Source organism: Xanthobacter pollutisoli, from assembly GCF_040044995.1.
Classification (GTDB): domain Bacteria; phylum Pseudomonadota; class Alphaproteobacteria; order Rhizobiales; family Xanthobacteraceae; genus Xanthobacter.
The window spans coordinates 1-57,671 of the sequence record NZ_JBDZDP010000017.1; the positions used below are offsets into that span (position 1 = coordinate 1).

Here is a 57,671-nt window from a genome sequence, read left to right on the forward strand (position 1 = left end):
AGGCCCTCGCCGCGGCCCAGAAGGCCGGTGGCCACGTCTCCCGATCCGGCCGCCTCACCTCCGGCACCCGCTCGCACTTCGGCCGCGGGCGGACGGCGAGCATCCAGGCCAACCGCCTGCTCACGGGTCGCTCGCGCGTCGTCGTCATCAAGACCCGCGTGGTGCGCCACACCGCCCGCGCCACACCGCTGATCGCGCATCTCTCCTACCTGCGCCGGGAGGGCGCGACCCAGGACGGGGAGAAGGCCCGCCTGTTCGGGCCGGGCGCCGAGGAGGAAGATGGCCGCGCCTTTGCGGAGCGATGCGCTGACGACCGGCACCATTTCCGCTTGATCGTGTCGCCCGAGGACGCGGCGGATATGGCCGACCTGAGGTCCTTCGCCCGCGACCTCGTGGGCCAGATGGAGACGGACCTCGGCACGAAGCTGGATTGGGTCGGCGTCGACCACTGGAACACGGACAACCCCCACCTGCACATCCTGGTGCGTGGCCAGACCGACGACGGCCAGGACCTCGTCATCTCCCGCGATTACATCAAGGAGGGCATGCGCGCCCGCGCACAGGATCTGGTCACCCAGGAGCTGGGGCCGCACACCGACCTCGACATCCGCCGCGCCATCGAGCGGCAAGTGGAGGCGGAGAGGTGGACGCAGCTCGACCGTCAACTGGTCCGGGACCAGCACGAGACCGGCGTGATCGACGTCGCGCCCCATGCCGATCGCCAGCCGGACGCGTTCCATGCCCTGAAGGTCGGACGACTGCGCAAGCTCGAAACCATCGGACTCGCCGATCAGGTCGGCCCCGGCCAGTGGGTGATCGACGAGAAGGCCGAGGCCACGCTCCGCGCGCTGGGCGAGCGCGGCGACATCATCAAGCGTATGCACCGGGCTCTGACCTCGCAGGGCATCGAGCGCGGTACCGCAAGCTATGTGCTTTCTGGTGAGCACCTCGATGCACCCATCATCGGCCGCCTGGTCGACCGCGGCCTCGACGACGAGCTGAAGGGCACGGCCTATGCCGTGGTCGACGGCGTCGACGGGCGCACCCACCACATCAGGCTGCCCGACCTCGATGCGGCAGGCGATGGCGCTCCCGGCTCCATCGTCGAGCTGAGGAGGTTCGAGGATGCCCACGGCCAACAACGGGCCGCGCTCGCGGTCCGCTCGGACCTCGACATCGAGCGACAGGTCACGGCGGCGGGCGCGACCTGGCTCGACCGGCAGGCGCTCGCCCGCGAGCCCGCCTCCCTCTCCGACAACGGCTTCGGCGGCGATGTGCGGGATGCCATGGACCGCCGTGCCGTACATCTGGTCGCCGAAGGCCTCGCCCAGCGTCAGGGCCAACACATCGTCTTCGCTCGCGACCTCATCGAGACGTTGCGCCGGCAGGAGATAAGCGCACTGGGCGAGCGGCTCGCCGCCGGGAACGGGCAGCCTTTCAAACGTGCCGGGACTGGTGAGTACGTCACCGGCACCTATCGCCAGCGCTTCGCCCTGGCCTCAGGCCGCTTCGCCATGATCGACGACGGCCTCGGCTTCCAGCTCGTGCCCTGGACGCCCTCGCTCGAGAAGCAGCTCGGCAAGCACGTCTCCGGTGTCGCCCGGTCCGATGGTGGCATCGACTGGTCCTTCGGCCGCAAGCGCGGCCTCGGCCTCTGACCTCAAGCGCAAAAGGACCGCCGGATGTCCGCGACCAAGATCCTCTGGGGCCAGATCCTCGCAGTCTTCTCCATCGTGCTCGCCACCACCTGGGGGGCGACGGAATATGTCGCCTGGCGGCTGGGCTTCCAGGACCAACTCGGCTCACCCTGGTTCGTGCTGGGGTACTGGCCCGTCTATCACCCGCCGGCCTTCTTCTGGTGGTGGTATTTCTACGATGCCTATGCGCCGGAGATTTTCACAGAAGGCGCCTTCATCGCGGCCTCGGGCGGGTTCCTGTCCATTGCGATCGCCATCGGCCTGTCGGTCTGGCGGGCCCGGGAGGCGAAGCGGGTCGAGACCTACGGTTCCGCCCGCTGGGCCGAGCCGGACGAGATCCGTTCAGCCGGTCTTCTCGGATCCGACGGGGTAGTGCTCGGCCGCCATGGAGGGGACTATCTGCGCCATGACGGGCCCGAGCACGTCCTGTGCTTCGCGCCCACCCGGTCGGGCAAGGGCGTGGGCCTCGTCGTCCCATCGCTCCTCACCTGGCCAGGCTCTGCCATCGTCCACGACATCAAGGGCGAGAACTGGCAGCTCACCGCCGGCTTCCGGGCACGGCACGGGCGCGTGTTGCTGTTCGACCCCACCAATGTGAAATCGGCCGCCTACAATCCGCTGCTGGAGGTTCGCCGCGGGGAATGGGAGGTCAGGGACGTCCAGAACATCGCCGACATCCTGGTGGACCCCGAAGGCTCGCTGGAAAAGCGCAACCACTGGGAGAAGACCAGCCACGCTCTGCTCGTCGGCGCCATTCTCCATGTCCTTTATGCCGAAAGGGACAAGACCCTCGCCGGCGTCGCCGTCTTCCTCTCCGACCCCAGGCGCCCCATCGAGGCGACGCTCGCCGCCATGATGACGACGCCGCACCTCGGCGAGACGGGTCCTCATCCGGTGATCGCCAGCGCGGCACGGGAGCTTCTCAATAAGTCGGAGAACGAGCGCTCCGGCGTTCTTTCCACCGCCATGTCCTTCCTCGGGCTCTATCACGATCCGGTGGTCGCCGAGGTGACCCGGCGCTGCGATTGGCGCATCGCCGACCTTGTAGCGCACCGGCAGCCGACCACCCTCTATCTCGTCGTGCCGCCCTCGGACATCAACCGCACCAAGCCGCTCATCCGCCTGATCCTCAACCAGGTCGGGCGCCGCCTCACCGAGGACCTGCAGGCCAAGGCCGGCCGCCATCGGCTCCTCCTGATGCTGGACGAGTTCCCCGCGCTGGGGCGGTTCGACTTCTTCGAGAGTGCCCTCGCGTTCATGGCTGGCTACGAGCTCAAGAGCTTCCTGATCGCGCAGAGCCTGAACCAGATCGAGAAGGCCTATGGCCCGAACAATTCGATCCTCGACAACTGCCATGTGCGGGTGAGCTTCGCCACCAATGACGAGCGCACGGCCAAGCGCGTGTCGGACGCCCTCGGCACCGCCACCGAGATGAAGGCCATGAAGAACTATGCCGGCCACCGGCTCTCGCCCTGGCTCGGCCACCTCATGGTGTCGCGCTCGGAGACGGCACGCCCGCTCCTCACGCCGGGCGAGGTGATGCAGCTTCCGCCCGCCGACGAGATCGTCATGGTGGCCGGCACGCCGCCGATCCGGGCGAAGAAGGCGCGGTACTATGAGGATGCGCGCTTCCGGGAGCGAATCCTGCAGCCACCTCTGCTTGCAGAACCCAACGAGCAGCGCGCCGACGACTGGACCGTCTTGCCGTTGCCCGCACCCTCGCAACTGAGCCTGATGGTGCAGGGAAAGGATGATGAGGACACGACCGGGTCGGAGCGCCGACAGCAGCCGGAGCTGGCTCGGGTGGCTCCGGTCGAGGAGCCTGCATTACCGCAGAACGAGTTCGAGATCGACCTCGCGGACGAGAGCGAGGACGACGTCGCCCGAAACAGCCGCATGACACGCGTCATGCAGGGTGTGGCGCGTCAGGTGTCGCTCGACCCCCGCGACGGCATGGAGCTGTGACTGCGATGGCCCCACGCAAGAAGAAGGCGCAGATCACTGTCTATCTCGATCCGGACACCATGGCCTTGCTCGCAGATTATGCCGCGCGCCGGGACCAGCCTCAGTCGCTGGTCGCCGAGGCTGCCATCGCATCGTTCCTGTCTCCCGACGCCGCCGAACGACGCGAAGCCGCGATCGCCAAGCGCCTGGATCAGCTGGACAGGCGGATGACACGGATGGAGCGCGACGTCGGCATCTCGGTCGAGACGCTCGCCGTGTTCATCCGCTTCTGGCTCGCCACGACGCCGACCCTGACCGAGCCCGCGGCCCAGGCGGCCAGGGCCAAAGCGGGGGAACGCTATGAGGCCTTCGTCGCCGCGCTTGGTCGGCGCCTCGCGAAGGGGCCGAAGCTCATTCAGGAGGTCACGGAGGACCAAGCCGCTCCCACACAGTGACTATGAGCACTGTGCGCCAGGAACGGTCATCGGATTTTTACGATTGAATGGTTGCTACGGTTGGCTTAACGGAATTCGAGGGCAGCAAACAGCCGCCGCATACGGGGAACGGCGATGGCCGATCTGGTCAGTGACATTGTTGGGCGAGTCAACCGCCTCCCACTAAAGCCGTCCGAAACAAATTCGTTGCTGCCGTTGATGGAGGCGTTCAGCAACGCGCTCCATGCTGTAAATCTCCGGTTCGGCGATGACGCTCCCAGCAAGGGGCGTATCCAGATCACAATCCTCCGCGACAGCAGCGAGGTGGTTGGCTTCAAGATCGAGGACAATGGAATCGGATTCACTGACGAGAATTACCGGTCCTTCCGCACCCCTGACAGTCGGCAAAAAATCGGCTTGGGCGGCAAAGGTGTCGGGCGCCTTTCTTGGTTGCGCGTTTTCGGCGGCGCTAAGATCGAAAGCATTTACGCCGAAGGCGACCAATTTCTACGGCGATCATTCGATTTCGTGCTCGACGAAAGCAATCAGCTTCGAAACGAGTTGAATGGCGCTGCCAACGGCGCGACGGCGCCTCGGACGGTCATCACGCTCGGCGAGTTCAAGAGCGAGTACAAGAGCCGATGCCCCTCCAAGCCGGAGACACTTGTCCAGCGACTGATCGCGCATTTTCTGCCCATCCTGGCATCCGGCGCCTGCCCAAGCGCCGAACTGAGTGACGGCGACGAGGCATTCGATCTCCCTACGTATTTCAAAGACAAAATCATCAATACATTCGTCTCGGACGTCCCGGTAAAGCTGGACGATGGTAGTGAAATCACGATCGCTATCAGGCACATGAAATGCAACAAGGACATCCGTCCAAGAGGGCAAAGCTATAATTGGATGTTTCTTTGCGCGCATGAGAGAAGTGTTACAGAACAATGTATCGATGAACAAATCGGCCTGCGAAGCCTTGATGGTGAGTCGATTTATATCGGATGCGCGTCCGGTCCCTATCTCGATGAAAGCGTTAATCAGGAGCGCGACGGATTTACCTTCTCCTCCAGCGAGGAAACACTCATCCGGCGAGGCGTCGCATCGAGCGTGCGCGAATACCTCAAGGACTACATTTCCGTCTCCCGAGCAGAGATGGTCCGCAACACCCAGGCGCTGGTTCGTGAAAATCCACAATTCCTATTTTTAAACAATGAGATAGATGCGTTCGTTGAGGCGTTGCCGCTGAACAGTGCGGGGAAGCAAGAAGAAATATTCGTCTCGATGAGCCGGCGGAGATACCGTCGGCAACGTGAATTCCGCCGTCTGTCCCAGGAGATATCATCTCCACCCAGTCACCAAGAGGAGATTCAAGAAAAAGTCGATGAGTATATGCGCTACGTAGATGACGAGAAGAAAGGCGCTTTGGCTGAATATGTCAGCAAACGAAAGGCGATTCTGGATTTTCTTGACGCACTTACCGCCTATGAAGACCCGGAAAAGCGCAGGCACCATCTAGAGGACGCTGTACACGCGCTCATTTGTCCGATGAAAATAGATTCTTCGCAAATCGCCGAAATCGACGACCATAATCTTTGGCTGTTAGATGATCGTCTGGCCTTCTTCAATTTTTTCGCATCCGATAAGGAGGCGAGGTCATACCTCAACACTGGAAGCCAGGAGCGGCCCGACCTGGCGTTTCTTTACGATAGCTGCTTGGCGTGGCGAGAGGGCGAGCAATCCGGTGACAAAGTAGTGCTGGTAGAGTTCAAGCGTCCCGGCCTCGAAGCATACCCGAACGAGGACCCCATCCGGCAAGCGCTGCGGTATGTGAACCTCATCAAGTCATCGAAGACTTTCCGGGACAAGAGCGGCCGTGTAATTTCGAACGTCGGGGAGCGGACATCTTTCGACTGCTATATCGTCGCGGACCTGACAGAGGGGCTGAGAAAGCAACTGATCGGCCTGCCGCTGCAACCGACCCCCGATAACGAGGGCATGTTCGGCTATACAGACAACCCGAAGGCGTTCGTCGAAATCGTTCCGTTTTCGAAGCTCCTTCGGGACGCCAAGGCGCGGAACTCGGCATTCTTCACGCGCCTCGGCCTCAATGGCTAGCGCGGACATGCCGCTACGGGGTCTGAGATGATGTCGGAAGAAGAGCGCGGCGGCGCGCATCCTGATCTGCTTTCCGGCCTTACCGATCTCGATGCGGTCAGCCCTCTGCGAAGTCCTCTGCTCCGAGCCTCCTCGCTCCTCAGGTACAATAGCAGCACCCCGCCGTTCTCAAGTATCTGCACGCCAGAACGCGACGCCCGCATTGGCTTGTTGAATCCTCCCAATTTCCGGCTCTTTTAATCATCCCTGTCCGGGGCGCGTCTGCGCCGCCCTCGGCAAGCGCGGGGATGAGATGGCGGCTTCAGCTCACAGTTCGGAGGGTCTTACACGCGGCGAACGCATGCTGCGCACCGCGCTTGGCCCGATGATCGCCCGCCTTCTCGAAGACCATGCGGTCGTCGAGGTCATGCTCAACCCCGACGGCCGCCTCTGGGTCGACCGACTGTCCGAAGGGCTTTGCGATACAGGCGAGCGGCTGGCCGCCTCCGATGGCGAACGCATCGTCCGCCTCGTTGCGCACCATATCGGCGCCGAGGTCCATGCCGGCGCCCCGCGTGTGTCAGCCGAGCTGCCCGGAACGGGAGAGCGGTTCGAAGGCCTGCTCCCGCCCGTCGTAGCCGCCCCGACCTTCGCCATTCGCAAGCCTGCCATCGCCGTGTTCACACTCGACGACTATGCGGCCTCCGGCATCATGTCGGCGGCTCAGGCCGAAGTCCTGCGCCGAGGCATTGCCTCCCGCGCCAACATCCTGGTGGCCGGTGGTACCTCCACCGGCAAGACCACGCTCACCAACGCGCTCCTCGCCGAGTTGGCCAAGACGTCCGAGCGGGTCGTCCTCATCGAGGACACGCGGGAACTCCAATGCGCCGCCCCCAACCTTGTGGCGATGCGTACCAAGGATGGCGTCGCCTCGCTCTCGGACCTGGTGCGCTCGTCGCTGCGCTTGCGGCCGGATCGCATCCCGATCGGCGAGGTACGAGGTGCCGAAGCCCTCGACCTCCTGAAGGCCTGGGGCACAGGCCACCCCGGGGGCATCGGCACCATTCACGCCGGCAGCGCCATGGGCGCCCTGCGGCGGCTGGAGCAACTCATCCAGGAAGCTGTCGTCACGGTCCCGCGCGCCCTGATCGCTGAGACCATCGACCTCATCGCCGTGCTGTCGGGCCGGGGCTGCGCGCGCCACCTCACCGAGCTGGCCCGCGTCGAAGGTCTCGGCCCTGACGGCGACTACCGTGTCATCCCCATCACTGCTCCCTCCGAAGAAGGAACCTCCCTGTGACTTTCACGCTCCCCCCGTTCTACCTCCGGCTGCTGAAGGCCGTGGCCGGCGCCACCGCCTGCGTGTGTGTTGTCTCCGCGGCCCACGCTTCCGGCTCCTCCATGCCGTGGGAGACCCCGCTGCAATCGATCCTGGATTCGATCCAGGGGCCAGTCGCCAAGATCATCGCGGTGATCGTCATTATCTCGACCGGCCTCGCGCTCGCCTTCGGGGACACCTCCGGCGGGTTCCGGCGGCTGATCCAGATCGTGTTCGGCCTCTCCATCGCTTTCGCCGCCTCCAGCTTCTTCCTGTCCTTCTTCTCCTTCAGCGGCGGAGCGCTGGTCTGATGCCGGCCGATATCGGCGGGGTGCCGGGCTTCTCCGTGCCGGTCCATCGGGCGCTCAGCGAACCGATCCTGCTCGGCGGCGCGCCGCGGGCCCTCGCCATTTTCAACGGCACGCTCGCCGGTGCCGTCGGGTTGGGCCTGAGGCTCTGGTTCGTCGGCCTCGCCCTTTGGGCCGTCGGCCATCTCGCCGCCGTCTGGGCCGCCAAGCGTGATCCGCTCTTCATCGACGTGGTGCGCCGCCATCTGCGCATCCCCGGTCATCTGTCGGTTTGAGGGGCGCATCATGATGAACCTCGCGGAGTACCGGCATCACGCCAGCCGACTGGCGGATTTCCTGCCGTGGGCGGCACTGGTCGGCTCTGGCGTTGTCCTCAACAAGGATGGCAGCGTCCAGCGGACGGCACGCTTCCGTGGGCCGGACCTTGATTCCGCGGTGCCGGCCGAACTGGTGGCGGCGGCGGGTCGCCTCAACAGCGCCTTTCGCCGCCTCGGCTCCGGCTGGGCACTTTTTGTGGAGGCCCAGCGACACCCGGCGGGTGCCTATCCGGCGAGCGTCTTCCCCGATCCCGCCACCGCGCTGGTCGAGGCCGAGCGCAGGGCCGACTTCGCAGAGGCGGGCAGCCACTTCGAATCCAGCTATTTCCTGACCTTCACCTGGCTCCCGCCGGTGGAGGATGCCGCCCGGGCCGAGAGCTGGCTCTATGAGGGCAGCGAGCGGAAAGGGCTCGATCCGCATGAGGCTCTGGGCGGGTTCATCGATCGCACGGATCGGGTCCTACGGCTCGTCGAAGCCTTCATGCCCGAGTGCCGCTGGCTCGACGATGCCGAGACCCTGACCTATCTGCACGGTTGCGTCTCGACCAAGCGCCAACGGGTTCGCGTTCCCGAGACGCCCATGTATCTCGACGCGCTCCTGGCCGTCCAGCCGCTCACCGGTGGGCTCGAGCCCATGCTCGGGGCCGAGCACCTGCGGGTTCTGACCATCGTTGGTTTCCCGACGGCGACTACGCCGGGGATCCTCGACGATCTCAACCGGCTGGCCTTTCCCTATCGCTGGTCCACCCGCGCCATTCTCCTCGACAAGACCGATGCCACCCGGCTCCTCACAAAAATCCGCCGGCAGTGGTTCGCCAAGCGCAAGTCCATCGCCGCCATCCTGAAGGAGGTGATGACCAACGAAACTGCGGTGCTGGTGGATTCGGATGCCGCCAACAAGGCCTCGGACGCCGACCTCGCGCTGCAGGAGCTGGGCGCCGACCATGCCGGCATCGCCTATGTCACCGCCACGGTGACCGTCTGGGATTGTGATCCCCGCGTCGCCGACGAGAAGCTCCGGCTGGTGGAGAAGGTGATCCAGGGCCGGGACTTCACGGCCATGGTCGAGACGATCAATGCCGTGGATGCCTGGCTCGGCAGCTTGCCGGGGCACGTCTACGCCAATGTCCGCCAACCGCCCATTTCCACCCTCAACCTCGCCCATATGATCCCGCTGTCGGCGGTGTGGGCGGGCGAGGCACAGGACGCGCATTTCGGCGGGCCGCCGTTGTTCTACGGCAAGACCGAGGGGGCGACCCCGTTCCGTTTTTCCCTCCACGTTGGCGATGTGGGCCACACCCTCGTGGTCGGGCCGACGGGCGCCGGCAAGTCGGTGCTGCTGGCGCTGATGGCATTGCAGTTCCGGCGCTACGCTGGATCCCAGGTGTTCGCTTTCGACTTCGGCGGCAGCATCCGGGCGGCCGCCCTCGCCATGGGCGGCGACTGGCACGACCTCGGCGGGAGCCTGTCCGATGGGAGCGAGGACAGCGTCGCGCTCCAACCTCTTTCCCGTGTGGATGATCTCGCCGAACGCTCATGGGCAGCCGACTGGATCACGGCGATCCTCTCCCGCGAGGGCGTTTCCATCGCCCCGGAGGTGAAGGAGCACATCTGGTCGACCCTCACCTCCCTTGCCTCCGCTCCCGTCGAGGAACGGACCCTCACCGGCCTCGCCGTCCTGCTCCAGTCCAACGATCTCAAACAGGCGCTGCGTCCCTATTGTATCGGTGGCGCCCATGGCCGGCTGCTCGATGCCGAGGCGGAGCACCTAGGGCAGGCCTCCGTCCAGGCCTTCGAGACCGAAGGGCTGATCGGCACCAGCGCGGCACCGGCCGTGCTGTCCTATCTGTTCCACCGCATCGAGGACCGGCTCAACGGGTCTCCGACCCTCATCATCATCGATGAGGGATGGCTCGCCCTCGATGATCCGGGCTTTGCCGGCCAGCTCCGCGAGTGGCTCAAGACGCTGCGGAAGAAGAACGCCAGCGTCGTCTTCGCCACGCAGTCCCTCTCCGACATCGACGGCTCGGCAATCGCCCCGGCCATCATCGAGAGCTGCCAGACGCGGCTGCTGCTCCCCAACGAGCGGGCCGTCGAGCCCCAGATCACCGCCATCTACCGGCGCTTCGGCCTCAACGACCGGCAGATCGAGATCCTCGCACGGGCCACCCCGAAGCGGGACTATTACTGCCAGTCCCGACGCGGCAACCGCCTGTTCGAGCTCGGGCTGTCGCAGGTGGCGCTCGCCTTGTGCGCCGCCGGGTCCAAGACCGATCAGGCTGCGCTCTCGCTGATCCTCGCCGAGCATGGGCGCGATGGTCTCCTCGCCGCCTGGCTACGGCATCGGGGCCTCGGCTGGGCCGCCGACCTCATCCCCACCCTCGACCTTCTGGAGACACGCTCATGATCCGCCTGATGCTGCGGGCGGCGCTCGTCGCTGCGGCGCTCCTCATGTGTCCGCTCGCGCCGGCTGCGGCACAGGCCGTGGTCTTTGACCCCTCCAACTATGCCCAGAACGTCCTCCAGGCGGCGCGGGCCTTGCAGCAGGTCACCAACCAGATCACCTCGCTGCAGAACGAAGCGCAGATGCTGATCAACCAGGCCCGCAATCTGGCGAGCCTGCCGTACTCCTCCCTGAGCGCGCTCCAGCAGTCGGCCCAGCGGACCCAGCAGCTGCTCGGGCAGGCGCAGAAGATCGCCTATGACGTCACCGCCATCGACCGGGCGTTCCAGGGTCAGTATGGCTCTGTCTTCCTGAGCGCCACGGATGCCGCCCTTGTCACCCAGGCCAAGAGCCGCTGGGAGACCACGGTCGCCGGCCTTCAGGATGCGCTGCGGGTGCAGGCGGGCGTCGTCGGCAATCTCGACACCAACCGGCAGCAGACGTCGACGCTGGTCGGCCAGAGCCAGGCGGCGACCGGCGCGCTGCAGGCCATGCAGGCCGGCAACCAGCTCCAGGCGCTCCACGCCCAGCAGTTGTCCGATCTCACAGCCGTGGTCGCCGCCAACGGAAGGGCGCAGGCCCTGTCTGAAGCCGAGCGGGCGACCGCGGTGTCGGAGGGGCAGGAGCACTACCGGCGCTTCTCCACCCGGTCGAGCTACCAGCCCTCCGCCGTCACCATGTTCCGCGGCAATTGAGGGGCGGCCATGGATCAGGGCACTGCACTCAGGACCCTCATCGTCGCCGGCCTTGTGGGCGCGGTGATCGCAGCCCTCGCCATCGCCTCAGGCAGGCCTCACGAGCCGACTGTCACTATCAGCAGCGTGAAAGCAGGGAACGTCTCCTCGGCCGACCTCAAGAGCTGCGCCACGCTGGACATGGCCAATCCCATCGATCCGCGCTGCGCCGCGCTCTGGGAGGCGAACCGCCGCCGCTTCTTCGGCAAGCCAGTGGAAGGAGCAACGCCATGAACGACGTGGGCGTCATCGACACCTTCCTCAACACCTTCACCAGCTACATCGATTCCGGCTTCGGCCTGATCAAGGGCGAGGTGACAGGCCTCTCTTCCATCCTGATCGCACTCGACATCACGCTCGCCGGCCTGTTCTGGGCCTGGGGCGCCGACGAGGACGTGATGCGCCGGCTGGTGCGCAAAACCCTCGCCATCGGCTTCTTCGCCTGGATCATCGGCAACTTCAACACGCTCGCGAAGATCGTGTTCGAGAGCTTCGCCGGGCTCGGCCTCAAGGCCGGCGGCTCCGCCATCAGCACCACAGAGTTCCTGCGGCCGGGGCGCCTTGCGGAAATCGGGCTCACCGCCGGCCAGCCCCTGCTCGATACCGCGAGCCAGCTCACGGGGCCGGTGGCGATCTTCGTCAATGCCGTGCAGATCGCCGTGCTCCTCGTTTCATGGCTGCTGATCCTGATCGCCTTCTTCATCCTGGCGGTGCAGCTCTTCGTCACCCTCATCGAGTTCAAGCTGACGACGCTCGCCGGCTTCGTCCTCCTCCCCTTCGCCTTCTTCGGCAAGACCGCCTTCCTCGCCGAGAAGGTGCTCGGCAACATCGTGGCGTCGGGCGTGAAGGTGATGGTGCTCGCTGTCATCGTCGGCATCGGCTCGGGGTTGTTCTCTCAATTCACCACCTCCTATGGCGATGCCCAGCCCACCATCAGCCAGGCGCTGGCAGCCGTGTTGGCCGCGCTGGCGCTCCTCGGGCTCGGGATCTTCGGGCCAGGAATCGCGACAGGCCTGATCACCGGCGCGCCGCAGCTCGGTGCAGGCGCCGCCGTGGGGACCGGGCTTGCCGCAGGCGGTGTGGCGCTCGCGGGAGCCGGCGCCGCTGGGCTCGCGGTACGTGGGGCAGGTGCTGCGCTCGCCGGAACAGCCGCTGCGGCCCGTGCTGGCGCGAGCCTCGCCGGCGGCGCCGCGTCCGCCTACAGCGCGGGAGCCGCCGGCCAATCCGGACTGTCCGGCGTCGCTGGAGGTCTGGGCGGCGTCGCGCGCGCTGGTGCAGCTGCTGCAGCCTCTCCGATGCGTGGGTCAGCCTCCGTCTCACAGGCCTCCGGAGCGACTCCTACCCCGCCTGGTGCCCCGGCTTCTTCCGGTGATGTCCCAGATTGGGCCCAGCGCATGCGCCGCTCCCAGCAGATGGCCCACGGCATCCAGACCGCGACTCATGCCGTCCGGTCCGGCGACAGCCATGGCGGCGGGTCCTCCATCTCCCTCTCCGAAAGCGATCGCCCATGACCCCCTTCAAGCGACCATCGGTCCATTATGGCCGCTCCCCCGAGCCTGAGACGCCCTATCAGCGGGCCGCACAGGTCTGGGACGACCGCATCGGCTCCGCCCGCGTCCAGGCGAAGAACTGGCGTCTCATGGCATTCGGCTGCCTCGCCCTCTCGGCGGGCGTCTCCTGCGCCCTGGCGTGGCAGGCCCTGAGCGGCTCGGTAGTCCCGTGGGTCGTTCAGGTGGACAAGCTCGGACAGGCGCAGGCCGTGGCGCCCGCCGCGTCGGACTATCGCCCTTCCGATCCGCAGATCGCCTTCCACCTCGCCCGGTTCATCGAGGAGGTGCGCAGCATCTCCGCCGATCCGGTCATCGTGCGCCAGAACTGGCTGAGGGCCTACGCCTATACGACGCAGGCCGGCGCCATCGCCCTCAACGACTATGCCCGGACCAACGATCCCTTCGCCCGGGTCGGCAAGCAGCAGGTGGCGGTGGAGGTCTCCAGCGTCATCCGCGCCTCGCCGGACTCCTTCCGCATCGCCTGGGTCGAGCGCCGCTACCAGGACGGCAGCCTCGCCGACACCTCCCGCTGGAGCGCCATTCTCGCCGTCGTGGTGCACGCGCCACGGGATGCCGAACGCCTCAGGGCCAATCCACTGGGGATCTATGTCAGCGCCATCAACTGGTCGAAGGAGCTCGCACAATGACGCCTGCCATCCGCAAATCCGGGAGGCCGGCTCTCCGTGTCCTCTCTTCTCAGGCTTTCCGGAAGTCCGGCTTGCCGCTTCTGCTCCTTTGCACATCCGCACTCGCTGGTTGCGCTACGTTCGAGAAGCCCCCGGAGATCGAATATGACAACGCTCCGCCCGCCGTCTTCAAGGCCGAGCCCCCGGGACCGGTGCGGATCGTCGAGCTGCCGAAGCCCCTTCCGCTGCCCGATCAGCTGAAGCCGGTGGGCAAGGATGGCAAGGCGGAGCCCGAGTCCGCGGACCCGACGGCCCGAGTGAACCAGGCCAATGCCGCCGCCCGCGTGCAGCCGGTGCGCAACGGCTTCATCAACTCCATGCAGGTCTATCCCTTCGTGGATGGCGCTCTCTATCAGGTCTATGCCGCGCCCGGACAGGTCACCGACATCGCCCTCCAGCCCGGCGAGCAACTGGTGGGGACGGGGCCCGTGGCGGCCGGCGACACCGTGCGCTGGATCATCGGCGACACGGAGAGCGGGGTAGCGGGCGGGAAGCAGGTCCACATCCTGGTGAAGCCCACGCGGCCGGACCTCACCACCAATCTCGTGATCAACACCAATCTGCGCACCTATCACATGGAGCTGCGCTCCACTGAGAAGACCTACATGGCCTCGGTCTCCTGGCAGTACCCCCAGGATCAGCTCATCGCCCTCAGACGCCAGAATGCCGAGGCGCAGGCGGTACAGCCTGTGGCCACCGGCATCGACCTGACCAAAGTGAACTTCCGCTATGAGGTGACCGGTGACCGGGCGCCATGGCGGCCACTGCGCGCCTTCGACGACGGCCAGCAGGTATTCATCGAGTTTCCGCGTGGGATCGCCCAAGGCGAGATGCCGCCGCTCTTCGTGGTCGGCCCGCAGGGCGACACCTCCGAGCTCGTGAACTATCGCGTGCGCAGCAGCTACATGATTGTAGACAGGCTGTTCGCCGCAGCCGAGCTGCGCTTCGGTGCCGATAAGGACCAGAAGCGCGTGCGCATCTCCCGCACCGACGGGAGGCCAGTCCTATGAGCGGCAATGAATCCGGGAAGGAGAAAGGGCTGGGATCGGCTGGCGATGACGGCGCTCGACCGCTGACGGGGGAAGCTGTGGCCGCGATGCGGCTGCGGCCGGAGCCGCCGCGGGTGACCCGCCTGTCCCGAAAGGTATTGGCCGGGCTGGGGCTGGTTGTGGGCCTCGGGATCGGCGGGGCGCTGATCTACGCCCTGCAAGCGCGGAAGGACCACGGCCCGGGACAGGAGCTCTATGCCACCGACGTCAAGGCGACGCCGGACGGGCTCGCCGGCCTGCCGAAGGACTACACCGGCATCCCAAAGCTGGGGCCACCGCTGCCGGGGGATCTGGGACGGCCTATTCTCAATGCGCAGACCGCGGTTCAGCCGACGATGCCGGCCATGGGAGGCATGCCCAATCCCGCGCTGAGCCCCGAGGAGCAGCGCCAGCAGCAGGAGAGCGAGGCAGCGCGGACCGGACGGCTGTTCGCCCAGACCAACACTCGGCCCGCAAGCCCGGCGGTGGCCCAACAGGCGGGAGTCACTTCAGCGTCAGCGGCGCCGGCCGCCGATCTCAGCAGCCTCGGCCTTGTGCCGCAGGCGGCGACGCCGACGGCCCAGGAGCGCCAGCTTGCCTTCCTGAACCAGGCCGTGGACCGGCGCACCGTGTCGCCCGACCGCGTGGCGGCTCCTGCCTCCGCCAACATCCTGCAGGCCGGCGCCGTCATCCCCGCGGCGCTGATCACCGGCATCCGGTCCGACCTTCCAGGCCAGATCACCGCCCAGGTGACCGAGAATGTCCATGACAGCCCGACGGGTCGGATTCTCCTGATCCCCCAGGGCACCCGCATCATCGGCCAGTATGACAATGGCGTCGGCTTCGGCCAGCGCAGGGTGCTCCTCGTCTGGAACCGCCTGATCTTCCCCAATGGCCGGTCCATCGTGCTGGAGCGCCAGACCGGAGCCGACGCGGAAGGCTACGCCGGCCTCGAGGATGGGGTCGATTATCACTGGGGCGAGCTGTTCAAAGCCGCGGTGCTCTCGACCATCCTCAGCGTCGGGGCAAGCGCCGGGACGTCCGGCAGCGATAGCGACCTCGTGAGCGCTTTGCGGGAAGGCGCCTCCGACAGCATCAGCCAAACCGGCCGGCAGATCGTCCAGCGCCAGCTCAACATTGCGCCGACCCTTACCATCCGGCCGGGATTTCCGGTGCGGGTGATCGTCACGCGCGACCTCGTTCTTGAACCCTACGGAGGCTGATATGACGAAGTTGAAGCTCGGCCAAATCCCCGACGACAAGCCGGTGAAGATATCATTGGAGGTGCCCGCCAGCCTGCACCGCGACCTCGTCGCCTATGGTGAAATCCTCGGCCGCGAAAACAATCAGTCACCGACTGACCCAGCCCGCCTGATCGTCCCGATGCTTGAGCGCTTCATTGCGACAGATCGCGGTTTCGCGAAGGCCCGGCGTTCGGCTCATCTCAATCGTGCGCGTGGGATATCGTAGGGCTCGATCCCGAGGAGCGAGCCATCGCCCGTGCAAGGCTGAGCAATGTCCGAAACGCCGGATTGTCGTTTTTCGGCGACCAAGCGGCATAGAACCGGAGCACCTCGCCGCGCAGAGAACGATAGGTCACACCGGGGACCTTGACCAAATTTTCGGATTCTATGACCAACGTTATTCCGCGGCCGGACGCGACGAGATTGAGAAGCTTATATCGCCCAACTCGTTGAGCCTCGACACGGGGCTCGCATTCGACTTCACGGAATTTGCGAATGACATAGTCTTGGATTCTCATCCCAGATGCAGTGTCTCGGATAAGAATTTTCTCAGAACTGAGATCTCGCCATGTCAACGCGTCTTCGGCGGAGAGCGGATGGCCTTCAGGCAATGCCACAAGGACCTGTTCCGACCAAAGATAAACCGTATCGCATTCCGGCCAATCGGCCAATCCGATGACAAAAGCGATATCAAGCTGAAATTGGCGAATGGAATTGATGTGATCGTGTGCTTCGCCGTCGATGAAATCGATGTGAACAGATCCATATTTTGCATCATATGTTCGAAATAGGTTCGACAGGAAACCAGACGAAAGTGAAGAAAACAGCCCCACTTTGACGTATCCGTCCTCGGCACGGCCAATGGCGGCCACCTCCGCCGCTCCATCGCGAATGTGGTCCAACGCATGGCGGACCCGATGGAGAAAGCGTTGTCCGGCTATGGTCAGGTTGATCCCTCCAGGGTGTCGCAAGAACAGGGAGGCCCCGACCTGATCCTCAATGTCCCGGATCCGCCGACTGACGGAGGATTCTTGCACTCCGAGTGCCGCTGCCGCCTTCCGAAAGCTCCCATATTCGGAGGCAGCAATTAAATATCTGAGGTAGCGGATTTCAATTTCCGCATTTGTATTTGACATATGGAACGCTCTCCATTTTAATAGTTGCATATAATACGTAATTCCTATTTTAAATTATGAGTAGCAAATATAATTTACATGGAAATCAATAGCCGCGTCATTGCGGATAGGATTGAGGGAAATCGCGACCATCTCATATAAGTGATGACTTTAAGCCGGGCCATGCTAATGAGAGGCGCCCCCAACCAAATAAGATCGTCATTTATTCGCGCGCAGCTGCCCTCCTCCGTCGTTCCAAGCACCGTATTGTCACTATCAAACTGGATACCTGGCAATGACGGACGTCCTCATAGGCAATGGAAGAATCTATTATCATTAAAATGATATATAATTTTCTAAAATTTATATTAATTACATAAATTATAAATATTAATAGTCTTTTTCTATTATGTGAATATTTCCATCCAATTTACGAATTGTCATCTGAAGGCGAGATGTGATTGTTCGGAAAAACATTCCACTTTGTTGACATTTTTTATAATTATCGTCTGTCTTCATTTTGAGCGCTTCTCCTGCTGCTTGCCCAATGGAGCTCATTTCAAGCCATGCCTTGTCAACATCGATACCGACCGATCTAGCAGCAGCATCCGCCGCACGCAGAACCTGTTGCGCCTCGGCTAAAGTAATTGTTGGCTTAAAATTAGGTTCCGCTTGAGCATTATATGCTTCTGAACATCCACGAATCGCAAAATACATACCATACATAAACTTCAAATGACTAACGGCCTGTCCTCGCAAATCGGCCGGAGTAGGGTTCGTCGATTGGCCAACCTCTGCAAAAGATGAGTCGATATAAGACCCACAAATGACAATAAAAACAAATATTGCGACGGGTATTTTCTTCATGAAATATTCTCGTACCAAGATGTTTTTGATAGTTTGCGATTTTTCATTCACTATCACGTCATGTTTCCCCATCGCGGTAGCCAAGCAAACGTAGTGCATTGAACACCACCACCAGCGTGGATCCCTCGTGCGCCGCCACGGCAGGGCCGATACCGAGGCCAAATACCGTCGCCGGAACCAGTAGCGCCACCACTCCCAGGCTTATGAACACGTTCTGAAGGATGATGGAACGCGTACGGCGGCTCAGCCCGACCGCGAACGGGAGATGACGCAAGTCGTCCGCCATGAGTGCGACGTCCGCGGTCTCCAACGCCACATCGGATCCGGCGGCTCCCATGGCGATGCCAACCGTGGCATTCGCCATCGCCGGCGCATCATTGACCCCATCGCCGACCATCGCGACTTTGGCTTCCTTTTGCAGCTTTTGAATCGCCACGACTTTGTCCTCGGGGAGGAGGTCGCCCCAAGCTTCGTCCAGCCCTAAATCCTTGGCGATGGCGTCGGCTACCTTCTGGTGATCGCCCGAGATCATGAGCATCCGAGTGATGCCGAGATCGCGCAGCCGCTTGAGCGCATCGCGAGCGGCTGCGCGGGGCGTGTCCATAAGGCCGATGGCTCCGAGATCCCGCTCACCAAACCGCACCGCCATCGTGGTGCGCCCGGCGTCTCGTAGCTTCGCGATCGATGCCTTCACGGCCGGAGTGAGCGGGGGAATACCTTCTTCCCCGAACATCTCAGCCTTGCCGAGCCAGACCGGCTGTCCGGCAAATGAAGCGACCACGCCGCGCCCGGTGAGGCTTTTGAGATCGGTCGCCTCCTCTATGTCTCTTCCTTCCAGCTGGGCAAGCCCGTCGCGAACGATTGCAGCGGCCAGCGGGTGATCGCTGAGGGCCTCTACTGCGACCGCAACCGAGAGGAGCTCATGTTCCGAAACCCCTTCGACCGCCACGACGTCGGTGATGCGCGGTTTGCCCTCCGTCAGCGTTCCCGTCTTGTCAAATGCGATAGCACTCAGCGAGCCCAGATTCTCCAGTGGCGCGCCACCCTTCACCAGCACGCCGCCACGTGCCGCTCGCGCGACGCCGGACAACACCGCGCTCGGCGTGGCGATGGCCAAGGCGCAAGGACTTGCGGCGACGAGTACCGCCATGGCACGATAGAAGCTTGAGCTGAATGGCTCGTCCACCACCACCCAGGCGAACAGAAGGAGGATCGCGAGCGCCAGCACCACGGGCACGAAGATACGTTCGAATGTCTCAGTGAACCGCTGGGTCGGTGATTTTTGCGTTTCCGCCTCACTCACCATTTTTACTACCTTTGCCAGCGCCGTATCGCTCGATAAGCGCGTCGCCTCCACCTCAATGGCGCCGGCACCGTTGATTGTTCCCGCAAAGACCCGCGAGTCAGAGCCAACCGTGTCTGGCCGCGCCCGTGCCACAGCAATGTCGTCAACCGAGCGCTTGTCCACCGGTATACTCTCGCCGGTGACAGGAGCCTGATCGATGGCGGAGGAGCCCTTCACCAGGAAGCCGTCGGCAGGTAGACGCTCGTTAGGGCGGACCAGCACCACGTCGCCGATCACAAGTTCCTCTACGGAAACCTCCAAGATGCCATCAGCGCGGCGCACCGTGGCCGTGCGTGGAGCGAGCTTGGCCAGGGCCTCGATCGCCTGCTTGGCGCGGCCCATGGCATAGTGTTCCAATGCGTGGCCTAGGCTGAACAGGAAGAGCAGCAGCGCGCCTTCCGCCCATGCGCCAAGCGAAGCCGCGCCCGCAGCCGCTACCAGCATCAGCGTATCGATCTCGAACTTGCGCAGGCGCAGATTGTCTATCGCTTCGCGGACCGTGTAGAAGCCGCCAAAGAAATATGCCCCAACGAAACACACGATGGGCAGCCAGCCGGGTGCGGCCGGTAATAGCTTCTCGATGGCAAAACCGACGACGAGCAGCGCGCCGCAGGCAAGAGAGAAGATTAGCTCAGTGTTCGGTCCGAAGATCCTGCCATGGGCATGATCGTGCTCCCCTTTTCCTTCCTTATGTTCTGACCTGGCATGCGTAAACATGACTGACCGATGATCATATCTAGCGTGAGAGGGCAGCCTATCCAGCCGTAGCGCGGCCGCATCCCTCGCGGCGATAACCCCCATTTGAACGAGGGCGTTTCGGATTTCCTGCTCTGTTACCGCCTCGCGGTCGAATTCGACGCGTACGAGATCAGATGCACTGGCTTCGGCCTCCAATACCCCGGAAAGCTTACGCAGTTTCTCGGCAACGGTGCGCGCACGCCGTTCATGGGTGATCCCTTCCACCTGCCAAATCGCGTGACCGAACCGCTCGGTAATCTGCGCGCCAACGCTTTGGGCAAGTTCCCGGATGCGAGGTAAGCCGATTACCGTCGGGTCATAGTGGAGGCAGAGCTGCGCCGACTCGCCGCCAGCGACGTGCACATACTCAATGCCCGCGCGCTCCTGAAGCTCCGAAACGAGCCGACTCACACAGGAGTCTACAGCGTCGGGCACGTTTGGCAGAAGGATTGGAATGTCCAGTCGAAGCTTCTCGATCATCTTTGTAAGCTCCCCAGATTCACCAGCATCGCCCAACCCGACATCTGACAATAAAGACACCTTAGGGTTTTAATTCTGACTTGGATCTATCGCCGCCCTTCTTGGCTGCAGCAATGATTGCAACGAATTCATCGTGTCTTCCATCATGGTCACGGACGTATTCGGCAATCTCGAGTGCCGCGGACTGTTCGCACCACTCTACGATACGTGCTTGCTCACGATCTCGGTCGAATTCATAAAGTTGCCGAATTGCCTGCAGCGCACCCGCTCGCGCCATGTCAGCTGAACGGCGGACTACAAAGATCGATTGGTCAGCGGGCAACTCACCAACCACCTCTTGGCGTATATGATAGGTCAATCGAGATATATCACCATATTTTCCTGACGACCTCTCGGTTACATCTGGTATAAACTGAGAGCAATATATTGTAATATTCTGTATAAAAAACGATCTAGTCAATATTGTTTCCAATATTTCGTTTCCATTAGCGGATCTGATATCGATACATAACATATAAATACATGCGAAAAATGCACATATAGATAATTTTTCTTTCACTATTTGTATCATTGCGTTAGTCCCAAGCTCGCATGCATTGATCATATTGAATTTTGCAATGAGTAAGCTCGTGCGGCCTGAAAGACCTATTTTTGTCGTAACATGAAGATTTATTCTTTGCACAAAACAATTTATGCTCTCCGACATTTGAATGTTCACAGCCTATTGCCGACGTTTGTGAAGTTTGCGCAGGCAGATAAAATGGGGTGAATTGCGTGCCCGCGGCGAAAGCCGCTCCGATGCAAATGCTATTTAACGCGATGCAAATGCACGCTGTAAAAATCGCCTTATTCATGATTTTACCTCCAAAAATTGGAATTTAGATGGATGAAGAGGGGCGAATATTCGTCCCTCTTCCTTCTTAATGACTCGGCTTAGCGCACCGCGCGATCGTTAAGCCACGGCGAGGGCGAGGGAATGAAGGTCCCTGGGGTAGGCGCCTGAGGGCGGCTCATCTGCACCTTAGGCGAGCCGCTCGTTGTCCCAGAAAGACGGCCGCCGGGATAACTTTCCTGCTGCACGTCAAGGAATTCATGTCGCTCTTGCTCCTCCACGCCGAGCGTCGACGGATACGGCTCTGCGAAAGCCGTAAGCGGAGGGAGGATGAAACTAAGAGCAAGGACATAAATCTTCATGATTTAACCTCGAATGTCGAATTAAACTTGATTTATTTCATTTGTTTTCAACATTCGCGTAGCGAGGAGGGGGGATTTCTACGCCTAGGCCGACACCACTACGGGTCTCGTTCGCCCATTGCCCGCACACTCTCCACTCTGGGGGCCCCGACGACGCACCTTCATCGAAGGGGGAGACGTGCGGGCAAGCGTGGCACTCGCACCGCACCGCAGCGCAGGCCGGATTGCGGGTGTCTTCGTCACTCTGATGGTGGTTTTCATCCGTAAATGCGCTCGCTTCTAATGACATCGCGCTCGCGTTCCAGGAATACCCCGGAATACACAAGACTACGATCAGCATGAGACTTAGCAAAATGCTTCGGATAAAGCCTCTCACACCGCCTCTCCCTCTTGATCGAAACGACCGAATATTGAATTCACCGGCTGGATTCCATAGTGCGTTGCTCGGACGGAACATCGCGCGTCTGGCCGGAACGGATAGATGTGCTGCGACCATGGGGCAACGGGTGAGTAACCCCGAGTTGGACGTCTCGAAAATCGTGCCTCTGCTTCTCACGATATGTCTTCGGTCGCGGATCGAGTGCCAGTGCCGGCGACGCGATGCCGAACACGAGCACGCACAAGGTGCCGCGGGCAACGTAGTTCCACACAGTACTTTTCATGACACACTTCCTTATGGGGTGGTGAACTTGGCCTGACCGGACTTGCCGGCCGGGGTTTTAATGAGCAGCGTGACCGCCGTGCCCTTGACGATGGTTGATGGCGCCTTGCCGGCCAGGGTCTGACCGCCTGCGGTAAGCTGGATAGTCTTGCGATCGGCGCCGGAGGCCAGCATGGCAGAACCGGTAAAGCCGGCGGTATCGACCGGCTTGCCTGCCTCATCGACTACGTGGAAGGTCAAGGTCTCGCCCGAGACGACAAGTTCGGCATGGACGCCGGCGACGTCTTCCAAGGGGCCGCCATTGGGACCCTTCTGCGCACCATGGGCATGCTGGGCGAGGGCGGGCCCAGCGGCAAGCAGGCTGAAAGCGACGATCAGGCTCTTAAGCACGGGTCTTTCTCCGATTTTGGGGCTAGGGGGATGGGGCTTCGGCCTGCGCCTCGGGGGAGGCCGCTGGCCTGGTCTCGCGCCGGAACAGCACGTAGAGCGCTGGCAGCACGAGCAAGGTCAGGATGGTGGAGGAGATGATGCCGCCGATGACCACGGTGGCGAGCGGGCGCTGCACCTCCGCGCCCGGGCCGGTGGCGATGGCCATTGGCACGAAGCCGAGCGAAGCGACCAGCGCCGTCATCAGCACCGGGCGCAGGCGTGTCAGGGCGCCGTCGCGCACCGCCGTCACCACGTCCCGCCCTTCCGCCCGCAGGCGCTGGATGAAGGCGATAATGACGAGGCCGTTCAGCACCGCCACGCCCGAGAGCGCGATGAAGCCGATGCCGGCGCTGATGGAGAGCGGCAGGTCGCGCAAGATTAGCGCCGCGATGCCCCCCGTGAGCGCCAGCGGCACGCCGGAGAACACCAGCAGCGCATCCGCTACCGAGCCGAAGCTCATGAACAGCAGCAGGAAGATGAGCAACAGCGCGATGGGCACCACGATGGCAAGGCGCTGTGTGGCCGAAACCAGCTGTTCGAACTGGCCGCCCCAGCCGATCCAGTAGCCTTCGGGCAGCTTCACCTTATCTGCCACCTGGCGCTGGGCGTCGGTGACGAAGGAGCCGAGGTCGCGGTCGCGCACGTTGGCGCTCACCACGATGCGCCTTTTGCCGTTCTCCCGGCTGATCTGGTTCGGGCCAGGGGAGACCGTGAGGTTGGCGATGGCGGACAGCGGCACGTAGCGGATCTGCCCGCCAGATCCCGGGACCCAAGCGGCCTGGACTGGCTTGGCCTCATCGCTCGCCGCAGGGGGAAGCGGCACCGGCAGCGCGCGCAGGGCCTCGATGTCGGTGCGCAATTCCTCCGGCAGGCGCACCACGATGTCGAAGCGGCGATCGCCCTCGAACAGGGCGCCGGCCTCGCGGCCGCCCACCGCGATCTCCACCAGCTCCTGCACGTCGGCGACGCTTACCCCGTAACGGGCCATGGCCGCTCTATTGAGGGCGACCGTCAGCATCGGCAGGCCGGAGACCTGCTCGGTCTTCACGTCGGCGGCGCCCGGCACCGCCTGGAGCACGCTCTGCACCTGCCCGGCCACCTGCAGCAGCATGTCGAGGTCGTCGCCGAAGATCTTGACGCCCACATCGCTGCGGATGCCGGAGATCAGCTCGTTGAAGCGCAGCTGGATCGGCTGGGAGAGTTCGTAATTACTCCCCGCCACGCCCTCCGCCGCCTTCTCGATGTCGGTCATCACCGCGCTCTTGGACTTGCCGGGGTCCGGCCATTCGGCGCGTGGCTTCAGCATCACGTAACCGTCGGAGATGGAGGGCGGCATTGGGTCGGTGGCAACTTCCGCCGTACCGGTGCGGGCGAACACCTCCTTCACTTCCGGCACCTTCAGCAGGCTCTTCTCCAGCGCCTGCTGCATCTCCAGCGACTGGGTAAGGCTGGTGCCCGGCACCCTGAGCGCCTGGATCGCCGCATCGCCCTCGTCGAGGCTCGGAATGAACTCGCCGCCCATGCGGGAGGCGGCAAGGCCACTCGCAACCACGAGGCCGGCCGCGGCCACCGCCACCACGGCGCGGTAGTTGATGGCGGCATCGAGCAACGGCGTATAGAAGCGCCGCGCCCCGCGCATGATGACGTTCTCGTGCTCGGAGACCTTGCCCGTTACCAGCAGCGCGATGGCCGCCGGGATGAAGGTCATGGAGAACAGAGCCGCGCCGGCCAGCGCCATCAGGACGGTGATGGCCATGGGCGTGAACATCTTGCCCTCCACCCCCGTTAGGGTGAGCACCGGCAGGTAGACCACGGCAATGATCATGGTGCCGAACAGGCTCGGCCGGATCACCTCCTTGGAGCCGGCGAGGATGGTCTCGAACCGCTCGGCGCGGGTCAGGAGCCGGCCGCGCCGATGCTGCTCTTCCGCCAGCAGGCGTAGGCAGTTCTCGACGATGATGACCGCCCCGTCGATGATGATGCCGAAGTCGATGGCACCAAGGCTCATGAGGTTGGCGCTGACACGGTTCTCCACCATGCCGGTGATGGTGAAGAGCATGGCGAGCGGAATGACGAAGGCCGTCACCAGCGCCGCGCGGAAATTGCCGAGCAGCACGAACAGCACCACCACCACCAGCAGCGCGCCTTCCAGAAGGTTCTTCTCCACCGTGGCGATGGTGGCTTCCACCAGGTGTGAGCGGTCGTAGACGGCACGGGCGATGACGCCTTCAGGCAGCGAGCGGGAAATCTCCTCCAATCGCGCGGCGACACGCTGGGCCACGGTGCGACTGTTCTCGCCGATGAGGAGCATGGTGGTGCCCAGCACCACCTCTTCTCCGTTCAGGGTCGCCGCGCCGGTGCGCAGCTCACGCCCCTCGCGCACCTCGGCAATATCGCCTATCCGCAGCGGCGTGCCGCCCCGGCTGCCGATGACGATCTCGCGGATCTCGGCGGCGTCCGCCACCTGGCCCGGCGTGCGCACCAGATACTGCTCGCCGTTGCGCTCGATATAGCCGGCGCCCACGTTGGCGTTGTTGGCGGCCAGCGCCGTCATCACCTCGCGGAACGAAATGCGATTGGCCATCAACCGCGCCGGATCGGGCAGCACATGGAACTGCCGCTCGAAACCTCCGATGGTGTTCACCTCCACCACCCCCGGCACGGTGCGCAACTGCGGCTTGATGATCCAGTCCTGGATGGTGCGTAGGTCGGTGGGGCTGAAGGGCTGGCCGTCAGGCTTCTTCGCCCCGTCCCTGGCCTCCACCGTGTACATGTAGATCTCGCCAAGGCCCGTGGACACCGGCCCCATGGCGGTCTCCACCCCCAGCGGAAGCTGGTCCTTCGCCTGCTGGATGCGCTCGTTCACCAACTGGCGGGCGAAGTAGATGTCGGTGCCATCGCGGAACACGACCGTCACCTGGCTGAGGCCATAGCGGGACAGCGAGCGGGTGTATTGCAGGCCGGGCAGGCCGCCCATGGAGGTCTCGATGGGAAAGGTGATGCGCTGCTCGGTCTCCAGCGGCGAGAAGCCGGGCGCCGAGGTGTTGATCTGCACCTGCACGTTGGTGATGTCGGGCACCGCGTCGATGGGGAGGCGCGTGAAGTTCCAGGCCCCGAAGGCGCCGATGGCGAGGCAGAACATGACCACCAGCCAACGCTGGCGGATGGAGAAGGCGAGGATGGCGTCGATCATCGCGCCCCCTCCTGAGCCTGAGCTTTGCCTGCCTCACGGATGCGGGCGAAGCGCTCCACCGGCGTAACGAAAACCACTCCGTCACCGCGGTGTCCGGTCCACCCAGCGCGCGTGAGGGTCGAGATCACTGCCTCCACGACGCCGGCACGGCAGACGATCTGCAACTGGAGATGGCGCTGGTAGGTGAGGTCGTATTCGCTCGCCACATAGGTGCCGCCGGCACCGCGGCCGCGACCTTGGCCGCGCGCTTCGGTGAAGGTAAATCCCGGGAATTCAGGTAGCTCGTGCAGGGCTCGCACCACGCGCCCTTCAAGATGAGGATGAATGAAGGCAGTGACGAGCCGCAGGCCGTCGTCCATCGCGCCGGGGGACGCCTCAGTGCTCATGGCTAGCGCTCCCTTTGGCGAGTTCCGCCTTCACCACGAAGCTGTTTCGCGCGGCGTAGACATCACCGGGCATGAGCCCGAACAGCACCTCGGCCCATTCCGCATCGCGATCACCGATCTCCACATCGCGGGGGGCGAACGCGTCACCGTCGCGCACGAACACGACGGTGCGGTTGTCGATGGTCTGAAGCGCGCTGGTTCGGACCGCGAGATCCACCGGCTTCTCAGTCAGGGTGATGGTGCCCACGGCGAACAGGCCGGGCCGCAGCCGCATGCCGTCGTTGGGAATGACCGCCCGCGCCAGCGCGGTCTGGGTGTCGGCTGATCCGATGGGCGAGACATAAGCCACTCGGCCGTCGATGACCTGCCCACCGTCCTCCGGATCGATGGCGACGGTGTCGCCGGCACGCACCCGTGGAAAATCGCGGCGATAGACGGAGAGATCCACCCATAGAGTCGAAAGGTCGGCCACCACGAAAGCCGGCTTCTGTTCGGAGGCGTATTCGCCAAGCCCGACTTGCCGGTCCACCACCGTGCCGGAGATCGGCGCCTTCATGTCGTAGGTGGTGAGGCTCTGGTTGCTTTCGACGACCGCGAGAACGTCGCCCTTGGCCACCTTGTCGCCGATCCGCTTGCGGATCTCCCGGACGATGCCGGGAAAGCGCGGGGTTACCTGGACCACGTTTTCCTGATTGGGCTGGACCAAGCCATTGAGGCGTAGCTTCTGGCGAAGCGTCCCGGGGCTGGCCGTCTCCAGGCCGATGCCGGCAGCAGCAAGCCTGGTGTCGTCCAGTTCCACCCCGCCCTCGGCATGTCCGCCTCCCTCTTCTCCATGCCCACCCTCCGCACCATGTCCGCGCTCAGCGGCTAGGCTGCCCGAAACGGGAGCGTTGCGGTCCTGGAATGCGTACAGCGCCCCCGCGCCGGCCAGCAGGCCGATGAGGAGCATCGCCACGTCGCGTCGCGCCGTGCGGCTCATTTGGCTTTTCCTTTGTTGAGATTCACCGGCCGACCCGTCAGCCCTTCGAGGGTGGCGAGTGCGGTGTGGAACGAAACCAGCGCATCGAGCTCGCGCAGGGCGGCGTCGGTGAGGGTGGACTGGGCGTCAAGCAGTTCCAGGAGCGTGTAGCGGCCTTCGGAATAGCCGGTCTCTACCCCCTCGAAGGCAGTCCGCGCGCCTGGAATGGTGCTGCCGCGCAATAGCGCTATTTCGTCGAAGGCCGCCCTCATCCCGTCATGGGCCCGGCCAAGCTGGGAGATGAGGGCATTGCGGGCGATGGCTTCCTCCGCTTCGGCCCGCAGCATCTGTTCGTTCGCCTCGGCGATGCCGCCGTCATTGCGGTCGAACAGGGGGATCGGCATGGACAATGAGAAGCGCATGCCGCTGTCAGCGGTCTCGTTGTAATGCCGGTAGCCGACCCCCAGGGTCACGTCCGGCACCGACTTGGCCTGTGCCGAGCGCAGGTCCGCCTGCCGCTGGGCGCGCAGGGCGGTGAAGCGGGTGAGCTGCGGATTGCCCAGCGCCTGCTTGACAAGCCCCGGCAGTGGCGGGGGGGCGCTGACCTTCAGCAGGTTGCCGGTCGCCCGCCCGAACCTTGCCTCCTGAAGGCCCATGAGCAGCGCGAGTTCCCGCCGCGCGGTGCCGAGCGCAGCGCGGGCTCGGTCCAGCTCCACCCGGGCGAAATCGGCGGCGACACGGGCGCGGGAAATCTCGGCCGGGGAGGAAGCGCCGGCCTGGACGCGGTTCTGCAGCAAGGGAGCGAGCCGCTGGATCGCCGCCACCTGCGTCTCAAGAATCTGGGCGCGCTGCTGCGCCCCGAGCACGGCGGCGAAGGCGGCGGCGGTATCCGCCAGCACCTGCAGGCGGATCGCCTCCCGCTCCCAGCGCGCCACGCCGACCCCGGCGCCGGCGGCCGCCAGCCGCGCCTCGCGCTTGCCGCCCAGCTCTACCAGTTGGCTGATCTGGATCGTCTGCTCGGCAAGGTCCAGCCCCTGGTAGGAGCCCGAGCCCGCCGCATTGTCCACCTCTAGGGAGAGGTTGGGGTTGGGCAGGGCCCCGGCCTGGGTATTGCGGCCGGCTGCGATGCCGATGTCGCGTTCCGCCGCCGTGAGGCGCGGATTGGCGGCAAGGGCGCTGGCGAGGGCGCTTGTGAGGGTCAGCGGACGGGCGGTTTCGGCGCGCGTCTGCGACGCGTGAAGCAGCGCGAGCGCTGCCCCAAGCGCAAGCGCGAGGGCACGAGGCGACATGATCTGATCCAAAGTCTGATGGCGGATCGCCGACGCGGGGCGTCAGCGCGCGAGCAGAAGTCGGATCAGGCGCGCGGGGGGCGGATGTCTGCGGGAACGGAGCGGCCGGCGCTCAGGCGCGTGGGCGCTACCTCCGACGTGGATGGCAGACGCAGGGCCTCGCTTGCTGCCGGAGTATATGGCACCACCATGGAGCAGCCATGGCAGTCATGGTCCGAGGCAGGCTGGGGCTGGGCCGGGTCATGCGCGGCGCCGAACACCTTGGCATCCGTAGCGGCGAGGGAGGGGTCCGCAACGGATGCCTCGACGGGCGACAGGTCGGTGCTCGACACACCGACGCCCGTCAGCGTAACTGAGGTCCCAGCCAACTCTCCCAGAGCGCCGTCCACATCAAAGATGTGATGCGCTGCCAGTGCGCTTGCGAACGGCCCGGCCACAAGGCATGCCACCACGACGACCGACACGGCGCGGCGGAACGCCGGACCGGTGATCGACATGAGGACTTTTGCCAAGACGCGAAGCATGGACCATGAGAGACCCCAAGAGCCGCGATGTGTCAAGTCTTTCAGAAGCGCTGCGTCAGCGTACCCGAAAAGCTTGGGAGATCGCTTGAATTTCGGCCGATCCCAAGGTTTTCGCCCTGGCCGTTATGAAATTGACATTGTCCGTGATCGGAAAGCGTCTCGATCACCCTGCACTGTGCCACGTGGCCGTGGGCGCAGCCGTCGACCATGCGTTGAAGCTCCGCCTCCAGCGCCCTGAGCGCGGCGATGCGGCTGCGCACCTCGATCAGCCGCGCGCTGGCGATCTCGTCCGCCGCCGCGCACGACTGCTCGGGCCGGTCCTGCAGCGTCAGCAGGGTGCGGATAGCCTCGATGTCAAAGCCCAGCTCGCGCGCATGGCGGATGAAGGCCAGCCGCTGCAGGTGGGTGGCGCTGTAGAGGCGGCGGTTGCCCTCGGTGCGCGGCAGCGCCGGCATCAGGCCGATCTCCTCATAGAAGCGGATGGTGGGCACCTTCACCCCGCTTAAGCGCGCCGCCGCGCCGATGGGCAGGAGGTCGGGAAAATTTTCGGACGACGGGCCGGACATTGGGGCTTGCTCCTCTAGTGACTAGAGCATCTAGGATCCGCAGCGTGACGCAAAGAAAGGCCGCATCATGACCGCCCCTCTCGTTCAAAGCCGGTTCCGGGTGACCGGGATGGACTGCGCCTCCTGCGCCGCGAAGATCGAGGGCACCACGCTGCGCATCGCCGGCGTGGCGGAAGCCGAGGTCTCGGTGGCGGCCGGCACGCTGGTGATCCGCCATGCCCCGGACGCCGACCTTGCGCCCCTCGCCGGGCGCCTTTCCCCCATGGGCTACGCCCTCGCTCCGCTCGCGGCCGGCGGCGGGCAGCGCAAGGCACACGACCATGGAGAGAGCTGCGCGGGGCACGATCATTCCGACCACGACCATGCGGGCCACGACCACACCGGCCACGATCACGCAAAGCACGACCACGCCGAAACCGGCGGCCACGACCATGGTGCTGTCCCCGCCGCCGAGGGCCGCTGGTGGTCCACCGGCAAGGCGCGCCTCACGCTCCTGAGCGGCCTCGCCTTGGTGGCGGCCTTCGGCATCGGCACCTTCGTCCCGGCGGTGCAATCCTGGCTCTATCTTGCCGCCATGCTGGTGGGCCTCGTGCCCATCGCCCGCCGCGCCATCGCGGCGGCGGCGAACGGCATGCCCTTCACCATCGAGATGCTGATGACCATCGCGGCGGCCGGCGCCGTCATCATCGGCGCGGCCGAGGAGGCGGCGGCGGTGGTGTTCCTGTTCCTGGTGGGCGAGCTGCTGGAAGGCGTCGCCGCCGGCCGGGCACGCGCCAGCATTCGCGCGCTCTCGGCGCTGGTGCCCAAGACCGCGTTGGTGGAGCGCGACGGCGCCACCGTCGAGGTGCCCGCCGCGAGCCTCACGGTGGGCGAGGTGATCCTGGTGCGGCCCGGCGACCGGATTTCCGCGGACGGCCTCATCGTCGCCGGCGAGAGCGGCATCGACGAAAGCCCGGTGACCGGCGAGAGCGTGCCGGTGCGCAAGGGGCCCGACGCCACCGTCTTCGCCGGCACGGTGAACGGGGAGGCGGCGCTGCGGGTGCGCGTCACCGCCACCGCCGAGGACAACACCATCGCCCGGGTGGTGAAGCTGGTGGAGGAGGCGCAGGAAAAGCGCGCGCCCACCGAGCGGCTCATCGATCGCTTCTCGCGCTATTACACCCCCGGCGTGGTGGTGGTGGCGGCGCTGGTGGCAATCATCCCGCCGCTGCTGTTCGGCGGGGCGTGGGATGCCTGGATCTACAAGGGTCTTGCCATCCTGCTCATCGGCTGCCCCTGCGCGCTGGTGATCTCGACGCCCGCCGCCATCGCCGCCGGCCTCTCCGCCGGGGCGCGGCGCGGGCTGCTGCTGAAGGGCGGAGCCGTGCTGGAGACGGCGGGCAAGGTCACCACCGTCTGCTTCGACAAGACCGGCACTCTCACCGAAGGCCGCCCGCAGGTGACGGACGTGATCGCCTTCGCCCAGCCGGAAGCCGAGGTGCTGCGCCTCGCGGCGGCGCTGGAGACCGGTTCGAGCCACCCCCTCGCCAAGGCCATCCTCGACCGGGCGGCGGCGGACGCCATCGCCATTCCCGTGGCCGAGGCCGCGCAGGCGCTGGGCGGCAAGGGCGTGTCGGCGCAGGTGGAGGGACGCGAGGTGTTCCTCGGCTCGCCCCAGGCCGCCGCCGCGCGCGCGCCTTTGACACAGGCGCAGGCCGACCAGATCGCGGCGCTGAACGACGCCGGCAAGACCGTGTCCCTGCTGGTGGCCGACGGCGCCATCGCCGGGGCCATCGCCATGCGCGACGAGCCCCGCCCGGACGCCCCCGAGGGCCTTGCCGCGCTGAAGCGGGAGGGCATCCGCACGCTGATGCTCACCGGCGACAACAGGCGCACGGCGGAGGCTATCGGCCGGCAGCTTGGCATCGAGGTGCGTGCCGAGCTGCTGCCGCAGGACAAGCTGCGGATCGTCGGCGAGCTGCAGCAAGAGGGCGCGGTGGTGGCCAAGGTGGGCGACGGCATCAACGACGCCCCGGCGCTGGCCGCCGCCGACATCGGCATCGCCATGGGCGGCGGCACCGACGTGGCGCTGGAAACGGCGGATGCCGCAGCCCTCCATGGCCGGGTGAAGGACGTTGCCTCCATGATCGCCCTGTCCCGGCGCACCATGGGCAACATTCACCAGAACATCGCCATCTCGCTGGGGCTGAAGGCGGTATTCCTCGTCACCACCATTGCCGGTATCACCGGGCTGTGGCCCGCGATTTTGGCCGACACCGGCGCCACCGTGCTGGTGACCCTGAACGCGCTGCGGCTCCTCTCCTGGGGGCGTGGGTGACAGGGCGGGCAATTCGCAGCGAAGCCCGGCTCTTCATTCCAGACCTTGATAGCTCAACGCGCGCGAGTCTCTTGCTTCAGATCTTTTTGAGCACGGCGGTTACAAATATGAGGCTGCCCGCGAAGATCAGGCCCGCTATTGCGCTCGGTGGCCGGCGATGGCGGAGTATACCTTCACACTAGAACTCTTCTTCGATCCTTCGCCGCCCCCGACCACCCAACCAAGACAGTTGCTCGCGATAATTTTTTCCTCCACAAATGAGGGTAAGAAAATTATCGTGGGAGCGATTCGATGGCTGCGGTTCGCGTGCTTGCCGATCATCCTGAAGTTGACGCTCGCCTCGCCGAGTTCGGCGTCACGCGTCAGGAACTGCTTGAGGTCGTGCGCGGCGTGGTCGCTGCTCGCTCGGACGCGACGTTGGACGATCCCGCCTCGGCCGAAGGGCTGCTAGCGTATATCTATGGCACCCGCTATGTGCGGCAGGTCTTCCTGGCCCACGAATGGGTCCGCTACCGCGAGAACAACGTCGAATCGGTCAAACATCCCGACCGGCCGCTGAAGGTCGTGTACCAGAGCGTCGATCTCGCGGCCGACACACTGCACAAGCCGCAGGCAGTGTCCGGAAAAGGTTCCGGTGCTGACCGCATCATTGCGGTGGGACAGGCGGGACTGTTCCCGGAGGAGGAGATGTCAGCGGCGCGGGATCAGAGCCTCGCGGAGCTCCAGACCGGCGTATGGTTCTTCTGCGTGTCGGTTCAAGGTGGTGATGTCCGTGCCGAGCTGTCGCTGCCTTCGGGCATTTCCGGCGGCAATTTCGAGGGCTTTATCGAGCGCATCTTCATCCTCGGTGGTGGTGAATGGCCGGCGGATGTCATCGTTGATAGCGATCGTCCGGATGGCATCGAGTTCGAGCCTGCTGTTTTGCGTCGCTAGGCCATGTTCAACATTGGCAGAATGGAGCTCGCGCGAAAGCGGCAACGGTTGACCGCCAAGGCTCTCGCCGAGCGGGCTGGCATATCGCCGGTCACCTTGTCGCGTGTCGTCAACGGGCAGCAGATTCCGGATGAAGACACGGTCGACGGCTTGGTGCGCGCGCTGGGATTCCCGCGGGAGTTCTTCTTCCGGGACGACGCGGCTCCGATCAGCGCTGATGCCGCCAGCTTCCGGAGCCTCACGGCGATGTCGGCGCGAGAGCGCGATGCGGCGCTCGCCGCCGGCTCACTGGCCTTCGAGATGTCAGCCTGGGTGCGGGAAAGGTTCGTTCTGCCTCAGCCAGACCTGCTCGACCTCAGCCATGAACGCGATCCCGCTGGAGCCGCACGTGCGCTGCGCCAGCATTGGGCGATCGGCGAGCGGCCGATCTCGCATATGATCAAGCTGCTTGAGACGAAGGGCGTTCGCGTCTTCTCGCTGGCCGAGAACACGAAGAATGTGGATGCCTTTTCCTGTTGGCATGATGGCGAGCCGTATGTCTTCCTCAACACCTTCAAGACCACAGAGCGCAGCCGGTTCGACGCCGCTCATGAACTGGCTCACCTCGTCCTGCACAAGCACGGCGGTCCCAATCAAGGGCGCGCTGCCGAGCTCGAGGCACATGCGTTTGCATCGTCGTTCCTGATGCCTCACGACGACGTCGTGGCGACGATCCCATTCGTCCGAAGCCTTGATCAATTGGTACTCGCAAAGAAGCGATGGGGCGTGTCCGTAGCTGCGCTCGCACACCGGCTCCACCGGATCGGCCGGATCTCCGATTGGAACTACCGGACCTTCTGCATCCAGATAAACAAGCGGTTCGGCACGAACGAACCTGACGGTCTCCCACCGGAGCGATCTGCAATATGGCAACGTGTCCTTACGGAGCTTTGGCGGGAAGGCGTGACACGCCGGCACGTTGCGGCCCGCCTGGATATCCCCGAGGCAGAACTCGACAATCTGCTGTTCGGCCTTACCGGCGATGTGAGTCCGCCATCCGTCGGTGGTTCGTCTCTCCGGCTAGTTCGGTGATTGAGCCCGGAAGCAGCGTCCATCTGCCACGAACCTGTGACAGCTTCGTACCGCTGCTCGCATTCCCAAATTGCCTCGCCTATGACATGTTGCGCTGCATGAAGGTCGCCACTTGGCTCCGCAGGCTGCTCCCGATCCTTGCGATCGTAGGGCTTGTTGCCGGACCGTTCACCGCACCGGTGAACGGCGCCGCCATGGCGGCCGCCGTCGATATGTCCATGCCCGAAATGGCGGACGACATGCCGTGTTGTCCGCATGAGACGCCGGCAGCTCCTGACTGCCAGAAGACCTGCCCATTAATGGCATTGTGCATGGCCAAGTGCTTCTCGGTGGCACCGATGCTTTCGCGCCTGGCCTTCGCTTTCTGGGATCGGAGCGATGCCATCCGCCCTGGCAGTGACGCCATGGGCGACGCGCTCACCCTGGAGCCTCCGGCTCGACCTCCGCGAACCTAAGACATCGCCGGCGTTTGTGCGCCGGCTCGTGCCGCCCCAGCGAGGCTCGGGTGGCCGAGGGCGCGTGGCCATAAGCCGCGCAACACCGGGCCATGCGCACGGTGCTCCGATGAATCTGGGATTTTCAAATTATGACGAACTCTTCCATGAAGCGCGCCGCTGCGGCGACGCTCGCGGCCGCGCTTTCCGTGGCTACCCTCTCGACGGCGTATGCCGACATCACGGACTACGAGTTCCGGCTCGTTCAGACGGACATCAAGCAGGGCAACGGTGCCATCGTCGCTGTCCGGCTCGTCGACAAGCGATCCGGCAAGGCGGTTCCCGACGCCGTCATCTTCGCGACCCGTATCGACATGGCGCCTGACGGCATGGAGACGATGGCGGCGCCGATCGAGGCTCTGCCGTCGACCGAGCCGGGTGTCTATCGCTTCAAGACCAACTTGATGATGGCCGGCGGCTGGCGGCTTTCGCTCGGCGCCAAGATCCAGGGTGAGACCGGCACGCTCGAGAACAAGCTGGTCCTGAAGGCCGTACCGTGAAACGGATCGGCCTTGTGGGCCTCGCTCTCGCCGCCATTCTGGCGGCGGGGATCGGAGGCTATTGGGCGGGCGTCCGGGATTTCCCAGTAGCCGGCCTGCGCGAATGGTTCGGTGTCGAGGCGACCCTTGCGGCGGCTGAGCCGGTCGGGACGGGAGCGGTGATCTATTATCAGGATCCCGACGGCAAGCCGGTCTATTCGGCAACGCCGCGCCGGACCAGGGATGGCCGGGCTTTCCGCACCGTTCGCGCCAGCGAGGATGTGAGCTTCGAAGGCAGGCCGCCGGCGACAGTTGAGGCGGCTGGGCAGGCCGGCCCGCGGCGCATCCTCTACTACCGCAACCCGATGGGTCTGCCGGACACCTCGCCGATGCCGAAGAAGGACTCGATGGGGATGGACTACATCCCCGTCCATGAGGGCGAGGACGACAACGGCTCGGTCGTGAAGGTCTCGCTTGGCAAGCTGCAGCGGACCGGTGTGCGATCCGAGTTGGCCGCGCGGCGTGTCGTCGGCAGGCTGGTGCGGGTGCCGGGAACCGTCCAGCTCGACGAGCGGCGCATCTCCGTGGTCGCCACCCGGAGCGACGCCTTCATCAACGAGGTGGCGAACGTCACCACGGGCGACCGGGTGACGAAGGGCCAGATGCTGCTCCGGCTTTATGCGCCGGATATCGCCACCGCCGGCGCCCAGCTCCTAACCGATCTCAAAAGCGGCGGCCGCGATAGTGCTCTCGGAGGCGCCCGCCAGCGCCTAGAGAATCTCGGCCTGCCGCCTGAAGCGATCGCCGAGATCGAGCGCACGCGCAAGGTGCCGCTGTCGATGACGTGGCGTGCGCCGCGCGATGGCGTCGTACTCGAACGCAATGTCGTCGACGGCATGAAGGCAGCACCGGGCGATGTGCTGTTCCGCCTCGCCGACATTTCGACCATCTGGGTACTGGCGGATGTGCCGGAGTTCGATCTTGGGGCCGTCCGGCTCGGCGCGCCGGTGACGATCCGGGCTCGAAGCCTGCCGGGACGCACCTTCGAAGGACGTGTGTCGCTGATCTATCCGCAGGTCGGTGAAGCAACGCGGGCCACGCGAGTGCGGATCGAGATCGCCAATCCCGGCGGTGTTCTGCTTCCCAATATGTATGCCGAAGTGGAGATCGGCACAGGCGATGCCGCGCCGGTGGTTGCTGTCCCCGATAGCGCGGTGATCGACACCGGCACGCGGCAGGTCGTGATCATTGATCGTGGAGAGGGCCGGTTCGAACCGCGCGAGGTAAAGATCGGCCTGCGCGGCGAAGGCTTCACCGAGATCCGCGAGGGCATCGCGGAAGGCGACCGTGTCGTTGTCGCGGCGAACTTCCTGATCGACGCCGAGAGCAATCTGAAGGCGGCGCTGCGTGGCCTGACACCTGCGGAGGCACAGCCATGATCGCCCACCTCATCGGCTGGTCCGCCCGCAACCTCGTGCTGGTCTTCATTGGCACAGTGTTCGCCGTCGCTGCCGGGCTCTATGCGCTGAAAACGCTGCCGCTCGACGCCATCCCCGACCTCTCGGACGTGCAGGTGATCGTCTATACCGACTATCCCGGCCAGGCGCCGCAGGTGGTCGAGGACCAGGTCACCTATCCGCTCACCACCTCGATGCTGACGGTACCAAAATCGAAGGTGGTGCGCGGCTTCTCCTTCTTCGGCGTCTCTTTCGTCTATGTGATCTTCGAGGACGGCACCGACCCCTATTGGGCACGCAGTCGCGTGCTGGAATATCTCAACGCCGCCGCGCAGCGGTTGCCGGCGGGCGTGACGCCGACCTTAGGACCGGACGCGACCGGTGTCGGCTGGGTCTACCAATATGCCGTCGTCGCCAAGGAGATGACGCTCGCCGAGCTGCGCTCGCTGCAGGACTGGGTGATCCGCTTCGGCGCGTCCAAAGCGGAGGGTGTCGCCGAGGTCGCCAGCGTCGGCGGCTTCGTGAAGCAGTATGCGATCGTGGTCGATCCGAACCGGCTGCGGGCGTTGGGCATCTCGCTCGATCGGGTGCGCGACGCCGTCAAGGCCAGCAATGCTGATGTCGGCGGGCGCACCGTCGAGCTCTCCGAGTTCGAGTTCATGGTGCGCGGGCGCGGCTATATCCGGAGCGTCGCCGACATCGAGAACGTGGTGCTGAAGACCGACCGCGGCGTGTCGCTGCGGGTCAAGGATGTGGCCCGCGTCGAGATCGGCCCGGACGAGCGGCGTGGCATCACCGAGCTCAATGGCGAAGGCGAGGTCGCCAGCGGCATCGTGCTGCAACGCTTCGGCGCCAATGCGCTGACAGTGATCGAGAACGTCAAGGCGCGGCTCGCCGAGATTGCGACGAGCCTGCCCAAGGGCGCCGAGATCGTGCCGGTCTATGACCGATCCGAGCTGATCGGCCGGGCGATCGAGACGCTGAAGGGCACGCTGATCGAGGAAAGCATCATCGTCGCGCTGGTCTGCGTGGTGTTCCTGCTGCATCTGCGCAGCGCGCTCGTCGCCATCCTGATGCTGCCGGTCGGCATCCTGATCGCCTTCGCGGCGATGAAGGCGATCGGGCTTGGCTCCAACATCATGAGCCTCGGGGGCATCGCCATCGCGGTGGGCGCCATGATCGACGCGGCCATCGTCATGATCGAGAACGCCCACAAGCATCTGGAGCGGGCTCCTCCGGACAAGCCGCGCGTCGAGATCCTGATCGAGGCGGCGAGCCAGGTCGGGCCGGCGCTGTTCTTCAGCCTGCTCGTCATCACCGTCTCCTTCCTGCCGATCTTCACGCTGGAATCGCAGGAAGGCCGGATGTTCGGCCCGCTCGCCTTCACCAAGACCTTCTCGATGGCAGCTGCAGCGTTGCTGTCGGTGACGTTGGTGCCAGCGCTGATGGTGGTCTTCGTGCGCGGCCGGATCATCCCGGAGCACAGGAACCCGATCAATCGCTTCCTGATCTGGGTCTATCGCCCCGTCATTAGCGGCGTCCTGAAGGCCAAGACGCTCACCATCCTCGTCGCGCTCGTCGTGCTCGGCGTGACCCTCTGGCCGGCACGCCAGCTCGGCTCGGAATTCATGCCGAGCCTCGACGAGGGCACGCTGATGTACATGCCGACCACCTTGCCGGGCATCTCGGTCACCAAGGCGGCCGAACTGCTTCAGGTGCAGGACCGCATCATCAAGAGCTTCCCGGAGGTAGCCTCGGTCTATGGCAAGGCGGGGCGCGCGCTCACAGCGACCGATCCGGCGCCGACCGAGATGTTCGAGACCATCATCAACCTGAGGCCGAAGGACGAATGGCGCCCCGGCCTCACCATTGACAGTCTGAAGGCCGAGATGGACCAGGCGCTACAATTCCCCGGCGTCTCCAATGCCTGGACCATGCCGATCCGCGCCCGCATCGACATGCTCGCGACCGGCATCCGCACCCCGGTCGGGGTCAAGGTGTTCGGCACCGATCTCGCCCAGATGGAGCAGAGCGCCCGTGAGATCGAGCGGGTGCTGCGATCGGTGCCGGGCACATCGAGCGCCTATGCCGAGCGCGTTATCGGCGGCTACTATCTCGACATCGTGCCGGACCGGGAGGTGCTCGGCCGCTACGGCCTGGCCATTGGCGATGTCCAAAGCGTGATCGCAAGCGCGCTCGGGGCGGAGACGGTGACCACCACAGTCGAGGGCCGCGAGCGCTACGCCGTCACCATCCGCTATCCCCGCGACTTCCGGAGTGACCCGCAGTCAATCGCCCGCGACGTGCAGGTGCCGTTGCCAGGCGGCGGAACGGTGCCGCTCGGCGAAGTCGCCAAGGTCGAGCTCACCCGCGGCGCAACTTCGATCCGCACCGAGAACGGCCAGCTCGCCGTCTATGTCTTCGTGGATATCGCTGGCCGGGACCTGGGCGGCTATGTCGCCGAGGCGCAGCAGGCGGTCGCGAACGAGATCAAGCTGCCGCCCGGAACCTATGTCTCGTGGAGCGGCCAATTCGAATATCTCCAGCGCGCCGAGGCGCGGCTGAAGATCGTCGTGCCGGTGACGCTGCTGGTCATTTTCCTGCTGCTCTACCTCAACTTCCGGGCACTCACCGAGACGCTTATCGTCATGCTGTCGCTGCCCTTCGCGCTGGTCGGTGGCATCTGGCTGATGTGGTGGCTCGGCTTCAACATGTCGGTCGCCGTTGCCGTCGGCTTCATTGCCCTCGCAGGTGTGGCCGCCGAGACCGGCGTCATCATGCTGATCTATCTCGAGCAGGCGATGGCGGAACTGAAGGCTGAGCGGGAGGCGCAAGGACGGCCCTTCACCCGCATCGACCTCTATCAGGCGATCATGCTCGGCGCCGTAGAACGGGTGCGGCCGAAGATGATGACGGTCATCGCGATCACGGCCGGGCTCGTCCCCATCCTGTGGAGCACCGGCACCGGCTCGGAGGTGATGCAACGCATCGCGGTGCCGATGATCGGCGGCATGGTGTCCTCGACGGTGCTGACGCTCGCCGTGATCCCAGCGGTCTACGGTTTGATCAAGGGTTGGCGATTGCCGCGGAGCGTCGCCTCCGAGAGGGCGATCGAACAGGGGCCGGCCGGCCTCAAGGCGGCCGCCAAATAAGAGGAGGTTCCAATGATGCACGACATGATGGGATCCATGGGATGGGGCATGGGCCTTGCCGGCCTGATCGGCATCCTCGTCTTGGTGCTGGTGATCGCCGCCCTCACGAAATACGTCTTCTTTCGGTGAGGAGCGTCATGCGCAGCTTCGATCGGAAGCTGTGCGCGAGGAAACAGCCAACGAAAGGAGAAGCGGCATGACAGCCGAGCTTTTCGCGGCACACCGTGAGTTGGTGATCGGCGCCACATAGGCGACTGCTATGCCCGTGCTATCGCGCCTCTGGGCGGCCGAGACATCGCACAAGATGACCGTGACCAGCGATCCGAACTGTGGCCATCGTGGCGGTTGGCTTGCCTATGTGAGGGCAGTCGAATTTCCGGACCTGATCGAGGCAGCCAACCTCGCGCCCCTCAAGGCTAGACTCGGCATGCCCCGATTGCCTGATCTTCTGCGATATGGCGGAAGTTGGCGCCCATGTTGCGGAGAGGAGGAAGCCCTTCTCGACGTCAATTGGCAATGGCCACCAATTGTAGCTTATGCTATTTATATGCGACTAATTCGCATTTGCAGAAAGAGATGCATATGATCAAAGTGCCAGCTTGGTTACGTAAACGGCTGAGCCGGCGCGTGGTGCTGGGAGGCGGGCTAGCGGCTGCCAGCGGCGCAGCGATAGGTATGACTGGTGCTCTAGCGCAGTCAGGACACGCTTCGCATGCAGGAACTGTCGGCGCTGAAGCAAAGCTGGCCTCAGCCCACCGCGGAGCCCATGGTGCGATGATCACGGTGGGCGGGGTCGACGAAGCTCGTAATGGCTTCGATCCGACCAAGCTTCTGACCGACTGGGATAGAGGCACTGTGTCCCAGCTTCCGGATGGGCGGACGCTAAGAACCTTCGAGATCACCGCCGAGGACAAGGAGATCGAGATCGCCCCCGGTATCATGTTTCTGGCCTGGACCTATAATGGCCGGGTGCCCGGCCCGTCACTGCGCGCGACCGAAGGTGAGCGGCTGAGGATCGTCTTCAAAAACTACGGCTCGCATCCTCATTCGATGCATTTTCATGGCATCCATGCGGCGCGGATGGATGGCGTTCCAGGCGCAGGGCTAGTCGCTCCGGGCGAGGAGTTTGTCTACGAGTTTGATGCACGGCCTTTCGGATGTCACCTCTATCACTGTCACGCTCTGCCGCTGAAGCGGCATATTCACAAGGGCATGTACGGAGCCTTCGTCATCGACCCGGATCCCACTCGCCATCCCGAATATGAGGCAGTTGCCCGCTCACGCCTGCTCGGCACGGCGGAGAATGCCGAGTGGCAAGAGCTCGTAATGGTTATGAATGCATTCGATACCAATTTCGACGGCAAGAACGAGGTCTATGCTGTCAATACGGTAGCCCATGCCTATGCAAAAAAACCCATCAAGATCCTTAGAGACAAACCGGTTCGCGTCTACCTTATCAATGTGATCGAGTTCGATCCGATAAATTCTTTTCATTTGCATGCTAATTTCTTTGAATACTTCAATCAAGGCACGACCTTGACCCCGACCCTGAAGACCGTCGACCTCATCACCCAATGCCAAGCCGAGCGCGGCATCCTTGAGTTCCATTTCACGGAGCACGAGCCCGGTCTCTACATGTTCCACCCGCATCAGTCGGAGTTCACCGAACTCGGTTGGGTGGGCATGTTCGATGTCGTGGAGACCGTATCATGAACCAAGCTGGGCGGCCCCCTTCCAATGCTGCGACAACACTTCCAGTCGGGCGTCCGGGTCGAGCCTCGTTGTTCTGGATCGCTATCCCGTTTACCGTGCTTGGTCTCGCGATGGCGTGGTTGATTGGGACCGATCCGTTATCGAGCTTTCGCAACGGCGCACCGCCGGTCGAGAAGCTGACCTTCGAGCGGACGATCCTAGGTTCCGATGGAGTTCGCCTACTGGTCCGTGCCGGCGGCTCGCAACCCATGACGATCGCCCAGGTCCAGGTCGATGACGCCTATTGGCAGTTTACGCAGACACCGCCGGGTCCGATCGCCCGCGGCGCGACCGCCTGGGTTCAGTTGCCGTTCCCTTGGGTGGTCGGCGAGGCGCACGGCGTGAAAATCCTCACCAACACCGGCGCCACGTTCAAGCGTGAGATCCCCGTCGCGGTTGCGACACCGACCGTGGATTCGATGAGCTTCGTATCCCAGGCTGCCCTTGGCGTCTTTGTCGGCATCCTTCCCGTCGCTATCGGCCTCATGTTCTACCCAGTTCTCCGTGGCGTTGGCCGCAACGGCATGGACTTCCTACTCGCATTGACGGTGGGGCTTCTCGCTTTCCTCGTGATTGATGCAGTTGCTGAAGCGCTCGAACTTGCCGGCGAGGCCGCCGCCTTGTTCCAGGGACCGGTGATGGTCATCCTCACCACTATGGGGAGTTTCCTCTTGCTGATGGCTGTCGGCCGCAGCCGTGGCACACCGACCGGGCTGGCCCTATCGACCTTCATTGCGCTGGGGATAGGATTGCACAATCTCGGCGAAGGCCTTGCCATCGGCGCTTCTTTCGCCTCCGGAGCGGCGGATCTCGGTATTTTTCTGGTGCTCGGCTTTACGTTGCACAACATCACGGAAGGCATCGGCATTGCCGCGCCGATACTGAAAGTACGCCCACCACTTTGGACCTTCGCCGGGTTGACGCTGCTTGCGGGCGGACCAGCCGTCGCAGGTCTGTGGATCGGCAGCCTTGCCTACGCGCCGCAGTGGTCGGCGCTAGCGCTGGCGGTCGGTGCCGGGGCTATCCTTCAGGTGATTGCGGAAGTCGGATCGCTACTAGTGCGCAGAAGCGGCGAGACTCATGTTTCGTTCTTCACGCCAGCCGCAATGACGGGGCTCGCCACCGGCGCGGGCCTGATGTACGTGACCGCGATGCTCGTAAAGATCTGAACGCTTCAAACATCCTCACTTGTAGAGGTGAGGCGGATCATCGAGGCTCGGGCAATCGACTACAATATCGTCAGACTTCACATGAGCCTCGGTGGCCTCCCATCGTCGACGTTCGCCAACCAGTCCCACGAGGACCCAAACCCCGCCAGACCTAAACTTGTAACTGGCAGGGGAAATGAGGAGCACATCAGTTTCCTGCAGCTTTAGCGCGTATGCAGTGAGCCGCCGAGCGCTGATAAGCCGGATGGTGTTGGATGCGTTGTTCCGCTTTAATTCTTTTCAGGAAGGGTGTGTTGCGGCGGGGGCTTAGCGGCGGTCCGGCATAGAAGGAGCCCTCTCGTGGCGCTCCATGTCCTCGTTCCGCGAAAAGGCTGCTGCGGCCCAGAAGGCGCCCGCCAGCAGGACGCCTCCCGCAGCCATGGCAGAGAGGACCGCGCCGTAAGACTGGGATTGCGCCCAGAGGAGCGCGGCACCGGCGGGTGCCAAAGCGCGGGCGAGCATCGAGGGCGCCGCCAGCGCGCCGTTCACGGCGCCATAGGCCTGCCGGGTCAGCATCTCCGGCACGGCGAGCCCACGCACGATGGTCATGATGCCGTTGGCGCTGCCGTAGAGCGCCACGATGGCCGCCACCAGGGCAAAGCTGGGTGGCAGCCACGCCAAGGCGAGTATGGCGACCGGAAAGGCTAGCACGGCACAGCTGCCGATGAGTCGCACCGGAGCGCGCGGCGCGAACACCGAGACGGCGATCCGACCCGCCACCTGGGTTGGGCCGATGATGGCCATGGCCAGCACCACGCTGCCCGCCGTGAAGCCGCGCTCCAGCAGCAGGGGATAGAGGTGGAAGGTGAAGGCGGAGAAGGTGGCGGCATAGGCGGTGAACGCCACCGCCAGGGCCCAGAAGGTGGGCCGGCGGGCAACGCGCCCCATGACCTGCCGCAGGGTGCCCGCTCCCGACAGTGCAAGAGCGTGGACCGGCGATGCCGCGTGGTCGGCCGCGGGCCGGATCACCGCGGCATAGAGCGGCGCGCACACCACGAGGTTCACGGCGCCGAGCGCCACCAGTGCGCCACGCCAGCCCGCCAGATCCAGCAGGATCTGGATCAGCGGAATGAAGACCGTGGAGGCAAATCCGCCCCATAGGGTGAGCGCGGTAATGCCGGCCCGGGCGCCGGCCGCTCCGGTCCTGCGCGCCACCACCGCGAACGCCGGCTCATAAAGGGTTGCCGCCTGGAGGACGCCGATGGCGGCCATCAGGCTATAGAACAGCCAGAGCTGCTGCACCTGCGACCAGGCAAGGAGGCAGAGGCCGGCGAGGCCGGCTCCCGCCGCCATCACCCACCTGCCGTGGCCTTTGTCGACGGCGGCGCCCACGGGGAAGGCGGCCATGCCCCCGAGGGCGAGGCCGAGCGTCGCGGCGCCGAACAGATCCGGCTTCGACCAGCCGAGGTCGCGCTCCATGGCCTCCGCTATCAGGGGAAAGCTGTAGTAGAGCGATCCCCAGGAGCAGATCTGGCCAATGCCGAGGCCGGTGATGAACAGGCTGCGGCCGGAAAGCGGGCGCGCTGGCGCCGGTTGCGCGAGTTCGCCGCTCAGGCCGCTGGTCACGCGGCCGTCCCGCGGCGGGGTGGCGCCTCGGCCTGCGGCGCGGCGGTATCGCAGCCGCAGCCGTCCTTGCCTTCCGCCTTGGCCTGGGCATCGTCCGCGCAGCAGGCATCGGCGTCCCGAGGCGCAGGCCCACCACAACAGCCGGATGCCCCTGCCGTCACCGGTGCGGCGCTGCAGACGCCGGTCTCCGGCAGCACCAGATGGACACTGCGCGCCGCGTCGTGATCGCCGGCGATCTCCGCCGCGATGGAGCGGACCTGCTCATAGCCCGTGGCCATCAGGAAGGTGGGGGCGCGGCCGTAGGACTTGGAGCCGACGATGTAGAAGCCCGGCTCGGGGTGGGCCAGCTCCGCCGCGCCATGGGGCGGGACGGTGCCGCACGAATGCAGGTTCGGGTCGATCAGCGGCGCGAGGGCCGGCGGTGCCTCGACGGCGGGATCGAGGGCGACGCGCACCTCGCGCAGCACGGCAAGGTCGGGGCGAAAGCCGGTGGCCACCACGATCCGGTCCACGGTCCTGGTCCAGGGCTCCGTGCCGAGACGGCCGGACACGTCCAGCCCCGCCGCGCCGCCGACAATCCGCTCCGCCGCGAACGGCGCGAGGACATCGAGCCGGCCGGCGGCGATGGCCTGCGTCGCCGCAAGGCCGAGGGCACCGCGGGCGGGCAGCGCGTCGTTGAGGCCGCCGCCCAGCAGCTTCTCCATGCGGTTGCGCCGAAGCGCCCAGGTGACGCGGGTCGTTGGCGCCGCCTCCTGCAGGCGGAGAAGATCGAGCACCACATTGATGGCCGAATGGCCGGAGCCCACCACCAGCACGCGCCGGCCGGAATAGGTCTCGCGCTCAGCGCCGGACACGTCGGGAATGCCATAGGCGACATGCGCGGCTGCCTCTTCCTCGCCGGGCACCGGCAGGCCGTCCGCGCCCATGGGGTTGGGCTGGCTCCAGGTGCCGGAGGCGTCGATGACGGCACGGGCGAGCGAACGGTGCTCAGCGCCGTTCGCGTCGCGCCAGCAGATCGCGAACGGCGTGTCCGCGCGCCCCTCGGATGACATCTTGTCGAGGCCGTGGCGGGCGATGGCGCTCACCTGTGCCCCGAACCGCAGGTGGGGCGCAAGGGCGGGATGAGCCGCCAGCGGCTCGAGATAGTGCCGCACGATCTCCCCGCCGAGCGGCAGGGCCTTGGGGTTCGGCGCGCTCCAGCCGGTTTCCTCCAGCAGCGTGCGGGCGGCCGCGTCGATGTTGTAGCCCCAGGGCGAGAACACCCGCACGTGGCCCCAGGCCTTGAGCGAGGTGCCGACGCCGGCGCCGCGCTCGAAGACGAGAGGCGCGAGGCCGCGGGCCAGCAGATGCGCCGCGGCGGCAAGCCCCACGGGGGCCGGCTCCGATGATAGCGACGGGTAGCGATCCGGTCATGACGGGAGACTCCGATGGTCGATCCATTGACGAGCGATGCTTAAGGGCAAATGAATGCGGGTCAGGGGCAGCATCCCGGAGTGCTCCCGACTTTGTCCGGCGCGCCGGCGATCATCTTCTCCGCGTCGACCAGACAGCGCGTTACGTCCATCCAGGCCTCCACCGCCACCTTGAAGGCGGCGCGGCCCTTGTCCGTGAGGGTGTAGACCTTGCGCTCGCGGCCCGAGACCACCTCGCTTGCAGCGGTGACGTATCCGCCCTCCTCGAACTCCCGCAGCACCGGATAGATGGTGCCCTCTGCAGGGGAACAGCAGCCGTTCGTCGTTGCCTCGACTGCCCTTGCCACGTCGTATCCGTGCATGGGCCGCTGATGCAGCACGCACAGAATGAAGAATTTGGACAGGCTCATCTTGATGGTGCCGTTCCAGTAGGCACGGCTCAGGAAATCGGGCCCGGGCTTCGGCACCGGGGCGGGCGACGGCGGAACGGATGGGGTGGCCGATGGAGAGGTTCGAGACATGCAGGAAGGCTATACATCGATCATCAATGTGTCAATCATCAAGGCATACTTGAAAGCGCTCCCCGCGTCAGCAAACGCGCCGTCCCTCGGCATCGATCACCACCTCTCCATCCTCCTTCGTAAACGGCCCTTTCTGCGGCGCGGGCAGGATGTCCAGGACCCTTTCCGACGGCCGGCACAGCCGCGCCCCGAGCGGGGTGAAGACGAACGGCCGGTTAATGAGGATGGGGTGGGCCATCATGGCATCGAGCAGAGTGTCGTCGGTGAGGGCGGGATCGTCGAGGCCGAGTTCGGCATAGGGTGTGCCCTTCTGGCGGGTCGCGGCGCGCACCGTGAGGCCCGCCGCGGCGATGGCGGCGGCGACCGCCTCCCGCGTGGGCGGGGTCTTGAGATATTCGACGATCGTCGGCTCGATACCGGCGTTGCGGATCAGGGCGAGCGTGTTGCGCGATGTGCCGCAGGCCGGATTGTGCCAGATGGTGACAAGGGAATGCTCAGTCATCGTTCAGGCTCCGAAGATCAGATGATGGCGTGGCGGACCTTGGCGGACACCCATTCGCTCACCACCACGGTGGCGAGGATCACCATGAGGATCAGCGTCACCTGCGGCCACGCCAGCGTATTGAGCGAGCTTTCCAGGTTGAGTCCTATCCCGCCCGCGCCAACCAGGCCGAGCACCGTGGATTCGCGGATGTTGATGTCCCAGCGAAACACGCTGATGCCGGCGAAGGCGGGCATGATCTGCGGCACGATCCCGTAGGCGAGGGTCTGGGCGCCCGAGGCGCCGGTAGCGCGGATCGCCTCCACCTGGCTCTCGTCGATTTCCTCGATGGCCTCGTAGAGCAGCTTGCCGATGAAGCCGATGGACCTGAGCGCGATGGCGATGATGCCGGCCAGCACGCCCGGACCCAGGATCGCCACCAGCAGCAGCGCCCAGATGATGGAATTAATGGAGCGCGAGGCGACGATGACGAACAGCGCCAGCGGCCGCACGAAGGCGGCGCTAGGCGTGGTGTTGCGTGCCGCGAGGAAGGCCACCGGCACCGACAGCACGATGGCGATGAGCGTGCCGAGGGTGGCAATGTTGAGCGTGTCCCAAAGCGGCTTGAGCAGTGCCGGGAAATAGGACCAGCGCGGCGGGACCATGCGCGCGCCGATGTCGGCGGCCTGGGTGGGGGCATCCCAGACGAAGGCCCAGATGGTGCCTTCCGTCATCACCCGCCAGCAGAACACGGTGAAGGCCACGGCGAGAAGCCAGCCGAACCACACGGCGATCTGGCCGCGCGAAGTGCGCCGTTGCCAGGACCGGCGGCCTTCGGGGAGGGCTAAGACCGGCATTATTTCACCGGCCCGCGCACGAGGCCGGAGACATATTCGCTCGCCATCACGATGGCGATGATGAGGATGAGGATGGCGGCGGCGCTGTCGAACTCGTAACGATCGATAGCGGTGTTGAGCGTGGCACCGATGCCGCCCGCGCCGACGATGCCCACCACCGCGGATTCGCGGAAATTGATGTCGAGCCGGTAGAGCGAAAGCCCGAGGAGGCGCGGCGCCACCTGCGGCAGCACCCCAAAGGCGATCAGCGATGGCCAGGGCGCCCCGGTGGCGCGGATCGCCTCCACAGGGGCGGGGTCGATGTCCTCGATGTCCTCGGCCAGCAGCTTGGAGAGGAAGCCGATGGTGGCGAACGACAGGGTGAGGAAGCCCGCGAACGGCCCGAAGCCCACCATGGCCACCAGCAATATGGCGACGATGATCTCCTGCAGGGACCGCGACACGGCGATGATGGCCCGGCAAGCGAAATAGACCCCGCGCGGCACCACGTTGCGGGCGGCGCCGATGCCGATGGGAACCGAGATGGCGATGCCCACCACGGTGGAGGTCACCGTCATGGTCAGGCTCTCGATCATGCCCTGGATGATGTCGTCCCAGCGCCGGGAGAAGTTCGGCTCCAGGAAGCCGGAGATGAAGCGCAACCCGCGCGCCCAGCCGTCCGACAGGCGTGCCCAGTTGACCTCGACGCTGCCGAGGGCGAGCGCCAGATAGAGCGCCGCGCCGCCGATGAGTGCATAGCGCAGCCAGGGATTGGCGACGAGCGGCGGCGGCCGCCAGCGGTGCGCCGGAACGGACACAGCGCTCACAGCGTCCTCGCCACGGCGGATGGCGTGGCCTGGACCCGCAGGACACGGACCGCATCCTCGGCGGCGGCTTCTTCCACCGCATCATCCTCCGCCTCGCGGATGGTGCGCGACCAGTCCTCCTCGCCATAGATGGCGGTGAGCACATCGGTGTCGAGTGCCTCCGGAGGGCCGTCGAACACGGTGCGCCCGGCCTTGAGGCCGATGATGCGCTGGACGAACATCTGCGCCAGCGCCACGTCGTGGATGTTGACGATGGCGGCGAGCCGGCGCTCGGCGCACACCTCGACGATGAGGCGCATGATCTGGCGCGAGGTCTTGGGGTCGAGGCTGGCGGTGGGCTCGTCCACTAGCATGATGTCCGGCTCCTGCACCAGAGCGCGGGCGATGCCGACGCGCTGGCGCTGGCCGCCGGACAGCTCGTCCGCCCTCTTGTCCACGTGATCCATCAGGCCAACGCGGTCGAGCACGGCGAAGGCCCGGTCAACGTCGGCCTGGGGAAACCGGCGCAGGAAGGCGCGCCAGAAGCCCACGTATCCGAGCCGGCCGGAGAGCACGTTCTCCATCACCGTGAGGCGCTCCACCAGGGCATATTCCTGGAAGATCATGCCCATGCGCCGCCGCGCGCGCCGCAGGCCCATGCCTCCGAGGCGGGTGATCTCGGTGTCGCCGAGGCGGATGGAGCCGGACGTGGGCTCCACCAGCCGGTTCATGCAGCGGATGAGGGTGGACTTGCCTGCCCCCGACGGACCGATCAGGCCCACCACCTGGCCGGCGGGGATGCTGAGCGAAACATCATCGAGGGCCTTGTCCCCCTTGGCGTAGCGCTTGGACAGACCGGCGATGGTCAGCATCCCACAGTCCCTCTCTCCAGAGTTTACTTGCAGGCGTAGCTGACGCCCATGGCGTCATCGACCTGGCGCACCACCGCCCAGGTCTCCTTGAAGGTGATGGGAATGAATTTCTCCTGCGGCGGCTCGGCCGACTGGAACTCCTTCAGGAGAGCAGTGCCATCCCAATTGAAGCTGAAGAACGCCTCTTTCACCTTGGCGGCGAGCTCGGGCTTCAGATTGTAGGCATAGCCATAGCCGGTGGTGGGGAAGGTCTGCGACTTGTAGATCGTCACCACCTGCTCGGGTTTGATCACGCCGCGGGCGATCATGCGCTTCATCACCGAATTGGCGACGGCCGCTGCCGGATAATCCTTGTTGGCGACGCCGATGATGGAATTGTCGTGCTTGCCGGAGAAGGCGGGTTCGTAATCCTTGCCCGCCTCCATGCCGAACTGCGAGCGCAGCAGCGCGGACGGCGCCTTGTAGCCGGAATTGGAGGTCTCCGAGGTGAAGGCCATCTTCTTCCCCTTGATGTCCTCGACCTTGGTGATGCCGGAGCCGGGATAGGTGATGATCTCCATCTCGTAGCCGTAGGCACCGTCCTTCGAGGCCATCATGGCGAACGGCACGAAGCCGGAGCAGGCGACGGCGATGGGATTGGAGCCGGTGTTGAAGCCGGCCACATGCAGGCGCCCGGCGCGCATAGCTTCGAGTTGGGCGGCGTTGGACTGCACGGGGAAGAACTGCACCTTCTTGCCGGTCACCTTCGCGAGATGGTCGGTGAATTCCTGCCACACCTTGGCGTAGACGGCCGGATCCTCAACGGGGGTGTAGGAGAAGATCAGCGTGTCCGGGTCGATCTGCTTGGAAGGATCAGTCGGCGCGTCCGCGACCATGTCGCCATTCGCGTCCGTGAAGCGTGGGTCGAGCTTGAAGTCGGCATGGGCGATGCTTGGCCCCAGGCACATGGCGGCAAGCAAGAGGGTGCGTGCGAGAAAGCGCGGTAGCGTCATCTCTTCTCTCCAGTGACGGTGTAGTTCAATCGGACGATGCTGGTACGCGAACTCGAAGCCGGAGCCTTATCTGCTCGGTGCCGGCGTTCCCATCGGCTGGGAATGAAGCGGCAGCAGGAGGGTGGTGCCAAAACAGACGGCGAGCATCAGGGCCGACCCCCCGAGGCAGGCATAGATCCCACCCACCTGATAGAGCAGGCCGGACAGGAGGGTGCCGATGAAGCGCCCCGCTGCATTGGCGGCGTAATAGAAACCCACGTCCTCGGCTGCCTTCTCCGATCCGGCATAGGCCAGGATCAGGTAGGAATGCAGGGAGGAGTTCACGGCGAAGGCGGCGCCGAAGATGGCGAGCCCGATCACGACGATGATGTCCGGCCGCAGGGGTGTCACGGCGAGGAGCACGGCGATGGCCACCGGCACCAGAGCGAGGCCGAGCGCCCACCAGCGCGCCGCTGGCACTTCCTTGGACAGGCCGTCCGGGCTGCGGCTCACCACGGCGGGCGCGGATGCCTGCACGATGCCGTAGCCGATGGTCCACAGCGCGAGGAAGCCGCCCACCATGGGAAAGGTCCAGCCCATCCCATAGAGGAAGACCGGCACGCCCACCACGAACCACACGTCCCGCGCGCCGAACAAGGCGACGCGGGCAGCAGCGAGCAGGTTCACACCCCGGCTCTTGCCGAACAATTCTCTTGCCGAACTACTCGCCTTGGCCTTGCCCATCATAGGCGGCAGGGACAGCAGCACGCCGAGAAGCACCAGCGCCAGCACGGCAGCCATGAGCCACAGCGACAAGCGAAAGCCGAACGCCTCCAGGAGCACGCCGCCAAGAAAGAAGCCGAAGCCCTTCATGGCATTCTTGGAACCGGTGAACCACGCCACCCAGCGAAACAGGCGCCCCTCGGCGTTACCCTTGGCCTCGGCCTCCGTCACCTTGATGGCGGACTTGGAGGCGGTCTTGGTGAGGTCCTTCGCCACGCCGCACACGCCCTGCGCCGCCACCACCCAGGCAACAAGAACGGCCGTTTCCCAGGTGGGCGACATGGCGGAGAGCAGCAGGAAGCCGGCGATCTGGGTCGTGAGCCCGACTGTCAGCATACGGGTGATGCCGAAGCGGGCGGCGAGCCAGCCGCCGATGAAGTTCGCCCCGATGCCCGCCGCCTCGTAGAGCAAGAACAGGAAGGCGAGGGTGAAGGGCGAGTAGCCGAGCTTGAAGAAGGTGAACAGCACCAGCATGCGCAAGGCGCCGTCGGTCAGCGTGAAGCCCCAATAGGCCGCGGTGACGATGGCGTAGTTGCGCAGGCCCGCGGAGGATGACGCCGCCATCTCACAGCCCCACGCGTTCGAGGTGGCAGGCAAGGTCCACCATGCGGCAGGCATAGCCCATCTCGTTATCGTACCAGGCATAGACCTTGAGCAAGGTGCCGTCGGTGACGAGGGTGGACGGCCCATCAACGATTGCGGAGCGGGTGTCGCGGGCGTAGTCCGCCGACACCAAAGGGCGCGGCTCGAAGCCGAGGATACCGTTGAGCGCACCCGCGGCGGCCTTGGCGAACAACGCGTTCACCTCGTCCGCCGTGGTCTCGCGGTTGAGCTCGAACACGCAGTCGGTGAGCGAGGCGTTGAGCACCGGGGCGCGCACCGCATGGCCGTTCAGCTTGCCCTTCAGCTCGGGATAGATGAGGGCGATGGCGGTGGCGCTGCCGGTGGTAGTAGGCTGCAGCGAGAGCATGGCCGAGCGGGCGCGGCGCAGGTCCTTGTGGGGCGCGTCCACCACCACGTTGGTGTTGGTGGGATCGTGGATGGTGGTGATCTGGCCGTGGCGGATGCCGATGGCCTCGTGCACCACCTTCACCACCGGGGCGAGGCAGTTGGTGGTGCAGGAGGCAGCGGTGACGATGGGATGCGTCTCTCGGTCGTAGAGCTGCTCGTTCACCCCCACCACAACGTTCAGCACGGACGGGTCTTTCACCGGCGCGGCGACGATTACGCGCTTGGCGCCGCGCTTCAGGTGACCTTCGAGCACGGCGGGGGTGAGAAACTTGCCGGTGGACTCCAGTACGAGGTCCACGCCGAGATCGCCCCAGGGGATATCGCCCGGCGTCGCGTGAGAGGAGAAAGACAAGCTCTTCTCGCCGATGCGCACACTATCCGCGCCCTCGGCTGCGATGGGCGCACGCCAGCGCCCCTGTACGCTGTCGAATTCGAGGAGATGGGCGATGGCTTCCGCCCCACCCTTGATCTCGTTGAGATGAACGATCTCGAGCCGGTTGTTGCCGCGCGGATCATTGTCCGGGCGGTAGGCCGCCCCCATGGCCGCGCGAAGCGAAAGCCGTCCAATGCGGCCGAGGCCGTTGATCCCTACTCTCATGGCACCGTCATCCTCGCAAACTTTGAAAAGGTGCGGCGTTGCCGCGATGATCTCAGGCTTTGGTGCGGTCGCCGGCGTCCGTCACCCTCACGCCGCCGGCTTCGTACCAGTCCTTGGTATGGTTCACGATCCACACCACCGAGAGCATCACCGGAACCTCGATGAGCACACCCACCACGGTGGCGAGAGCCGCACCCGACTTGAATCCGAACAGGCTGATGGCGGCAGCCACCGCCAGCTCGAAGAAATTGGAGGCCCCAATGAGGGCAGAGGGGCCGGCCACGCAGTGGGCTTCGCCGGACAGCCGGTTCAGGAGATAGGCAAGGCCCGAGTTGAAATAGACCTGGATCAAGATCGGCACGGCCAGCAGCGCAATCACCAGCGGCTGGGCGAGGATCTGCTCGCCCTGGAAGGCGAACAGCAGCACCAGGGTGGCGAGCAGCGCCACCAGGGAGAGCGGCTGGAGCACGCCGAGCAGGCGATCGAGCCCGGCCTGTCCACCGGTCGCCAGGATGCGCCCGCGGAGGAGCTGCGCCGCGATCACCGGGACGACGATGTAGAGCATCACCGACAGGAAGAGTGTGTCCCACGGCACGGTGATGGAGGAGAGCCCGAGCAACAGCCCCACGACGGGCGCGAAGGCGACGATCATGATGGCGTCGTTCAGCGCCACCTGGGACAAGGTAAAGTGGGGCTCACCCTTGGTGAGATTTGACCAGACGAACACCATGGCCGTGCAGGGCGCCGCCGCCAGAAGGATGAGGCCGGCGATATAGCTATCGATCTGGTCGGCTGGCAGGTAGGGTCGGAACAGATAGCCGATGAACAGCCAGCCGAGGAACGCCATGGAGAACGGCTTCACCGCCCAGTTCACCAGCAGCGTCACCGAGATTCCGCGCCAGTGCCGGCCGACCTCCTTGAGCGCGGCAAAGTCGATCTTGACCAGCATGGGCACGATCATCAGCCATATGAGGATGGCTACCGGCAGGTTGACCCGCGCCACTTCCAGCGCCCCGATGGTCTGGAACACGGACGGCGCCAGCGCGCCAAGCGCGACGCCGGCGATGATGCACAGGAACACCCAGAGAGTGAGATAGCGTTCAAACACGGACACGGTGCGGGATCTCCCAAGGCCGCCAGCTGCGGCCGATTGCGGCGAGAGCGTGGGCGCGGTCTGTTTCAGGACGACGACAGTTCACGCGGCCTGTCCCGAGAGTGTGAGGTCCGTCGCTCCCTCCATTTTCCCGATCTCGCCGATGCGCTCCTTGAGCGAAGCAAGATCGAGCTGCTCAAATGGCAGGTTGACGAAGGCGGAGATACGCCCGGCGAGCCGACGGTAGGTGGCAACGAAGGCAGCCTTCTGCTCAGCTTCGGTTCCCTTCACCCGGATCGGGTCGGGCAGACCCCAATGGGCCTGTAGCGGATGACCGGGGAAGGCAGGGCAGATTTCCCCAGCTGCGGCGTCGCAGGTAGTGATGACGAAATCCATCTGGGGCGCATCCGGCCTGGCGAACCCATCCCAGCTCTTGGAGGCGAGGTTCGTCGTGTCGTAGCCGAGCGAGTCGAGCAGATCGATAGCCATCGAGTGCGGCTTGAGCTTCGGCCGACTGCCGGCCGAGTAGGCCTTGAAGCGGCCTCGCCCCTCGCGGTTGAGCAACGCCTCCGCGATCAGCGACCGTGCCGAGTTGGCCGAGCAGACCAGCAGAACATTGTAGACGCGATCATTCCCAGCGGCAGGACGCAGCTGTGGAAAGGCCGCGGGGCCGGTCCCGCACCGGGGGGAGACGGCAAAACCCATCTCCGCCATCAGTTGGCTCAGCACAGGGCCCGCTGTGGACAAGCTGACGGCATAGATGATGGACCGTCCCTCGCGCCGCGACGTGACAAGGCCGGCACGCTCCAGCACGCCGAGGTGCACCGACATGGTATTGTGCGCTACCGCCAGCAGGCGGGCGATGTCGCCCGCCTGAAGGCCATAGGGCACATAGCGCAGCAGAAGACGATAAGTCTCGAAGCGCGTGCCTTGGGACAGCGCATCGAAGATCCGCGTGGCGTCTTCCCCATTCAGCTTCGTCTCGTCCATCTTGTCTCACCGTTCGAATGCTGCTCACGCGTCAGCCCAAGTGCCTCAGGCGCCGCCCTTGAAGGTCCTGGCCCAATAGTCCTTGACCTGCTGGACCAGAGCCGGCGGCAAGGGAACATAGCCGAGCTCGGACGCAAATTTCTCGCCCTCGCCCAGGGCGAAACGCCAGAACTCGAAGGCGGCTTGGCTGTTCGCCGGCACCTTCGGCTCGCGGTACATGAGAGCGAAGGTGGTCGCCGCAATAGGATAGGCATCCTCGGCGGGGGAATCGGTGATGACGACGAAAAAGTCCTTGGCGCCGGCCCAATCGAAGCTCAGCGCCGCCGCCTGGAACGCCGCCGCGCTGGGTGCGATGAACTTGCCAGCACGGTTCTGGACGAGGCCATAGGCCAGCTTCACCTGCACCACATAGGTGTATTCGACATAGCCGATGGCATTCGGGACCCGCTTGACCTCGGTCGAGACCCCTTCGTTACCGCGCGCGCCATACCCCACCGGCCAGGCGACTGCGCTGCCTTCGCCGACCTGCTGCTTCCACTCCGGGCTCGCCTTGGCAAGGTAGGACACCCAGTTGAACGTGGTTCCAGATCCATCGGAACGGTGCACCACCACGATCTTCGCGTTGGGCAGCTTGACGTCGGGATTGAGGGCCCTGATGGCGGGATCGGACCAGGTCGTGACCTTGCCGAGATAGATGTCAGCGAGAAGGGCGCCGGTGAAGCGGAGCTGGCCGGGCCCCACGCCGTCCACGTTGAACACCGGAACGACGCCACCGAACACGATGGGGAACTGGCCGAGGCCATATTTCTCCAGTTCTTCCGGCTTCAGCGGCTTGTCGGACGCGCCGAAATCCACCACCCCGTCCTTAATACGGTTGACGCCGGCCGACGAACCCACCGACTGGTATCCTACGATGTGGCCTGTGCGCTCACGAAACGCCTCCGCCCATTTCCAGATGATCGGATAGGCGAAGGTGGAGCCGGCACCCCGCACCTCCGCGGCGCGCGCCGGAGGCGCGAACATCGACAGGGCCGCGAGCGTCGCCGCAGCTGTCCAGACAAGAATGCGATTCACGGCTGGCCTCCCTTGGGTCCTAGCGACATATCGCTGGAAACAGATAGCTCCATACGAGTCATTATGTCGATAGGAGTGGACAGATCGCTATATGGCCTTCATGTCACTCTTGTGACGCCATTTACGTCGCGCCAATCGCAGCGATAGTATAAATTATCGATATGTCGATACAAATGGAAATGATGTAATGTAGAGACGGAATGCTCGCGAGGTTGAGAGGCAAATTTGTTCGGGAGGAGAAATGAATAATAGGCGCTTCATATGGACTTTATATAAGTAATATACGTCAATCGAAGTCGGATAGCCTCTCAAAAATTGCAATCAACCATGGACAATTGCCACGATGTCCATATGATTTACATGAAATAAAGCCAACCATAGCCTAGAACTACGTTGCGTCATATTCGATAAAATCTCTGTTGATTCAGGAATATCGCTCGATATACACAAATTGTCATGAATTTGTTACATAACATGCTTAGAGCCCGTGAGGCTAGGTGAGCATCAGAAGCCCTAGCGGCACTGTCCAGGGAGACGGCATCCTCATGAAGATCATCACTCTCGCGAGCGCCCTCGCGCTGCTCGCTACCGGCGCGGCCTTCAACGGCGCCGCTGCCCAGGCACTGGTCAAGGTCGACGGGTCGTCCACGGTATTCCCCGTGACCGAAGCCATGGCGGAGGAATTCCAGAAGGCGAACAAGGATATCAAGGTGACGGTCGGCATCTCCGGTACCGGCGGCGGCTTCAAGAAGTTCTGCCGCGGAGAGATCGACATCTCTGACGCCTCGCGCCCCATCACCTCCGCCGAGCAGAAGGCCTGCAAGGAAGCCGGCATCGAGTATATCGAATTGCCGGTCGCCCTTGATGCGCTCACGGTCATCGTCCACCCGTCCAACACCTGGGCGAGCGAGATGACGGTTGCGGATCTGAAGAAGATCTGGGAGCCCGAGGCCCAGGGCAAGATCACCAACTGGAAGCAGGTCCGCGACAGCTACCCGGATCGGCCGCTGGTGCTCTACGGCGCGGGCGTCGACTCAGGCACTTACGACTATTTCACCGCCGCCATCGTCGGCAAGGAGCATTCCAGCCGCGGCGACTTCACCGCATCGGAGGATGACAACGTGCTGGTCCAGGGCGTGGCGGGCGATCCCAACGCCCTCGGCTTTTTCGGCCTTGCTTACTATGAAGAGAACACCGGCAAGCTGAAGGCGGTGAAGATCAAGGTCGATGACGCCGCGCCCGCCGTGGAGCCGTCGGTCGAGAACGCCCGCACCGGCAAGTACCAGCCTCTGTCGCGGCCGATCTTCATCTACGTGAACAAGAAGGCGGCCGAAACCCGTCCGGAGGTGGCGAAGTTCGTTGAGTTCTACCAGGACCCGAAGCACGCGGTCGAGCTGGTCAAGGAAGTCGGCTATGTGCCGCTGCCCGAGGCCGCCCTGAAGGTGTTCCAGGAGCGCTTCAAGAAGCGTGAGATCGGCACCGGCTTCACCGGGTCCAAGGTCGGCGTCTCCGTCGAGGATCTCGTCAAGGAAAAGCTCGTCTACTGACAGGTGATCTTGAGGGACCTGAGGGAGGTGCTCCGGCGCCTCCCTCCATTCAGGTGAGGGTTGGACGTGGTCGCACCGGTGTCTCCAGACTCAAGAACAGGCCGGTTGCGCCTGACGGTTTCTCCGGTCTTCCTGGCGCGACGCCGGGTGGTGGACCGCATCATGCGCGTTGTCCTGTTTCTCAGTGCCGCACTCTCTGTCCTGGTCACGGCGGGCATCGTCTACGTCCTCCTGTCCGAAAGCCTGAAATTCTTCGCACAGGTGTCGATCATCTCCTTCCTGACCGACACACAATGGACGCCGGTGTTTCAGGACAAGCACTTCGGCATCATGACTCTGGTATCCGGTACTTTGGTGAGTTCGCTCATCGCCCTGCTCGTCGCGATTCCAGCCGGTACCGTGCTCGCAATCTATCTGTCGGAGTTCGCGCGGCCACAGGTGCGCGAGACCATCAAGCCGTTTCTGGAGCTTATCGCAGGCGTGCCCACTGTGGCATTCGGCTATTTCGCTCTTTTGTTCCTCACGCCCATCTTCCAGATCTTCATTCCCGGGCTGGCGGGCTTCAACCTGCTCGTGCCGGGCATCGTCATGGGCATCATGATCCTGCCCTACATCGTTTCCGTGAGCGAGGACGCCATGCGCGCGGTCCCTGCGGAACTGAGGGAGGGGGCCTATGCGCTGGGCTTCACGCGGCTCCAGACGGCGACG

Annotated in this window: 50 protein-coding genes (1 of these 50 running past the window's edge); 26 read left to right on the plus strand and 24 right to left on the minus strand. The window is 64.5% G+C overall.

Going from position 1 to position 57,671, the window contains the following annotated elements:
* The 15 genes from ABLE93_RS21620 to ABLE93_RS21690 form a co-directional block, all read left to right on the plus strand.
* Nucleotides 1-1,658: relaxase/mobilization nuclease domain-containing protein (locus tag ABLE93_RS21620; protein ID WP_348841889.1), on the plus strand; the 1,658-nt coding region annotated here is incomplete at its 5' end.
* Between the two features lie 24 nt (nt 1,659-1,682).
* On the plus strand, nt 1,683-3,662 hold the full coding sequence (locus tag ABLE93_RS21625) for a conjugal transfer protein TraG (RefSeq protein WP_348841890.1): 1,980 nt from the start codon (nt 1,683-1,685) through the stop codon (nt 3,660-3,662).
* A gap of 5 nt (nt 3,663-3,667) precedes the next feature.
* On the plus strand, nt 3,668-4,096 hold the full coding sequence (locus ABLE93_RS21630; RefSeq protein WP_348841891.1) for a CopG family transcriptional regulator: 429 nt from the start codon (nt 3,668-3,670) through the stop codon (nt 4,094-4,096).
* A 114-nt stretch (nt 4,097-4,210) separates the two neighbouring features.
* The gene (locus ABLE93_RS21635; protein WP_348841892.1) at nt 4,211-6,187 is read left to right on the plus strand and encodes an ATP-binding protein; all 1,977 of its coding nucleotides are present in this window, start codon (nt 4,211-4,213) and stop codon (nt 6,185-6,187) included.
* Nucleotides 6,188-6,479: 292 nt separating this feature from the next.
* Nucleotides 6,480-7,466: a P-type conjugative transfer ATPase TrbB gene (gene trbB, locus ABLE93_RS21640; RefSeq protein WP_348841893.1), complete on the plus strand. Its 987-nt coding sequence runs from the start codon at nt 6,480-6,482 to the stop codon at nt 7,464-7,466.
* A gap of 29 nt (nt 7,467-7,495) precedes the next feature.
* Nucleotides 7,496-7,795 (plus strand): TrbC/VirB2 family type IV secretion system protein, encoded by a 300-nt coding sequence (locus ABLE93_RS21645; protein ID WP_229646956.1) that lies wholly within the window; start codon nt 7,496-7,498, stop codon nt 7,793-7,795.
* Nucleotides 7,795-8,067, plus strand: coding sequence for a VirB3 family type IV secretion system protein (locus ABLE93_RS21650; protein ID WP_348841894.1), 273 nt, complete (start codon nt 7,795-7,797; stop codon nt 8,065-8,067). Before ABLE93_RS21645 ends, ABLE93_RS21650 begins: the two co-directional genes overlap by 1 nt.
* A gap of 10 nt (nt 8,068-8,077) precedes the next feature.
* The gene (trbE, locus tag ABLE93_RS21655) at nt 8,078-10,516 is read left to right on the plus strand and encodes a conjugal transfer protein TrbE (protein ID WP_348841895.1); all 2,439 of its coding nucleotides are present in this window, start codon (nt 8,078-8,080) and stop codon (nt 10,514-10,516) included.
* Nucleotides 10,513-11,247, plus strand: a complete 735-nt coding sequence (trbJ, locus tag ABLE93_RS21660) for a P-type conjugative transfer protein TrbJ (protein ID WP_348841896.1) — start codon at nt 10,513-10,515, stop codon at nt 11,245-11,247. The genes trbE and trbJ overlap by 4 nt, the downstream gene beginning before the upstream one ends.
* Before the next feature lie 9 nt (nt 11,248-11,256).
* Nucleotides 11,257-11,520: a putative entry exclusion protein TrbK-alt gene (gene trbK-alt, locus ABLE93_RS21665; protein ID WP_348841897.1), complete on the plus strand. Its 264-nt coding sequence runs from the start codon at nt 11,257-11,259 to the stop codon at nt 11,518-11,520.
* On the plus strand, nt 11,517-12,797 hold the full coding sequence (gene trbL / locus ABLE93_RS21670) for a P-type conjugative transfer protein TrbL (RefSeq protein WP_348841898.1): 1,281 nt from the start codon (nt 11,517-11,519) through the stop codon (nt 12,795-12,797). Before trbK-alt ends, trbL begins: the two co-directional genes overlap by 4 nt.
* Nucleotides 12,794-13,483 (plus strand): conjugal transfer protein TrbF, encoded by a 690-nt coding sequence (trbF, locus tag ABLE93_RS21675; RefSeq protein ID WP_348841899.1) that lies wholly within the window; start codon nt 12,794-12,796, stop codon nt 13,481-13,483. The genes trbL and trbF overlap by 4 nt, the downstream gene beginning before the upstream one ends.
* On the plus strand, nt 13,480-14,532 hold the full coding sequence (trbG, locus tag ABLE93_RS21680) for a P-type conjugative transfer protein TrbG (protein WP_348841900.1): 1,053 nt from the start codon (nt 13,480-13,482) through the stop codon (nt 14,530-14,532). The genes trbF and trbG overlap by 4 nt, the downstream gene beginning before the upstream one ends.
* Nucleotides 14,529-15,773 (plus strand): TraB/TrbI/VirB10 family type IV secretion system protein, encoded by a 1,245-nt coding sequence (locus ABLE93_RS21685; RefSeq protein ID WP_348841901.1) that lies wholly within the window; start codon nt 14,529-14,531, stop codon nt 15,771-15,773. Before trbG ends, ABLE93_RS21685 begins: the two co-directional genes overlap by 4 nt.
* A 1-nt stretch (nt 15,774) precedes the next feature.
* Nucleotides 15,775-16,020 carry a DUF2274 domain-containing protein gene (locus ABLE93_RS21690; protein ID WP_348841902.1) on the plus strand — a complete coding sequence of 82 codons (246 nt, stop codon included), beginning with the start codon at nt 15,775-15,777 and terminating at the stop codon, nt 16,018-16,020.
* Here ABLE93_RS21690 and ABLE93_RS21695 read toward each other — a convergent pair.
* The 11 genes from ABLE93_RS21695 to ABLE93_RS21745 all read right to left on the minus strand — a co-directional run bounded on the left by ABLE93_RS21695 (nt 15,995) and on the right by ABLE93_RS21745 (nt 29,539).
* Entirely contained in the window at nt 15,995-16,930 is a 936-nt protein-coding gene (locus ABLE93_RS21695) for a LysR family transcriptional regulator (RefSeq protein ID WP_348841903.1), read from the minus strand. The two genes, ABLE93_RS21690 and ABLE93_RS21695, sit on opposite strands and share 26 nt — an antisense overlap.
* 369 nt (nt 16,931-17,299) lie before the next feature.
* Nucleotides 17,300-17,833: a hypothetical protein gene (locus tag ABLE93_RS21700; RefSeq protein ID WP_348841904.1), complete on the minus strand. Its 534-nt coding sequence runs from the start codon at nt 17,831-17,833 to the stop codon at nt 17,300-17,302.
* 1 nt (nt 17,834) lies between these two features.
* Nucleotides 17,835-20,339: a heavy metal translocating P-type ATPase gene (locus ABLE93_RS21705; protein WP_348841905.1), complete on the minus strand. Its 2,505-nt coding sequence runs from the start codon at nt 20,337-20,339 to the stop codon at nt 17,835-17,837.
* Between the two features lie 61 nt (nt 20,340-20,400).
* Nucleotides 20,401-21,045 (minus strand): hypothetical protein, encoded by a 645-nt coding sequence (locus ABLE93_RS21710; RefSeq protein ID WP_348841906.1) that lies wholly within the window; start codon nt 21,043-21,045, stop codon nt 20,401-20,403.
* 1,161 nt (nt 21,046-22,206) lie between these two features.
* The gene (locus ABLE93_RS21715) at nt 22,207-22,584 is read right to left on the minus strand and encodes a hypothetical protein (RefSeq protein ID WP_149577669.1); all 378 of its coding nucleotides are present in this window, start codon (nt 22,582-22,584) and stop codon (nt 22,207-22,209) included.
* A gap of 22 nt (nt 22,585-22,606) precedes the next feature.
* The gene (locus ABLE93_RS21720) at nt 22,607-25,816 is read right to left on the minus strand and encodes an efflux RND transporter permease subunit (RefSeq protein WP_149577668.1); all 3,210 of its coding nucleotides are present in this window, start codon (nt 25,814-25,816) and stop codon (nt 22,607-22,609) included.
* Nucleotides 25,813-26,202, minus strand: a complete 390-nt coding sequence (locus ABLE93_RS21725; protein ID WP_149577667.1) for a P-II family nitrogen regulator — start codon at nt 26,200-26,202, stop codon at nt 25,813-25,815. Before ABLE93_RS21725 ends, ABLE93_RS21720 begins: the two co-directional genes overlap by 4 nt.
* On the minus strand, nt 26,192-27,181 hold the full coding sequence (ihpB, locus tag ABLE93_RS21730) for a divalent metal ion exporter adaptor subunit IhpB (protein ID WP_348841907.1): 990 nt from the start codon (nt 27,179-27,181) through the stop codon (nt 26,192-26,194). The genes ABLE93_RS21725 and ihpB overlap by 11 nt, the downstream gene beginning before the upstream one ends.
* Complete coding sequence (locus ABLE93_RS21735; RefSeq protein ID WP_149577665.1) at nt 27,178-28,449, minus strand: TolC family protein; 1,272 nt, start codon at nt 28,447-28,449, stop codon at nt 27,178-27,180. The genes ihpB and ABLE93_RS21735 overlap by 4 nt, the downstream gene beginning before the upstream one ends.
* Nucleotides 28,450-28,514: 65 nt before the next feature.
* Complete coding sequence (locus tag ABLE93_RS21740; RefSeq protein WP_149577664.1) at nt 28,515-28,946, minus strand: hypothetical protein; 432 nt, start codon at nt 28,944-28,946, stop codon at nt 28,515-28,517.
* A 68-nt stretch (nt 28,947-29,014) separates the two neighbouring features.
* A complete protein-coding gene (locus tag ABLE93_RS21745) occupies nt 29,015-29,539 on the minus strand; it encodes a MerR family transcriptional regulator (RefSeq protein ID WP_348841908.1) in 525 nt (174 codons plus the stop codon).
* Nucleotides 29,540-29,606: 67 nt separating this feature from the next.
* Here ABLE93_RS21745 and ABLE93_RS21750 point away from each other — a divergent pair, with 67 nt between their 5' ends.
* The 9 genes from ABLE93_RS21750 to ABLE93_RS21790 all read left to right on the plus strand — a co-directional run bounded on the left by ABLE93_RS21750 (nt 29,607) and on the right by ABLE93_RS21790 (nt 42,363).
* Nucleotides 29,607-31,856, plus strand: coding sequence for a heavy metal translocating P-type ATPase (locus tag ABLE93_RS21750; RefSeq protein WP_348841909.1), 2,250 nt, complete (start codon nt 29,607-29,609; stop codon nt 31,854-31,856).
* A gap of 291 nt (nt 31,857-32,147) precedes the next feature.
* The gene (locus ABLE93_RS21755; RefSeq protein WP_209483271.1) at nt 32,148-32,789 is read left to right on the plus strand and encodes a hypothetical protein; all 642 of its coding nucleotides are present in this window, start codon (nt 32,148-32,150) and stop codon (nt 32,787-32,789) included.
* Nucleotides 32,790-32,792: 3 nt separating this feature from the next.
* On the plus strand, nt 32,793-33,860 hold the full coding sequence (locus ABLE93_RS21760; RefSeq protein WP_012115948.1) for a helix-turn-helix domain-containing protein: 1,068 nt from the start codon (nt 32,793-32,795) through the stop codon (nt 33,858-33,860).
* A gap of 98 nt (nt 33,861-33,958) precedes the next feature.
* Complete coding sequence (locus ABLE93_RS21765) at nt 33,959-34,315, plus strand: hypothetical protein (protein WP_041577510.1); 357 nt, start codon at nt 33,959-33,961, stop codon at nt 34,313-34,315.
* Between the two features lie 131 nt (nt 34,316-34,446).
* Nucleotides 34,447-34,854, plus strand: coding sequence for a FixH family protein (locus ABLE93_RS21770; RefSeq protein ID WP_012115946.1), 408 nt, complete (start codon nt 34,447-34,449; stop codon nt 34,852-34,854).
* Complete coding sequence (locus ABLE93_RS21775) at nt 34,851-36,272, plus strand: efflux RND transporter periplasmic adaptor subunit (RefSeq protein ID WP_012115945.1); 1,422 nt, start codon at nt 34,851-34,853, stop codon at nt 36,270-36,272. Before ABLE93_RS21770 ends, ABLE93_RS21775 begins: the two co-directional genes overlap by 4 nt.
* Complete coding sequence (locus tag ABLE93_RS21780; RefSeq protein ID WP_348841910.1) at nt 36,269-39,442, plus strand: efflux RND transporter permease subunit; 3,174 nt, start codon at nt 36,269-36,271, stop codon at nt 39,440-39,442. Before ABLE93_RS21775 ends, ABLE93_RS21780 begins: the two co-directional genes overlap by 4 nt.
* A 582-nt stretch (nt 39,443-40,024) precedes the next feature.
* The gene (locus ABLE93_RS21785) at nt 40,025-41,155 is read left to right on the plus strand and encodes a multicopper oxidase domain-containing protein (protein WP_041577508.1); all 1,131 of its coding nucleotides are present in this window, start codon (nt 40,025-40,027) and stop codon (nt 41,153-41,155) included.
* Entirely contained in the window at nt 41,152-42,363 is a 1,212-nt protein-coding gene (locus tag ABLE93_RS21790; protein WP_149577655.1) for a ZIP family metal transporter, read from the plus strand. Before ABLE93_RS21785 ends, ABLE93_RS21790 begins: the two co-directional genes overlap by 4 nt.
* Before the next feature lie 306 nt (nt 42,364-42,669).
* On the opposite strand, the gene ABLE93_RS21795 is transcribed toward ABLE93_RS21790, so the two are convergent.
* The 13 genes from ABLE93_RS21795 to pstS all read right to left on the minus strand — a co-directional run bounded on the left by ABLE93_RS21795 (nt 42,670) and on the right by pstS (nt 55,416).
* On the minus strand, nt 42,670-43,968 hold the full coding sequence (locus ABLE93_RS21795; RefSeq protein WP_149577654.1) for an MFS transporter: 1,299 nt from the start codon (nt 43,966-43,968) through the stop codon (nt 42,670-42,672).
* Complete coding sequence (locus ABLE93_RS21800; protein ID WP_348841911.1) at nt 43,965-45,338, minus strand: SidA/IucD/PvdA family monooxygenase; 1,374 nt, start codon at nt 45,336-45,338, stop codon at nt 43,965-43,967. The genes ABLE93_RS21795 and ABLE93_RS21800 overlap by 4 nt, the downstream gene beginning before the upstream one ends.
* Before the next feature lie 104 nt (nt 45,339-45,442).
* On the minus strand, nt 45,443-45,847 hold the full coding sequence (locus ABLE93_RS21805; RefSeq protein ID WP_041575984.1) for a PadR family transcriptional regulator: 405 nt from the start codon (nt 45,845-45,847) through the stop codon (nt 45,443-45,445).
* A gap of 121 nt (nt 45,848-45,968) precedes the next feature.
* Nucleotides 45,969-46,403, minus strand: coding sequence for an arsenate reductase (glutaredoxin) (gene arsC, locus ABLE93_RS21810; protein ID WP_348841912.1), 435 nt, complete (start codon nt 46,401-46,403; stop codon nt 45,969-45,971).
* A 17-nt stretch (nt 46,404-46,420) separates the two neighbouring features.
* On the minus strand, nt 46,421-47,239 hold the full coding sequence (gene phnE / locus ABLE93_RS21815) for a phosphonate ABC transporter, permease protein PhnE (RefSeq protein WP_348841913.1): 819 nt from the start codon (nt 47,237-47,239) through the stop codon (nt 46,421-46,423).
* A complete protein-coding gene (gene phnE, locus ABLE93_RS21820; RefSeq protein ID WP_149577652.1) occupies nt 47,239-48,045 on the minus strand; it encodes a phosphonate ABC transporter, permease protein PhnE in 807 nt (268 codons plus the stop codon). Before phnE (ABLE93_RS21820) ends, phnE (ABLE93_RS21815) begins: the two co-directional genes overlap by 1 nt.
* Nucleotides 48,042-48,896, minus strand: coding sequence for a phosphonate ABC transporter ATP-binding protein (gene phnC / locus ABLE93_RS21825; protein ID WP_149577651.1), 855 nt, complete (start codon nt 48,894-48,896; stop codon nt 48,042-48,044). The genes phnE (ABLE93_RS21820) and phnC overlap by 4 nt, the downstream gene beginning before the upstream one ends.
* Nucleotides 48,897-48,919: 23 nt before the next feature.
* Nucleotides 48,920-49,888: a phosphate/phosphite/phosphonate ABC transporter substrate-binding protein gene (phnD, locus tag ABLE93_RS21830; protein ID WP_149577650.1), complete on the minus strand. Its 969-nt coding sequence runs from the start codon at nt 49,886-49,888 to the stop codon at nt 48,920-48,922.
* Between the two features lie 66 nt (nt 49,889-49,954).
* Nucleotides 49,955-51,214, minus strand: coding sequence for an organoarsenical effux MFS transporter ArsJ (gene arsJ, locus ABLE93_RS21835; RefSeq protein WP_149577649.1), 1,260 nt, complete (start codon nt 51,212-51,214; stop codon nt 49,955-49,957).
* A 1-nt stretch (nt 51,215) separates the two neighbouring features.
* Nucleotides 51,216-52,259 carry an ArsJ-associated glyceraldehyde-3-phosphate dehydrogenase gene (locus tag ABLE93_RS21840; RefSeq protein WP_149577648.1) on the minus strand — a complete coding sequence of 348 codons (1,044 nt, stop codon included), beginning with the start codon at nt 52,257-52,259 and terminating at the stop codon, nt 51,216-51,218.
* A gap of 52 nt (nt 52,260-52,311) precedes the next feature.
* Nucleotides 52,312-53,373, minus strand: a complete 1,062-nt coding sequence (gene arsB / locus ABLE93_RS21845; RefSeq protein ID WP_149577647.1) for an ACR3 family arsenite efflux transporter — start codon at nt 53,371-53,373, stop codon at nt 52,312-52,314.
* Nucleotides 53,374-53,454: 81 nt separating this feature from the next.
* Entirely contained in the window at nt 53,455-54,342 is an 888-nt protein-coding gene (locus ABLE93_RS21850; protein ID WP_149577646.1) for an arsenate reductase/protein-tyrosine-phosphatase family protein, read from the minus strand.
* 45 nt (nt 54,343-54,387) lie between these two features.
* Nucleotides 54,388-55,416, minus strand: a complete 1,029-nt coding sequence (gene pstS, locus ABLE93_RS21855) for a phosphate ABC transporter substrate-binding protein PstS (RefSeq protein WP_012115929.1) — start codon at nt 55,414-55,416, stop codon at nt 54,388-54,390.
* Nucleotides 55,417-55,961: 545 nt separating this feature from the next.
* On the opposite strand from pstS, the gene ABLE93_RS21860 reads away from it, so the two are divergent.
* Both ABLE93_RS21860 and pstC read left to right on the plus strand, forming a co-directional pair.
* The gene (locus ABLE93_RS21860) at nt 55,962-56,963 is read left to right on the plus strand and encodes a PstS family phosphate ABC transporter substrate-binding protein (protein WP_012115928.1); all 1,002 of its coding nucleotides are present in this window, start codon (nt 55,962-55,964) and stop codon (nt 56,961-56,963) included.
* A gap of 105 nt (nt 56,964-57,068) precedes the next feature.
* Nucleotides 57,069-57,671: the 5' portion of a phosphate ABC transporter permease subunit PstC gene (gene pstC, locus ABLE93_RS21865; protein WP_041575981.1), read on the plus strand. Its footprint extends 306 nt past the window's final position; only the first 603 of its 909 coding nucleotides appear in the window; it begins with the start codon at nt 57,069-57,071; its stop codon lies beyond the right edge, outside the window.

What these genes read in the sequence shown, in the direction of transcription:
- ABLE93_RS21720 (WP_149577668.1), bottom strand. Translation starts at nt 25,816, where the DNA reads ATGATCGACGCCATCCTCGCCTTCTCCATCCGCCAGCGTTGGCTGGTG.
- ABLE93_RS21705 (WP_348841905.1), bottom strand. Translation starts at nt 20,339, where the DNA reads ATGATCGAGAAGCTTCGACTGGACATTCCAATCCTTCTGCCAAACGTG.
- ABLE93_RS21770 (WP_012115946.1), top strand. Translation starts at nt 34,447, where the DNA reads ATGACGAACTCTTCCATGAAGCGCGCCGCTGCGGCGACGCTCGCGGCC.
- arsJ (WP_149577649.1), bottom strand. Translation starts at nt 51,214, where the DNA reads ATGGCGGCGTCATCCTCCGCGGGCCTGCGCAACTACGCCATCGTCACC.
- ABLE93_RS21690 (WP_348841902.1), top strand. Translation starts at nt 15,775, where the DNA reads ATGACGAAGTTGAAGCTCGGCCAAATCCCCGACGACAAGCCGGTGAAG.
- ABLE93_RS21625 (WP_348841890.1), top strand. Translation starts at nt 1,683, where the DNA reads ATGTCCGCGACCAAGATCCTCTGGGGCCAGATCCTCGCAGTCTTCTCC.
- ABLE93_RS21635 (WP_348841892.1), top strand. Translation starts at nt 4,211, where the DNA reads ATGGCCGATCTGGTCAGTGACATTGTTGGGCGAGTCAACCGCCTCCCA.
- ABLE93_RS21755 (WP_209483271.1), top strand. Translation starts at nt 32,148, where the DNA reads ATGGCTGCGGTTCGCGTGCTTGCCGATCATCCTGAAGTTGACGCTCGC.
- trbB (WP_348841893.1), top strand. Translation starts at nt 6,480, where the DNA reads ATGGCGGCTTCAGCTCACAGTTCGGAGGGTCTTACACGCGGCGAACGC.
- ABLE93_RS21850 (WP_149577646.1), bottom strand. Translation starts at nt 54,342, where the DNA reads ATGGACGAGACGAAGCTGAATGGGGAAGACGCCACGCGGATCTTCGAT.
- ABLE93_RS21630 (WP_348841891.1), top strand. Translation starts at nt 3,668, where the DNA reads ATGGCCCCACGCAAGAAGAAGGCGCAGATCACTGTCTATCTCGATCCG.
- trbG (WP_348841900.1), top strand. Translation starts at nt 13,480, where the DNA reads ATGACGCCTGCCATCCGCAAATCCGGGAGGCCGGCTCTCCGTGTCCTC.
- ABLE93_RS21710 (WP_348841906.1), bottom strand. Translation starts at nt 21,045, where the DNA reads ATGTCGGAGAGCATAAATTGTTTTGTGCAAAGAATAAATCTTCATGTT.
- trbJ (WP_348841896.1), top strand. Translation starts at nt 10,513, where the DNA reads ATGATCCGCCTGATGCTGCGGGCGGCGCTCGTCGCTGCGGCGCTCCTC.
- ABLE93_RS21750 (WP_348841909.1), top strand. Translation starts at nt 29,607, where the DNA reads ATGACCGCCCCTCTCGTTCAAAGCCGGTTCCGGGTGACCGGGATGGAC.
- trbF (WP_348841899.1), top strand. Translation starts at nt 12,794, where the DNA reads ATGACCCCCTTCAAGCGACCATCGGTCCATTATGGCCGCTCCCCCGAG.
- phnC (WP_149577651.1), bottom strand. Translation starts at nt 48,896, where the DNA reads ATGCTGACCATCGCCGGTCTGTCCAAGCGCTACGCCAAGGGGGACAAG.
- ABLE93_RS21780 (WP_348841910.1), top strand. Translation starts at nt 36,269, where the DNA reads ATGATCGCCCACCTCATCGGCTGGTCCGCCCGCAACCTCGTGCTGGTC.
- ABLE93_RS21745 (WP_348841908.1), bottom strand. Translation starts at nt 29,539, where the DNA reads ATGTCCGGCCCGTCGTCCGAAAATTTTCCCGACCTCCTGCCCATCGGC.
- ABLE93_RS21760 (WP_012115948.1), top strand. Translation starts at nt 32,793, where the DNA reads ATGTTCAACATTGGCAGAATGGAGCTCGCGCGAAAGCGGCAACGGTTG.
- ihpB (WP_348841907.1), bottom strand. Translation starts at nt 27,181, where the DNA reads ATGAGCCGCACGGCGCGACGCGACGTGGCGATGCTCCTCATCGGCCTG.
- ABLE93_RS21765 (WP_041577510.1), top strand. Translation starts at nt 33,959, where the DNA reads ATGAAGGTCGCCACTTGGCTCCGCAGGCTGCTCCCGATCCTTGCGATC.
- ABLE93_RS21860 (WP_012115928.1), top strand. Translation starts at nt 55,962, where the DNA reads ATGAAGATCATCACTCTCGCGAGCGCCCTCGCGCTGCTCGCTACCGGC.
- ABLE93_RS21740 (WP_149577664.1), bottom strand. Translation starts at nt 28,946, where the DNA reads ATGTCGATCACCGGTCCGGCGTTCCGCCGCGCCGTGTCGGTCGTCGTG.
- ABLE93_RS21785 (WP_041577508.1), top strand. Translation starts at nt 40,025, where the DNA reads ATGATCAAAGTGCCAGCTTGGTTACGTAAACGGCTGAGCCGGCGCGTG.
- phnE (WP_348841913.1), bottom strand. Translation starts at nt 47,239, where the DNA reads ATGCCGGTCTTAGCCCTCCCCGAAGGCCGCCGGTCCTGGCAACGGCGC.
- trbE (WP_348841895.1), top strand. Translation starts at nt 8,078, where the DNA reads ATGATGAACCTCGCGGAGTACCGGCATCACGCCAGCCGACTGGCGGAT.
- arsC (WP_348841912.1), bottom strand. Translation starts at nt 46,403, where the DNA reads ATGACTGAGCATTCCCTTGTCACCATCTGGCACAATCCGGCCTGCGGC.
- ABLE93_RS21790 (WP_149577655.1), top strand. Translation starts at nt 41,152, where the DNA reads ATGAACCAAGCTGGGCGGCCCCCTTCCAATGCTGCGACAACACTTCCA.
- trbK-alt (WP_348841897.1), top strand. Translation starts at nt 11,257, where the DNA reads ATGGATCAGGGCACTGCACTCAGGACCCTCATCGTCGCCGGCCTTGTG.
- ABLE93_RS21650 (WP_348841894.1), top strand. Translation starts at nt 7,795, where the DNA reads ATGCCGGCCGATATCGGCGGGGTGCCGGGCTTCTCCGTGCCGGTCCAT.
- ABLE93_RS21735 (WP_149577665.1), bottom strand. Translation starts at nt 28,449, where the DNA reads ATGTCGCCTCGTGCCCTCGCGCTTGCGCTTGGGGCAGCGCTCGCGCTG.
- ABLE93_RS21725 (WP_149577667.1), bottom strand. Translation starts at nt 26,202, where the DNA reads ATGAGCACTGAGGCGTCCCCCGGCGCGATGGACGACGGCCTGCGGCTC.
- trbL (WP_348841898.1), top strand. Translation starts at nt 11,517, where the DNA reads ATGAACGACGTGGGCGTCATCGACACCTTCCTCAACACCTTCACCAGC.
- phnD (WP_149577650.1), bottom strand. Translation starts at nt 49,888, where the DNA reads ATGACGCTACCGCGCTTTCTCGCACGCACCCTCTTGCTTGCCGCCATG.
- ABLE93_RS21840 (WP_149577648.1), bottom strand. Translation starts at nt 52,259, where the DNA reads ATGAGAGTAGGGATCAACGGCCTCGGCCGCATTGGACGGCTTTCGCTT.
- ABLE93_RS21685 (WP_348841901.1), top strand. Translation starts at nt 14,529, where the DNA reads ATGAGCGGCAATGAATCCGGGAAGGAGAAAGGGCTGGGATCGGCTGGC.
- ABLE93_RS21695 (WP_348841903.1), bottom strand. Translation starts at nt 16,930, where the DNA reads ATGTCAAATACAAATGCGGAAATTGAAATCCGCTACCTCAGATATTTA.